The 57,671-nt window shown below is 42.6% G+C and carries 49 protein-coding genes; 33 read left to right on the forward strand and 16 right to left on the reverse strand.

Going from position 1 to position 57,671, the window contains the following annotated elements; genetic code table 11:
* From WCM76_06810 to WCM76_06850, 9 genes are all read left to right on the forward strand, one after another.
* A partial coding sequence (locus tag WCM76_06810; GenBank protein MEI6765335.1) for a PKD domain-containing protein occupies positions 1 to 1,694 on the forward strand: 1,694 nt, incomplete at its 5' end.
* Positions 1,695 to 1,922: 228 nt separating this feature from the next.
* On the forward strand, positions 1,923 to 3,155 hold the full coding sequence (locus WCM76_06815; GenBank protein MEI6765336.1) for an FAD/NAD(P)-binding oxidoreductase: 1,233 nt from the start codon (positions 1,923 to 1,925) through the stop codon (positions 3,153 to 3,155).
* Positions 3,156 to 3,158: 3 nt separating this feature from the next.
* Positions 3,159 to 3,833 carry a hypothetical protein gene (locus WCM76_06820; GenBank protein ID MEI6765337.1) on the forward strand — a complete coding sequence of 225 codons (675 nt, stop codon included), beginning with the start codon at positions 3,159 to 3,161 and terminating at the stop codon, positions 3,831 to 3,833.
* A gap of 30 nt (positions 3,834 to 3,863) precedes the next feature.
* Positions 3,864 to 4,175 (forward strand): TusE/DsrC/DsvC family sulfur relay protein, encoded by a 312-nt coding sequence (locus tag WCM76_06825; GenBank protein MEI6765338.1) that lies wholly within the window; start codon positions 3,864 to 3,866, stop codon positions 4,173 to 4,175.
* Between the two features lie 33 nt (positions 4,176 to 4,208).
* The gene (locus WCM76_06830) at positions 4,209 to 4,703 is read left to right on the forward strand and encodes a DsrE/DsrF/DrsH-like family protein (GenBank protein ID MEI6765339.1); all 495 of its coding nucleotides are present in this window, start codon (positions 4,209 to 4,211) and stop codon (positions 4,701 to 4,703) included.
* Positions 4,704 to 5,072: 369 nt separating this feature from the next.
* Complete coding sequence (locus WCM76_06835) at positions 5,073 to 5,426, forward strand: DUF3276 family protein (protein ID MEI6765340.1); 354 nt, start codon at positions 5,073 to 5,075, stop codon at positions 5,424 to 5,426.
* A 221-nt stretch (positions 5,427 to 5,647) separates the two neighbouring features.
* Positions 5,648 to 6,478, forward strand: coding sequence for an AAA family ATPase (locus WCM76_06840; protein MEI6765341.1), 831 nt, complete (start codon positions 5,648 to 5,650; stop codon positions 6,476 to 6,478).
* Positions 6,465 to 7,364, forward strand: a complete 900-nt coding sequence (locus WCM76_06845; GenBank protein ID MEI6765342.1) for a ParB/RepB/Spo0J family partition protein — start codon at positions 6,465 to 6,467, stop codon at positions 7,362 to 7,364. Before WCM76_06840 ends, WCM76_06845 begins: the two co-directional genes overlap by 14 nt.
* Positions 7,361 to 8,101, forward strand: a complete 741-nt coding sequence (locus WCM76_06850) for a DUF5683 domain-containing protein (GenBank protein ID MEI6765343.1) — start codon at positions 7,361 to 7,363, stop codon at positions 8,099 to 8,101. Before WCM76_06845 ends, WCM76_06850 begins: the two co-directional genes overlap by 4 nt.
* A gap of 3 nt (positions 8,102 to 8,104) precedes the next feature.
* On the opposite strand, the gene WCM76_06855 is transcribed toward WCM76_06850, so the two are convergent.
* From WCM76_06855 to glmM, 9 genes are all read right to left on the reverse strand, one after another.
* Positions 8,105 to 8,887 carry an SDR family oxidoreductase gene (locus WCM76_06855; GenBank protein ID MEI6765344.1) on the reverse strand — a complete coding sequence of 261 codons (783 nt, stop codon included), beginning with the start codon at positions 8,885 to 8,887 and terminating at the stop codon, positions 8,105 to 8,107.
* Positions 8,888 to 8,898: 11 nt separating this feature from the next.
* Complete coding sequence (gene recN / locus WCM76_06860; protein MEI6765345.1) at positions 8,899 to 10,557, reverse strand: DNA repair protein RecN; 1,659 nt, start codon at positions 10,555 to 10,557, stop codon at positions 8,899 to 8,901.
* A gap of 20 nt (positions 10,558 to 10,577) precedes the next feature.
* Entirely contained in the window at positions 10,578 to 11,489 is a 912-nt protein-coding gene (locus WCM76_06865; protein MEI6765346.1) for a DUF4835 family protein, read from the reverse strand.
* Positions 11,490 to 11,511: 22 nt separating this feature from the next.
* Positions 11,512 to 12,723, reverse strand: coding sequence for a bifunctional phosphopantothenoylcysteine decarboxylase/phosphopantothenate--cysteine ligase CoaBC (gene coaBC, locus WCM76_06870; protein MEI6765347.1), 1,212 nt, complete (start codon positions 12,721 to 12,723; stop codon positions 11,512 to 11,514).
* Between the two features lie 10 nt (positions 12,724 to 12,733).
* Entirely contained in the window at positions 12,734 to 13,072 is a 339-nt protein-coding gene (locus WCM76_06875; GenBank protein MEI6765348.1) for a DNA-directed RNA polymerase subunit omega, read from the reverse strand.
* A 9-nt stretch (positions 13,073 to 13,081) separates the two neighbouring features.
* Positions 13,082 to 13,900 (reverse strand): outer membrane protein assembly factor BamD, encoded by an 819-nt coding sequence (gene bamD, locus WCM76_06880; protein MEI6765349.1) that lies wholly within the window; start codon positions 13,898 to 13,900, stop codon positions 13,082 to 13,084.
* A gap of 156 nt (positions 13,901 to 14,056) precedes the next feature.
* Positions 14,057 to 14,914, reverse strand: coding sequence for a DMT family transporter (locus WCM76_06885; GenBank protein ID MEI6765350.1), 858 nt, complete (start codon positions 14,912 to 14,914; stop codon positions 14,057 to 14,059).
* Positions 14,915 to 14,971: 57 nt separating this feature from the next.
* Positions 14,972 to 16,093: a cysteine desulfurase family protein gene (locus tag WCM76_06890; protein MEI6765351.1), complete on the reverse strand. Its 1,122-nt coding sequence runs from the start codon at positions 16,091 to 16,093 to the stop codon at positions 14,972 to 14,974.
* A 29-nt stretch (positions 16,094 to 16,122) separates the two neighbouring features.
* Positions 16,123 to 17,529 carry a phosphoglucosamine mutase gene (gene glmM, locus WCM76_06895; protein MEI6765352.1) on the reverse strand — a complete coding sequence of 469 codons (1,407 nt, stop codon included), beginning with the start codon at positions 17,527 to 17,529 and terminating at the stop codon, positions 16,123 to 16,125.
* 144 nt (positions 17,530 to 17,673) lie between these two features.
* Here glmM and WCM76_06900 point away from each other — a divergent pair, with 144 nt between their 5' ends.
* The 4 genes from WCM76_06900 to aroE all read left to right on the forward strand — a co-directional run bounded on the left by WCM76_06900 (position 17,674) and on the right by aroE (position 21,473).
* Positions 17,674 to 19,077 (forward strand): tetratricopeptide repeat protein, encoded by a 1,404-nt coding sequence (locus WCM76_06900; GenBank protein MEI6765353.1) that lies wholly within the window; start codon positions 17,674 to 17,676, stop codon positions 19,075 to 19,077.
* A gap of 19 nt (positions 19,078 to 19,096) precedes the next feature.
* Positions 19,097 to 19,879: a phosphosulfolactate synthase gene (locus WCM76_06905; GenBank protein ID MEI6765354.1), complete on the forward strand. Its 783-nt coding sequence runs from the start codon at positions 19,097 to 19,099 to the stop codon at positions 19,877 to 19,879.
* 64 nt (positions 19,880 to 19,943) lie between these two features.
* On the forward strand, positions 19,944 to 20,567 hold the full coding sequence (locus WCM76_06910; protein ID MEI6765355.1) for a DedA family protein: 624 nt from the start codon (positions 19,944 to 19,946) through the stop codon (positions 20,565 to 20,567).
* Between the two features lie 168 nt (positions 20,568 to 20,735).
* On the forward strand, positions 20,736 to 21,473 hold the full coding sequence (gene aroE / locus WCM76_06915) for a shikimate dehydrogenase (GenBank protein MEI6765356.1): 738 nt from the start codon (positions 20,736 to 20,738) through the stop codon (positions 21,471 to 21,473).
* 6 nt (positions 21,474 to 21,479) lie between these two features.
* On the opposite strand, the gene WCM76_06920 is transcribed toward aroE, so the two are convergent.
* Complete coding sequence (locus tag WCM76_06920; GenBank protein ID MEI6765357.1) at positions 21,480 to 22,220, reverse strand: response regulator; 741 nt, start codon at positions 22,218 to 22,220, stop codon at positions 21,480 to 21,482.
* 241 nt (positions 22,221 to 22,461) lie between these two features.
* Between WCM76_06920 and WCM76_06925 the strand changes: the two genes are divergently transcribed.
* From WCM76_06925 to WCM76_06960, 8 genes are all read left to right on the forward strand, one after another.
* Positions 22,462 to 23,943, forward strand: coding sequence for a glycine-rich protein (locus WCM76_06925; protein ID MEI6765358.1), 1,482 nt, complete (start codon positions 22,462 to 22,464; stop codon positions 23,941 to 23,943).
* 46 nt (positions 23,944 to 23,989) lie between these two features.
* Positions 23,990 to 25,555, forward strand: a complete 1,566-nt coding sequence (locus tag WCM76_06930; GenBank protein MEI6765359.1) for a glycine-rich protein — start codon at positions 23,990 to 23,992, stop codon at positions 25,553 to 25,555.
* A gap of 118 nt (positions 25,556 to 25,673) precedes the next feature.
* Positions 25,674 to 27,134 (forward strand): PKD domain-containing protein, encoded by a 1,461-nt coding sequence (locus WCM76_06935; protein MEI6765360.1) that lies wholly within the window; start codon positions 25,674 to 25,676, stop codon positions 27,132 to 27,134.
* 39 nt (positions 27,135 to 27,173) lie between these two features.
* A complete protein-coding gene (locus tag WCM76_06940) occupies positions 27,174 to 27,803 on the forward strand; it encodes a hypothetical protein (protein ID MEI6765361.1) in 630 nt (209 codons plus the stop codon).
* A gap of 36 nt (positions 27,804 to 27,839) precedes the next feature.
* Positions 27,840 to 28,628 carry a glycine-rich protein gene (locus tag WCM76_06945; protein MEI6765362.1) on the forward strand — a complete coding sequence of 263 codons (789 nt, stop codon included), beginning with the start codon at positions 27,840 to 27,842 and terminating at the stop codon, positions 28,626 to 28,628.
* 315 nt (positions 28,629 to 28,943) lie between these two features.
* Positions 28,944 to 29,690, forward strand: a complete 747-nt coding sequence (locus WCM76_06950) for a hypothetical protein (GenBank protein ID MEI6765363.1) — start codon at positions 28,944 to 28,946, stop codon at positions 29,688 to 29,690.
* Positions 29,691 to 29,714: 24 nt separating this feature from the next.
* On the forward strand, positions 29,715 to 29,957 hold the full coding sequence (locus WCM76_06955; protein ID MEI6765364.1) for a hypothetical protein: 243 nt from the start codon (positions 29,715 to 29,717) through the stop codon (positions 29,955 to 29,957).
* A 260-nt stretch (positions 29,958 to 30,217) separates the two neighbouring features.
* Positions 30,218 to 35,374, forward strand: coding sequence for a gliding motility-associated C-terminal domain-containing protein (locus WCM76_06960; protein ID MEI6765365.1), 5,157 nt, complete (start codon positions 30,218 to 30,220; stop codon positions 35,372 to 35,374).
* 91 nt (positions 35,375 to 35,465) lie between these two features.
* On the opposite strand, the gene WCM76_06965 is transcribed toward WCM76_06960, so the two are convergent.
* A complete protein-coding gene (locus WCM76_06965) occupies positions 35,466 to 37,301 on the reverse strand; it encodes a T9SS type A sorting domain-containing protein (GenBank protein MEI6765366.1) in 1,836 nt (611 codons plus the stop codon).
* 175 nt (positions 37,302 to 37,476) lie between these two features.
* Here WCM76_06965 and WCM76_06970 point away from each other — a divergent pair, with 175 nt between their 5' ends.
* The 4 genes from WCM76_06970 (at position 37,477) to WCM76_06985 (ending at position 45,101) form a co-directional block, all read left to right on the forward strand.
* Positions 37,477 to 40,023 carry a fibronectin type III domain-containing protein gene (locus tag WCM76_06970; GenBank protein MEI6765367.1) on the forward strand — a complete coding sequence of 849 codons (2,547 nt, stop codon included), beginning with the start codon at positions 37,477 to 37,479 and terminating at the stop codon, positions 40,021 to 40,023.
* A gap of 112 nt (positions 40,024 to 40,135) precedes the next feature.
* Positions 40,136 to 41,314 (forward strand): class I SAM-dependent rRNA methyltransferase, encoded by a 1,179-nt coding sequence (locus WCM76_06975; protein MEI6765368.1) that lies wholly within the window; start codon positions 40,136 to 40,138, stop codon positions 41,312 to 41,314.
* A gap of 71 nt (positions 41,315 to 41,385) precedes the next feature.
* On the forward strand, positions 41,386 to 42,273 hold the full coding sequence (gene prmC, locus WCM76_06980) for a peptide chain release factor N(5)-glutamine methyltransferase (protein MEI6765369.1): 888 nt from the start codon (positions 41,386 to 41,388) through the stop codon (positions 42,271 to 42,273).
* Between the two features lie 200 nt (positions 42,274 to 42,473).
* On the forward strand, positions 42,474 to 45,101 hold the full coding sequence (locus tag WCM76_06985) for an AAA family ATPase (GenBank protein MEI6765370.1): 2,628 nt from the start codon (positions 42,474 to 42,476) through the stop codon (positions 45,099 to 45,101).
* Positions 45,102 to 45,179: 78 nt separating this feature from the next.
* Here WCM76_06985 and WCM76_06990 read toward each other — a convergent pair whose 3' ends face one another.
* Positions 45,180 to 45,458 (reverse strand): histone H1-like repetitive region-containing protein, encoded by a 279-nt coding sequence (locus WCM76_06990; GenBank protein MEI6765371.1) that lies wholly within the window; start codon positions 45,456 to 45,458, stop codon positions 45,180 to 45,182.
* A gap of 808 nt (positions 45,459 to 46,266) precedes the next feature.
* Here WCM76_06990 and WCM76_06995 point away from each other — a divergent pair.
* The 3 genes from WCM76_06995 to WCM76_07005 are packed head-to-tail and all read left to right on the forward strand — an operon-like array spanning position 46,267 to position 51,355.
* Positions 46,267 to 49,356, forward strand: a complete 3,090-nt coding sequence (locus tag WCM76_06995) for a PAS domain S-box protein (GenBank protein ID MEI6765372.1) — start codon at positions 46,267 to 46,269, stop codon at positions 49,354 to 49,356.
* A 26-nt stretch (positions 49,357 to 49,382) separates the two neighbouring features.
* Positions 49,383 to 49,820, forward strand: a complete 438-nt coding sequence (locus WCM76_07000; protein ID MEI6765373.1) for a response regulator — start codon at positions 49,383 to 49,385, stop codon at positions 49,818 to 49,820.
* A gap of 11 nt (positions 49,821 to 49,831) precedes the next feature.
* Positions 49,832 to 51,355, forward strand: a complete 1,524-nt coding sequence (locus WCM76_07005) for a PAS domain S-box protein (protein ID MEI6765374.1) — start codon at positions 49,832 to 49,834, stop codon at positions 51,353 to 51,355.
* A gap of 64 nt (positions 51,356 to 51,419) precedes the next feature.
* On the opposite strand, the gene rimO is transcribed toward WCM76_07005, so the two are convergent.
* From rimO to rpmG, 4 genes are all read right to left on the reverse strand, one after another.
* Positions 51,420 to 52,727 carry a 30S ribosomal protein S12 methylthiotransferase RimO gene (rimO, locus tag WCM76_07010; protein ID MEI6765375.1) on the reverse strand — a complete coding sequence of 436 codons (1,308 nt, stop codon included), beginning with the start codon at positions 52,725 to 52,727 and terminating at the stop codon, positions 51,420 to 51,422.
* 94 nt (positions 52,728 to 52,821) lie between these two features.
* The gene (gene ftsY, locus WCM76_07015) at positions 52,822 to 53,772 is read right to left on the reverse strand and encodes a signal recognition particle-docking protein FtsY (protein MEI6765376.1); all 951 of its coding nucleotides are present in this window, start codon (positions 53,770 to 53,772) and stop codon (positions 52,822 to 52,824) included.
* An 88-nt stretch (positions 53,773 to 53,860) separates the two neighbouring features.
* Positions 53,861 to 54,013: a DUF4295 domain-containing protein gene (locus WCM76_07020; GenBank protein ID MEI6765377.1), complete on the reverse strand. Its 153-nt coding sequence runs from the start codon at positions 54,011 to 54,013 to the stop codon at positions 53,861 to 53,863.
* Positions 54,014 to 54,021: 8 nt separating this feature from the next.
* Positions 54,022 to 54,210, reverse strand: a complete 189-nt coding sequence (gene rpmG, locus WCM76_07025) for a 50S ribosomal protein L33 (GenBank protein MEI6765378.1) — start codon at positions 54,208 to 54,210, stop codon at positions 54,022 to 54,024.
* A gap of 106 nt (positions 54,211 to 54,316) precedes the next feature.
* Between rpmG and WCM76_07030 the strand changes: the two genes are divergently transcribed.
* The 5 genes from WCM76_07030 (at position 54,317) to WCM76_07050 (ending at position 57,594) form a co-directional block, all read left to right on the forward strand.
* Entirely contained in the window at positions 54,317 to 54,826 is a 510-nt protein-coding gene (locus WCM76_07030) for a DUF6265 family protein (GenBank protein ID MEI6765379.1), read from the forward strand.
* 74 nt (positions 54,827 to 54,900) lie between these two features.
* The gene (locus WCM76_07035; protein ID MEI6765380.1) at positions 54,901 to 55,602 is read left to right on the forward strand and encodes a tetratricopeptide repeat protein; all 702 of its coding nucleotides are present in this window, start codon (positions 54,901 to 54,903) and stop codon (positions 55,600 to 55,602) included.
* A 17-nt stretch (positions 55,603 to 55,619) separates the two neighbouring features.
* Positions 55,620 to 56,120 (forward strand): 6,7-dimethyl-8-ribityllumazine synthase, encoded by a 501-nt coding sequence (gene ribH, locus WCM76_07040; protein MEI6765381.1) that lies wholly within the window; start codon positions 55,620 to 55,622, stop codon positions 56,118 to 56,120.
* A 48-nt stretch (positions 56,121 to 56,168) separates the two neighbouring features.
* Entirely contained in the window at positions 56,169 to 57,137 is a 969-nt protein-coding gene (fmt, locus tag WCM76_07045; GenBank protein ID MEI6765382.1) for a methionyl-tRNA formyltransferase, read from the forward strand.
* 184 nt (positions 57,138 to 57,321) lie between these two features.
* On the forward strand, positions 57,322 to 57,594 hold the full coding sequence (locus tag WCM76_07050) for an HU family DNA-binding protein (GenBank protein ID MEI6765383.1): 273 nt from the start codon (positions 57,322 to 57,324) through the stop codon (positions 57,592 to 57,594).
* The last annotated feature ends 77 nt before the right edge of the window (positions 57,595 to 57,671 follow it).

Here is a 57,671-nt window from a genome sequence, read left to right on the forward strand (position 1 = left end):
GCAACGGAGGAAACAATGGTTCTGCAACAGTGACTGCCGGCGGTGGAACATCACCTTACGCTTATGCATGGTCAAACGGAACAACAACGGCTGTCAACAATAATCTGGCTGCAGGAACATACACAGTGACTGTTACCGATTCAGCCGGTTGCATTTCGACCGATCAAGCTCAGATTTCTCAGGCATCGACACTTACGGCAACAATACAAAGTTCTTCCAACGTCACATGTTTTGGCGGTGACAATGGAAGTGCAACCATACTTGTATCAGGCGGTATATCGCCGTACTACTATCTTTGGTCAAATTCAACTGCATCTGCAACTGACAGTTCCTTAAGTGCAGGAAGTTATACGGTCACCGTCACAGATACGAAAAACTGTTCAGCTATTAGTTCGTTCACAATTACCCAGCCCGACCAGCTTGTTGTAATTGCATCGGCAGACGACACTGTGTGCAACGGGACATATGCAACTATTGGTGCTACTGCATTTGGTGGAAATCCGGGTTATGTATTCAACTGGGACAATGGCGTTGGCACCGGAGAACAGCATTCGCTGCAAATATTCAGCACCACCACTTTCATTGTTTCGGTTACTGATACCAACGGATGCAGCTCATCGCCCGCCAGTGTAACTATTTATACAAATGCACCACTTACGTTATCTGACTTTACACCTTCAGCGATATGCGAAGGCGACCAGACGACACTGTCCACAACTGTTTCAGGAGGTGTTCCACCATACGCTTACGTTTGGAGCAATGGTATTGGCGCAGCAAATCCGCCGGTATCTGTATCTCCATCTGTAACAACAACCTATTTTGTAACAGTTACTGATGCCTGCGGTTCCCTTCCGGCAACAGATTCAGCTACCGTTGTTGTTTCTCCAAAACCGGTACCGGATTTCACCCTGGATAACAAAACCGGATGTGGTTCTTTGACCGTGAATATTACTGAAAATACAATTCCGCCTCACATGATTTACGAGTGGACTTTCGGTGATTCTGCTTCACTCACATCTAATATTTCTTATGATCAAAATCCATCTCATTTCTATGCGAATGCGGGCGAATACACGATTTCATTATCACTCACAAGTCTTAATGGATGCACCGCTGAATACCATTACCCACAAGCTGTAATAGTATATCCAAACCCTGTCGCAGCATTTATTACGACACCCCAGGATATTACAATTTCGGAACCTTATGTTGCCATGGTAGATCAATCAATAAACGCTACGCATTGGACATGGGATTTTGATGATCCAAACTCAGGCGGTCAGGATTATTCTACAGAAAAAAACCCGGGGCATCTTTACAATGAAGTGGGCGAATATCATATAAAACTATTTGTAGAGAACGATAATGGCTGTAAAGACACGGCAGTGAAGGAAGTCGTTGTAACAGATTTTTTCACATTCTTTGCGCCTAACGCTTTTACACCGGATGGTGACGGATTGAACGACTTTTATATGCCTGTTGGAACCAATCTCGATAAAAATGGTCTCAAATTCGAAGTTTATGACAGATGGGATAAATTGCAATATGAGTCCTCTGATTGGGATAAACCCTGGGATGGCAAATTTTCGAACGGACAAATGGCTAATCCTGGTGTTTATACATGGCAGATATTCTTCAAAGAAATTAACGGAAACCCGCATACATACAGAGGAACCGTAATGCTTATCCGCTAATTTTTATTTGCAAGACAAAAAGCCCGCTCTTTGCAGAGCGGGCTTTTTTTTGTGCATGATTAAATTCGACTTAATTATTCTATATTTGACAATTGGATATTGAATTTTTCCATATAAAATGACCTAAATCAATTTCCAAAATTTATTTACTATCTAAAAGGTAGGATATATTTTTATTTATATCTTTACATGATTAAATACGAAACCGACAAAATAATCCTTTTAAATATGAGAAAAATTCTGATTCTCGGTGCAGGTACGGCAGGAACAATCATGGTAAACAAGCTTCGTAAAGTTCTTGACAGAAGCGAATGGGACATCACTATTGTGGATAAAGAAAAAACCCATTACTATCAGCCCGGCCTGCTGTTTATTCCTTTTGGGATATATAACAAACAGGACGTAATCAAGCCCAAAAGCAATTTCTTTCCGGTTGGGATTAATGTTATTTATTCAGAAATTGATAAAATTGAGCCCGGGAAAAATCAGGTTCAGTTAATGGGTGGTAAAATATTAACCTACGACTTTCTGATAATCGCTTCAGGTAACGACATTCATCCGGAAGAAACGCCCGGCTTGGTTGGCGAATTATGGCGCAAAAATATTTTTGATTTTTATACCATTGACGGAGCGCTGGCCCTTCGTGAATTTTTCAAAACATGGCAGGGCGGCAGACTTGTAATGAACATTGCAGAATTGCCTTTTAAATGCCCTGTGGCACCACTTGAATTTGTATTTCTGGCCGATGAGTATTTTTCAAAAGTAGGTATTCGTGATAAAGTGGAAATAATATACGTAACGCCTCTTTCAGGTGCGTTTACAAAACCCCGTGCATCAAAAATGCTGGGTGAATTGCTCCATGAAAAGCACATCAATGTAATCCCGGATTTTTATATTGAACATGTGGATAACGAAAATAAAAAAATCGTTTCATACGACGGACAGGAAGTGCCTTTCGATGTGCTTGCCATAGTTCCCGTAAACAAAGGCAATGAAATGATTGCCCGTAGCGGGATGGGCGACGATTTAAATTATGTTGCAACCGATAAATTCACCCTTCGCTCTGTCGATTATGAAAACATTTTTGTACTCGGCGACGCCTCCAATATTCCTACATCAAAAGCCGGCTCAGTAGCACATTTCGCCGCAGAGGTATTATTCGAAAATCTGCTGAGCGCTATCGAAAATCGTCCTTTGCACGCCAAATTCGACGGACATGCCAACTGTTACATAGAAACAGGATATGGCAAGGGCTCGCTCATTGATTTCAATTACCAGACAGAACCGCTTCCGGGCACGTTTCCATTGCCGGGAATAGGACCTTTCGGGCTGCTGCAGAATACAAAAATGAACCACTACGGCAAGGTTCTCTTCCGTTGGATCTATTGGCACATATTGCTTAAAGGAAAAGAAATGCCGATTGAAGCTGAAATGTCAATGGCAGGTAAAAAGGCAAACTAAAAAATGGAAAAAACCATGTCTGAAAAAGATTTGCAGCAACAAATTTCCGAGCTGAATCAAAAAGTGGATCTATTGCTGGAATACGTAAATGAGCAGCGTCAGAAAAGGGAAGTCGTGGATGACCTGATTACCGACGTGTCCATTATTGGTAAAGATGTGTTTAAAAGCGTAGTTGAAGAACTGGACCAGCGCGGTTGCGAACTCGACACCCTTGCCATAAAAGAACTGCTTTTTAAACTTCTTCGTAACGTAAATAATATTTCGCAGGTGCTTGATATGTTTGAAAGCACGGTAGATCTGGTCAAAGATGCCGCTCCCATTGCCCGCGAAATGATTATCGATTTTATTCACAAGCTCCATGAGTACGAAACCAAAGGTTACTTTGAGTACATGGCAGAATTGTATCACATGATTGGTGAAATGCACAAACATTATACGGTGGATGACCTGAAGGCGCTTTCATCCAATATGCCAAGCCTGTTCAGCCTCGTACGTTTACTCAATGATAAATCGCTGATGCAGTCACTCGAAAAAGTTTCAGGAGTTCTTACTTCAACAAAAATTGATGAAACCATTGATAATAAATCTCTCTATAAAATTTACAAAGAATTGAAATCGCCTGAAGTGCGCAAAGCGCTTTCTTATACACTCCGTGTAATTAAGGAAAGTGCCAAATAACTGAATTGTTTAACTAAATAAATAAATGTCATGCCAATCAAAAATTTTAACGGTGTTGATGTGAATGTTACCGAAGAAGGATATCTCACCGACGCTTCACAGTGGACCAAAGAAATTGCCGCCGAAATTGCGAAAGAAGAAGAAATCGCACTTACGGATAAGCATTATGAAGTACTGAATTATTTAAGGGAACGTGCTCTGAAAGGTGAGGTTCTCACCATCCGTAGTGTAGGAAAATCAGGAATTGTAGATATCAAAGGTCTTTATGACCTTTTCCCCGGCGGACCCTTAAAAAAATCATCAAAAATTGCAGGTATTCCCAAACCGGTAAGCTGCGTATAAACTGCTTCAAACAACAACAAAAAAACAATTATCATGGAAGAGTATCCTTTGAAAAAAGTCTGTATCATTTGTGCCAAAGGCACGATTGAAGACGTATATGCCACACTTGTAATGGCCAATGGCGCCGTTATGGAAGGCATTCAGGCGAGGGTGTTTTTCACCTTCTTTGGCCTCGACGGAATTCGTAAAAATAAAATGGACCATCTGCACACGGGCGTAGTCGGGAATCCGGCCATGTCAATGCCGGGCGGCATTCCCTTCCCTACGGTGCTTGGCACCATTCCTTTCGTTGAAACCGGCGTTTCTGCTATGATGCGCAGCCAGATGGCGAAACTGGACATTCCTCCCGTGAGCGAATTTCTGGATATGATAGTTGCCGGCGGTGGCGAAATCTATGCCTGCAAACTGGCGGTTGATATGTTCAAACTGAAAAAAGAAGATTTTTCCGAGCATGTCAAAGCTATTATAACCATTGGTGAATTCTATGCCATGTGCGGCGGACAGGGTACTCAGATTATCTTTACCTAAGTCCTGAACGGAATTAAGACTTGAAAAGAGAGTGACTGCGAAAACGCAGCCACTTTTTTTTCGTTACAACATAAATATTCAAGTTTAAAATTTCAGAACCTGCCTCTGAATTTGTAACTATCATTATCTAAAACAAGTAAATCAAAGTGCTCTCAACAATACAATTTTCAGAAATACAAAAAGCATATACAGCATTGATTACTTCCATAAATTAGCTGATAAAATATCACTATATATTTGGATATCGGAATGTTACATTAAATATAAATTCAACATATAGAATAAATTAGTTAAACTTGAACGGTCTGTGATTTATTATCAAAAATTTTATACATTTGCGTTGGAAGTCAAATTTAAATGCGGTGCTATATGGAAGAGAATGAAAAAAACGACAGAAACAGTCGTGAAGAGATTTTCTCGAAAGCAGTAAGGGCGGGGAAAAGGACTTATTTTTTCGATGTTAAATCGACAAAGGCAGAGGACTTTTATATTACCATTACCGAAAGCAAGAGACGGTTTAACAATGAGCAGGGCAAATTCTTCTATGAAAAACACAAATTGTTTCTGTATAAAGAAGATTTTGAAAAGTTCACCAAAGGATTGTCAGACGTAATCCATTTTATTGACACAGGCGAAAAGCCCGAACCTGACCCCGACGAAGTAAACAGCCCGTTTAGCGATGTCGATTTTGAAGATCTCGAAGCTCGCGGAGAAGAAAAATAAAAATCCACAAATTTCAGGTTGCAGCTGATAAAACATCAGTTGAGTGCATGTTATGCTGTAAGCGTCCGGGTAATTATTGAGATGCCCCGGGAAACTGCAGTTAAGGATTGTGCATTGTGAATAAAATTTCGTCTGCGGCATGAAGAATTTGTTATATTTTTGTGCTGCTTCCGAAAATCAAAGGACACAAAAATTCGGACGAAAAGCAGCCGAAAGAAGATATGGGAAAAGTTATTGCTATAGCAAACCAGAAAGGCGGTGTCGGCAAAACCACCACTGCAATTAATCTTGCAGCGAGTTTTGCCGTGCTGGAATACAAGACCTTACTTATAGATGCCGATCCTCAGGCCAATGCCACATCGGGTGTTGGGTTTGATCCGAGAAATATCAAGACAAGTATATACGAATGTATTATTGACCCCGATAATCTTGAGCCAAAAAAGATTATTCTGAATACCAAAACTCCGAATCTTGACCTCCTGCCCGCTCATATTGACCTTGTTGGCGCTGAAATTGAAATGATCAATCTGCCCGAACGGGAGAAAAAGATGAAGCAAAAAGTCATCAACAAACTCCGTGACAGCTACGATTTCATTATCATTGACTGCTCTCCATCACTGGGACTGATTGTTGTGAATGCATTGGTAGCCGCCGATTCGGTTATTATTCCGGTTCAGTGCGAGTACTTTGCACTCGAAGGGCTTGGCAAGTTGCTGAACACTATAAAACTCATACAATCTTCGTCGCGTCTGAATCCCGACCTTGACATTGAAGGTATTTTGCTTACCATGTATGATTCAAGGCTGCGCCTTTCCAATCAGGTAGTGGAAGAAGTTAAAACCCATTTCCAGCAAATGGTGTTTGATACGCTGATTCAGCGGAATACCAAGCTGGGCGAAGCTCCCAGTTTCGGCGAAACCATCATCATGTATGATGCAGAAAGCCGTGGCGCGATTAATTACCTTAACCTGGCCCGCGAAATTCTTCAGAAAAATGAAATGACACGCATAAAACAGGCCGATAAACTTATAGATTTCAATGATGGTAACTAAAAAACGGCCCAGCGCCATGGGACGGGGACTGAGCTCCTTGCTTGAAAGTCCCGAAACAGATATTACTTCCACCGACCAAACCGGCAAATTCGTTGTAGGTGCAATCACAGAAATCAGTATTGAAGATATTGAAACCAACCCGTTTCAGCCACGAACAACCTTTGAAGATGCCGCGCTGAGAGAACTGGCCGAATCTATCAGCAAACAGGGTATTATACAGCCCATTACGGTGCGCAAAATGGGCTATGACAAATACCAGCTCATTTCAGGAGAAAGACGTTTCAGGGCATCTCAATTAGCCGGCCTTACCGAAGTTCCCGCATACATCCGTATTGCCAACGACCAGCAAATGCTCGAGATGTCGCTGGTTGAAAATATTCAGCGCGAAAACCTTAACGCCATAGAAATTGCAATAAGCTTTCAGCGTCTCATTGAAGAATGCAGCCTTACACAGGACCAGCTCAGCGTTCAGGTCGGAAAAAACAGAACAACGATTTCTAATTATCTGCGGCTGCTTAAACTGCCCGCCGATATTCAGTATGCTGTCCGCGACAGCATACTTAGCATGGGCCACGCAAGAGCCATAATCAATGTTGACAGCGAAGAACGCCAGCTGTTTATTTTCAACGAGATTGTTACCAACGGTCTGTCTGTAAGAGAAACAGAAAAGCTGGTACGCGAAATGAGCGACCGGCCGGTAGTTCAGAAAAAGGAAGTCGTCGCTGCCGAAATTCCCGGTCGTATCAGTGAATTTAAAGCAATGCTGTCGGAACGCCTCAGCACCGGTGTTGAGGTAAAATACAATAAAGGCAAAGGAAGCATCGTTATCCCCTTCTCAAACGAATCGGAACTGGAGAAAATTCTGGAACAATTTAAACGTTCATGATCTTTTTTCAAGACATCTATAAATTTTACGGAAAAGCACTGCTCTCAGCAGTTGCTTTTTTTGTAATGGCACATCCATTTGTCAACGCTCAGACTTCATTTCATCAAAATCAGATAAGCGTAAAAAGCATTACGCTCAAAACTTCGTCAAAATCATTATCACACAGCTTTTCCGATAATTTGCTTCAACATCGCAATGCAGGAAAACAGGACATTTCAAACAGCGGTTTCATGCTTCCCGATAAAGGGAAAAAACAGCCGTCGGATACTGCTAAAGTTAAAAAGCATTCGCCCAAAGCAGCTACCTGGATGAGCGCGGTGTTGCCTGGACTGGGACAAATCTACAACAGGAAATACTGGAAATTACCCATCATTTACGGAGGATTTGGCGCTTTGGCCTATTTTGGAATTCGTTACCACGGAAAATACGTTGATTACCGCGATTCCTATTACTCGAAGATGGGCGTCAGTCCCGATATTATTGACCCTTTTCCGCACGAATCGGAAAATGCAGTGCTCGCGTACCGTGATTTTTACCACCGCAATTTTGAGCTCACCTGTGTTATCGGAGGCTTACTGTATATTTTGAATGTTGTAGATGCCACGGTAGACGCGCATCTCTATAAATTTGATGTAAGCGACGATCTTTCATTTAAGGTGGAACCACAAATCACACCGTTGTCGTTCAACACAGTCAGCAGTCCGGGCAACGGCATAAAACTCACCGTGAAGTTTTAGTTACTATTGGGCCATCGCGGAGAAACCACCGTCATTAAATATGGTCTGCATGGTAATTTTCGACGTAAGGTCTGAAAATAAGGCCATGCATGCATTTGCACAATCATCGGCACCTGCGTTTCCCAGAGGCGCCGTAAGTGCACTGTGGTCAATAATTGCCGCCATCCCCGGTACTACAGATGTAGCAGGTGTTTGAACGGGCGATTGCATTACTGCATTGATACGCACCTGCTGTTCTTTTCCATAAATATATCCAAAGCTTCGAACGATGGATTCAAGCATCGCTTTGGCTTCAGCCATATCGCCATAGCCGGGCATAGCGCGCTGGGACGCGATATAACTTATAGTAACAACGGACGCACCTGTATTTAATGCACCGGCTTTTTTCGCAACCTGCAGCATTTTATGCAACGAAAGTGCAGAAACATCGAGGGTTTTATGAAAGTTATCATAATCAATGTCATCGTATTTTCTCCCTTTGCGGACATTCGGCGACATCGCTATTGAATGCAGTATAAAATCCACAGGACTGCCAAAATATTCCATCGCTTTTGCAAACAGATTTTCAAGATCGGGAATAAGGGTGGCGTCGGCAGGAATAACAATAGTACCAAGCTTTTCAGCGAGTATGCCCAGCGTACCTACTCTCAAAGCTACCGGCATATTGCTGAGCAACAGTTCTGCGCCTTCGGCATGTGCTTTTTCGGCAACGTGCCACGCAATGGAATGTTCGTTGAGGGCACCGAAAACAATGCCTTTTTTACCTTTTAACAGATTGTATGTCATGGAATGATTGATTACTTTGTGCTGAGCAGTTCACGGGCAGTTTTCAGTGCAGCGTCCGAATAATTTTCGCCGCTGAGCATCTGTGCAATTTCCTGCTCGCGTTCACTTTCTGTGAGTTTGCGAATATAAGAACGTGTCAGTCCGCCTTCATTCTTTTTATAAACGAAATAATGGTTTTTGCCCATACCGGCAATTTGCGGCAAATGCGTAATCGCTACAACCTGCATAAAATCGGCCATTCCGGAAAGTATCTTACCCACTTTGCCGGCAGTTTCGCCCGATACGCCGCTGTCTATTTCGTCAAATATAATTGTAGGAAGCAGGCTGCGCTGCGATACCAGCGATTTTACCGCAAGCATCAGGCGCGACAATTCGCCGCCACTGGCTACTTTCGACAGACCTTTTGGCTCCATGCCTTTATTGGCGGTGAACAGAAATGTGATATGGTCGAAGCCTTCCGGTTTAAGTGATGTTGAAATTTCATGGGCAATTTTAAGCTGAGCGTCGGGCATACCAAGCAGCTTGAGAACAGCCGCCAGCTTTTTCTCCATCTGCGGAATGGCTTTTTTGCGAGCTTCCGAAAGTTTGGATGCAATGCCGGTGCAGCTTTCAGTCTGATTTTCGATTGTGCCTCTGAGTTCAGCAATCTGCGTTTCAAGCGAAACTATAGCCAACAATTTATCGTCCAGTTCATTCTTCAGCGTAAGCAGTTCATTCACGGTAGAAACCCTGTGTTTGTGCTGCAGACGGTACAACAGGTCGAGCCTTGCATTCACAGTTTCCATGCGTGCCGGGTCGTGCTGAATTTTATCTTCAAGAGCGGCAGTTTCGCCGGCAATATCTTTTATTTCGATGTAGGTTGTTTTCAACCGGTCGGTGAGCGCAGCAATATCGGCATGGTAGCGCGCCACCTGGTCAAGCTGATTAATCGTTTCGGCTAGGGTACCGAGTAAATTTAAATCGTCACCCGAAAATGCGTTTGTAACTTTAGAAAGCGTAATACTGATTGTTTCTGCATGGCTGAGAACGGCCTGTTCGGCTTCAAGGTTCTCCTGTTCGTTTTCTTTCAGAGCAGCATTGTCAAGTTCATCAAACAGAAAACGAAAGTAATCCTGATCTGTACGGGCCTGCAGTTCTTTTTTTTCCAACTCCTGCATTTGCCGCTGGAAATTCATCAGCGTATTGTATTCGGCTTTGTATTTTTTGAGTAAGGCATTATGTCCGACAAAGCCGTCGATAACAGAAAGCTGGAACGAATGTTCGTTTACCGAAAGATTTTTATGCTGGGAATGAATATCAACAAGTCTGTCGGAGATTTCTTTAAGAATGTTAAGATTAACCGGCGTATCGTTAATAAAGGCTCTTGATTTTCCTTCGGGCGTAATTTCTCTGCGCAGTATGGCCGTGTCGCCGGCATCAAGGTCATTCTCAGCAAAAAAGTCATCGAGGTTATAATCCTTTATCAGGAAAACGCCTTCAATAATACACTTTCTGGATTTGTCTGATAATACCTGCGAATCGGCCCGTTGACCAAGAATAAGACCCAGTGCTCCCAGTAATATGGATTTGCCTGCACCGGTTTCGCCGGTAATAATTGAAAAGCCATCTTCAAAATCAATTTCCAGCTTATCGATGAGCGCGTAATTTTCTACTGAAAGGTGCTGCAGCATGATTCCGGTAATTGAATTGATTATTTTATCCCAGCGGCGTTCAGAATCTTATTATTATAATCGCCCGAATGAGCAGGGTCAATTTCCTTAAGAAGATTCACAATTTTAGGTTTGTCGTTGGCCGGAGCGTTGGAATAAATATTTATAAGTTCGTCGCGCTTGGTATCAATAAACAACTGAATAAGATACAATCCGGGTTTATCGCGGTTCACCATCTGAACTTTTTCTAAACCTGCAGTAATTTGTGCACGTCCCAGTTCAACATTTTCTTTCATCGCATCTAAACCTTTCAGGTGGTACAGATATAAGCATTCTCTTATCGGTGAATACGATTTATTCAGCAGGTTTTCGATAATCCAGTAGCGGTTTTTCTTGCTCTCGTATGCTTTCCAACCTTTGTCGGCAGTATTTTGCGCGTTATTTACAATGGTCTGGCATTTATTATAGTAAGGAGAGCCGCCATATACCGAATAGGAATCAAAATCAAGTCCGATAATCAAATTTGCATAAAATGCCAGTACTGAAGTGAGATTAGACTGAAAGCTGTTTTCATCGAAATCAAGCGGTGTTGATTCAAGATATTTGAACTGAAAATCTTTATCGAGCAGGTTGAGCATTACCGAATTGTACGATGACTGGAAGATAGGACGGCGCGACTGCACCTGAATCGTGCCTTTAAATTCTTCGTTCGAAATCCTTTCGGACAGCGTAATCAGAATGCTGCATTCAATACGTTCTTCAATTTTATAAACGTAGCCCGTCCATTTGCGCTCGTTCATAAATTCACGGATTGCCTTCTGAAGGTTTTCGTAAACACTTTTATCCGAACCTTCAATTTGCTGCGAATTGACCGTAACCATGCAGTTGAGTTCCTGCGCCATTGCCATCGGAACAATGAACAGCAGTATTAAAGAAGCCAGAAGTTTTTTCATACGTTGCATCTGAACAAATATACTATTTTTTTTCCTTCAGGATATTTTCAATTTCATCAATAATATCGGCAGCAACTTCAGCTTTAGATTTGAGGGGAAATTCCTTCTCACATCCATCAGCCTTGAGTATGCTGATTTTATTGGTCGAATGCCCAAAACCGGCACCTGCATCCCGCAGCGAATTAAGAACGATGAAGTCGAGGTTTTTATTATGCAGTTTTTTCAAAGCGTTGCCGCGTTCATTTTCTGTTTCAAGGGCAAACCCGGCAAGTACCTGATTTGCCGACCTGAGTTTCCCCAAGGTTCCGAGAATATCGATGGTTGGCTTCAGCTCAAGCGTTATCGGCGCCTTACCATCTTTCTTGATTTTATTTTCGAGCGGATGGGCGGGTGTATAATCGGCAACCGCTGCCGCCATAACAACGATATCCGATGCTGCGAAAACGCCGGAGCATTTTTCAAACATTTCCGCGGCAGAAGTAACTTTTATGAGATGTATATTTCTGTGTGATATTTCTATATTGGATGGCCCGCAGACAAGGGTTACATCTGCGCCGCGCATGGCAAGTCCGCGGGCAATTTCAATGCCCATTCTGCCACCTGATTGGTTGCCTATAAAACGAACGGGGTCGATAGCTTCATGAGTCGGGCCGGCCGTAACAAGAGCCGTTTTACCTATCAGCAGGGATTTTTTTTTTAACCCTTCGGCCAGAATGGCGAGGATTTGCTCCGGTTCTTCCATGCGGCCTGCGCCGCAAAGTCCGCTGGCAAGTTCTCCTTCTTGAGGCTCAATGAGGATATTACCGTATGATTGAAGTGCTGCAATATTTTTTTGGGTGGAAGGATGCCGGTACATATCCAAATCCATGGCAGGAGCAAAATACACCGGGCATTTTGCAGCAAGATAAGTTGCCACAAGCAGATTATCGGCAAGTCCGTTTGCCATTTTGCCAAGTGTGTTGGCGGTGACCGGTGCCAGCACAATAGCATCGGCCCAGTTGCCCATTTCCACATGGCTGTTCCATTTGCCATTGGCGGGGTCGAACCCGTTGCACATCACCGGATGCAGCGAAAGTGTAGAAAGTGTAAGCGGGGTAACAAAATCGCGGGCAGCAGGTGTCATCAGTACCTGCACCTCTGCCCCATTTTTAATCAGCAAACGCACAAGTAAAGGAATTTTATAGGCAGCAATGCTTCCCGTAATTCCCAGAATAATCTTTTTGCCCTGTAGCATTGCGATGCTTTTATAAAGTGCTTTCCTGAATCTCGGCAAGAGGATTTCTTACATAAATCTGGTCGTGCAAAAACTCATTGATAGCAAGTAATGTCGGCTTGGGAAGGCGTTCGTAGAATTTAGCGATTTCAATCTGCTCGCGATTTTCAAAGATCTCTTCAAGATTATCGGTGTTGGTGCCGAACTCTTCAATCTTGCCGTTCAGCTCTTCTTTAATCTCCGAAGCAATCTGATTGGCTCTTTTGGAAAGGATAACCACAGCTTCGTAAATATTGCTGTAATTTTTTGTGAAGTCAGAAATGTTGCGTGTAACGGCTACCGGTTCTGTTTTTACTTTTTTATAATCCATATCGCTATTTTATGATTTTTTCGTTTTGGGTGGTTTACTCAACTCTTTGGTAATGCTTTTATAAATTACATTTGCCTGGTTGAGGTATTTTGTTGTCGGATAGGTTGACAACAGCGCATTATAGGCATCCGCTGAAGCGCTAAACCGCTCCTTTTTCTTATTTTCTATGCTGTTTAGAGCATACAGGTATTGTGATTTGAGAATGTAGAAATAGGCATCTTCCCTGAAGCGGGTATCCGGGAATTCCTTCAGCAGATTTTTAAAAGAGATAACTGCTGCAGGGTAACTTTCAATTTTCAGATAAAGCCGTGCCACTTCATATGATTTTTGTTCCAGCTTGCCTCTGAGGTCGTCAATGAGTTTGTTGCAGTCTTTTACACGCTCGCTTTTCGGGTATTGGTCAACAAATAACTGAAGTCCTTTGATGGCTTCAATGGTTATGGTTTGATCCAGACTGTAATCAGGTGAATATAGAGATTGGCAGAAAGCGCTCATATAGAGGCATTCTTCAGTGTATTTACTGGTGGGAAAGGTAGAGGTAAATTTAAGAAAATAATAACCTGCCTGCAGATAATCACCCTGACCGTAATAGCAGAAAGCATTGTAGTAATTTATCTTTTCGGAGGTGTCGTTTCCGCGATAATAAATCAGCAGTTCATCAAAAAGCTGCAGTGCACGATGGTAATCGCCTTTGTTATAATATCCAACGGCCATTTTGTACTTATACGACGTATTGGTACTCTTAAGCACCTGACGATAGCTGGTACAGGAGTATAACAATATGACTGTCAGCAATATAAATGTAAAGGTGACGGCTTTTTTAAACATGGGCGCAAAATTAGTACAATTAATTGAATATTAAAACATCAAAATGCACATATTATTATACAGAGGTGATTTTTTTAATGAAATCCGAATCAAAACCGTTACGTATCTAAGTCGATTAGGTGTGTAAAATATGTCGGATATTCAAAGCAGCCGAACTTACGAAAACGCAATGAGCAAAATGGCCGCTACGGCCGATGCGATTCCTATCCAGTTTATCAGCCTGAGTTTTTCGCGGAACAGCAGCAATCCGCTTAAGGCGCTTAATATCACAATGCTGACGTTGAAAACAGGTACAAACACGGAAATGTCGAAATTGGTCAGTCCGAGGAAAAAGAAATAGGTCGCGCCCCAGTTTGCCAGTCCGAGTAAAATACCGGCAATGATACTTTTAATATCCGGCCATTTCTTTTTTATGATAATCCGGATTACCAGTACCAAAAGTCCCATCAGCAGTGATATTCCGAAAGTACAGGCAAGAAAAAAAGTAATATTTTCATTCGGGATATACCATGCCTGAGCTATTTTAAAGAGGGAATCATTGGCTCCGTTACCGACAAAGAGCAGAAACGGCAGAAACAGGTATTTCCATTCAATTTTACCGGCTTTTTCCTTTTTAAACGTGAGCCAGAAAGCAACCAATGCCAGTATTACACCAATGATTTTCAGCGCATTCATGCTTTCTCTAAACATCAGTATACCAATCATTACCGGAATAACTGCCGACATTTTTCCGGTAACGGCCGAAATGGCAATGCCCACTTTTTGCGTTGACAATGCATAAATCAGAAAGGTGATGATGAGCGATGCACCGGCGGCTAGAGCCACCCAAAACCATGGCTGACCGATAATCGTTGCGGGACTCATCCTTACAGGTGAGAGAAAAAAGCCAAAACAGGCAGCAACCGCGTAATTGACCGTGATGGCAACCAGATTATCCACTTTATACCGATCAAAAAGTTTGAACAATAACATGATGGTTGTCGTGAACATTATGGCCAGTAATAAATAGAGCATACGATGGTATTTTTGGTAATTAATATGAAGAAATCTGAACGCGGCATTCGCGCATCGCTACTTATAAGCCTTCTTTAAGACTTCGATAAATTGATCTACTTCTTCAAACGTATTATAACGGCTGAACGAAATCCTGATAACAGGCAGTTCGTGATTCTTTCCCAAGGCGTCCATAACATGAGAAGTGCCGAGCGCGCCCGATGAGCAGGCACTTCCGCCCGAAACAGCCACACCGTCCATATCCAATCGCTGTAAAAGCATTTCTGAGCGGGATTTGGTCGGCAATGAAACCGACAACAGATTGATAAGCCCGTTTGATTCGCAATCGCCGTTAAAAATCGCTCCTGAAAAATTCAATTTCAACGCTTCAATCATTCGGTTTTTAAGTGCCCGTAAATGCGCCGTTTTTTCATCAAAAGAAGCATACGAAACCTCCATGGCTTTTGCAATGCCGGCGATACCGTAAATATTCTCGGTTCCGGAGCGCATTTCGCGTTCCTGCCCGCCTCCATAAATAAGCGGACTAATTGTAACATCTTTGTTGATATACAAAATTCCGATTCCTTTCGGGCCGTGAAATTTGTGTCCTGAGCAGGCTGCAAAATGGATTCCGGAGTTAGCCAGGTTGAGCTTCATTTTGCCGACTGCCTGAACAGCATCGGTTAGAAAAAGAGCATCATTTTTATGGCATAATTCAGCTACTTCTTTATACGGAAGCAGATTCCCGATTTCATTATTCGCGAGCATCAGGCACACCATACTTTTTTCATTTTCAGAAAGTAACTCCTCAAGATGAATGAGTGAAACATGCCCGGCAGCGTCGGTATTCACAAAATGAACGTTCGCCCATCCCCTTTTGTCAATGATTTCCAGCGTATGAAGCACTGCGTGATGCTCGAGGCGGCTTGAAATGATGTTCTTGATTCGGCTGTCCAAAACTGCACTAAATAATACCGTGTTTAGTGCTTCGGTACCCGATGAGGTAAAAAATATTTCAGCCGGACTGACTTTTAATATTCCGGCAACAGTAAGGCGAGCATCCTCAATAAGTACGCGTGCTTTGCGACCCAGAGCATGTGTAGACGATGGATTCCCCGGAATTTCGGTCATTACCTGATGCATCACCGAAATTACTTCGGGGGCAAGAGGAGTGGTTGCCGCGTTATCAAAGTATATCATTTTTTTAAGCAAAGGCAATTTCCCCTTTGTCAATCTTCGGTGTTTATTTTTAGGATTTCGCGAATATCCTGAACAAATTTGCGTGCCAGATGTTCTGCTTTGGACGTTGAATCGCTTTCAGAATAAATACGAATAATAGATTCAGTGTTTGAGCGGCGCAGATGCACCCATTCGGTAGGGCTCACATCAATGCGAACGCCGTCTATCAATGAGTGCGGCATACTTTTATATTTTTCGCGCAGCTTATCAAGAATCAGTGCCGTATCGGTATCTTTCGAAACTTCAATTTTATTTTTCGACATGAAATAATTCGGGTAAGTAGCCCGAAGTGTGGAACAGCTTTTTCCGAAGCGCGCCAGATGACTCAGAAACAGTGCAATCCCCACCAAAGCGTCGCGTCCGTAGTGCAGTTCCGGGAATATAACACCGCCATTACCTTCACCGCCAATCACGGCATTGGTTTTTTTCATCATGTCAACCACATTTACTTCGCCGACAGCCGAAGGTGTGTATGTACCTCCGTGCTTTATAGTGAGGTCGCGCAAAGCAGAAGTTGACGACAGATTAGAAACGGTGTTGCCGGCTTTATTTTTAAGTACATAATCAGCCACGGCAACCAGGGTATATTCTTCGCCGAACATTTCGCCGTCTTCGCACACAATAGCAAGGCGGTCAACGTCGGGGTCAACTACAAAACCGACATCGTTGTTATTTTTAGTAACCGTTGCCGAAAGCTCCTGAAGGTTCTCGGGCAATGGCTCCGGGTTATGCGGGAAGCGGCCGTCGGGCTCGCAGTAAAGCTCCGTGACTTTGGTAACGCCAAGTGCTTTAAGAAGACGCGGCAGCACTATTCCACCGGTTGAATTTACGCAATCGATGGCTACGGAGAAATTTGCTTTTTTGATAGCATCAACATCCACCAGCGGAAGGTCCACAACTTTCCGTATGTGCATGTCAATCATCGCATCATTCATGGTATTATGTCCGATACCAATAATTTCGGCATATAACGGAACATTATTTTCTGCAATTCTGAGCAGTTCTGTAGCCTGTTCGTTATTCAGAAATTCGCCTGAACTGCAAAGCAGTTTCAGGGCGTTCCAGTGCTTCGGATTATGGCTGGCAGTAATAATGATACCGCCATCGGCTTTTAGCTCGGTAACCGCCATTTCAACGGTGGGTGTTGTACTGAGTCCAATATCGACAGAGTCAGCGCCCATGGCATTTAACGTGCCTGTTACCAAGCGGTTAACCATATCGCCTGAAAGGCGTGCATCACGGCCAACAACGATAAGCGGTTTCTTTTTACCACTTTCAGTAAGAATAAACGAGGCGAAGGCTGAGGTATATTTTACGATATCCATGGGGCTGAGGCCGTCGCCCGGTTTTCCTCCTATTGTGCCTCTGATCCCGGAAATAGATTTGATAAGTGTCATAGGTCATTTTGTGGCAAAAATAATGCTTATCCGTCTATTTGAAGCGCATTGACAGTAAATAATTATAAACAGTTGTTTACAAATTTCCTTACTTTTCTTGCATTTTATTCGTAATTTTGTACTTTAGATTATTATTTGATGGCTATGAATGAAGATTTTGAAGATTTTGATGAAAATTACATCATCGACTTGGTTACCCGCTTTGAAAACATGCTTTCGGAAAAGGGGCAATGCTTCTTTGACGTAGAAGAGTACGAAGATATTATTGACTATTATTTCGAAAAAGATAACCTTAAAAAAACTGACATCGCCATTGAACTGGCCATGCAGCAGCATCCTTATACGCACACATTCCTGTTAAAAAAAGCACAGCTCCTCGCCTCTTCCGACAAACCTGAGAAAGCCCTCAACATGCTTGAGCAGATTGAACGGAAATATGGTGAAGATCCGGACATAACACTTGTTAAAGCCAGTATATACAGCCAGCTTAAGCATTACGAAAAATCTATAGAAGCTTACAAAAAAGCAGCTGAGTCGTTTGATGAACCTGCCGATATCTTTGCGAATATTGCATATGAATATCAGAATACCGGCAATTATACCAAAGCGCTGTTCTATTTAAAAAAAGCCATTAAAGCAGACCCTGCCAACGACAGTATTTTGTATGAACTGGGGTATTGCTTTGAAGTGTTGAACAGAACCGAGGAAGCTGTTAAGTTTTTCAACCTGTACATCGACGAAAATCCATATTCGGATGTTGCATGGTTTAACCTCGGCATTGCCTACAGCAATCTCGAATTGTATGAAAAAGCAATTGAGGCCAATGATTATGTAATAGCTATCAATACTACGTTTATCTCGGGCTTCTTTAATAAAGCCAATGCCTTTATCAATCTGGAACGCTATGAGGAAGCCATTGCGGTGTACCAAGAAATTCTGGAAATTGAGGAAGCTGATGCCATGACCTATTATTATATGGGTGAGTGCTACGAAAAGCTTAAAATGTACGATCAGGCTACCGAGAATTATAATAAAGCACTTGAGATTGATGAGTTTCTGGCAGATGCATGGATGGGTCTTGGTGTGGTTCACGAGGAAACCGGAAATTTTATTAAGGCACAGTTTTTTATGGCGAATGCCATTAAAATTGAGCCCATCAATGCCGACTACTGGTATATTATGGGTGATTTGCAGTACAAAACGGGCATGCTCGAAAAATCGCTTGAATCCTATCGGAAGGTTTGTGAATTAAATCCTAAAGATACCGATATCTGGATAGACATTTCGGAAGTGATAGCCGAAACAGGGACAATTGAACAAGCCATTGATTCTATTGCCGAAGGTATTCTGGAACAGCCTAAGAATGCAGCATTTCAATACCGTCATGCCGGTTATCTTTTCATTGCCGGACTGGAAAAAGAAGCACTTTTAAAACTCGAGGAGTCGTTAAACCTCGACTATCGCGGTTATATTGACCTGCTTGATTATCTTCCCCAGCTTAAGCTGAACAGCGGTGTAACCGACCTGATAGAATTTTATAAAAAATAAGTCCAAATAATTTCGGGATATGAACTATACGTTGCCCTTTATTCCGTCACGGCCCGAAAAGCCGCGGGAAAGCGGAATCACTATGGTTATGGATAAAGGCCTTAGCCTTAGAGAGTGTGAAAACATGGTTTCGGCAGGAGGTTATATTGCCGATTTTGTTAAGTTTGGGTTTGGCACTTCAGCTGTGGTAGGAAGTCTTGAAGATAAAGTAAAGGTATTTCACCGTGCCGGAATACGCGTATACCTTGGCGGAACGCTGTTCGAAGCCTTTGTAATACGAGGCATGTTTGACGACTATGTAAAGCTGGCAAAGCGGCTGAAGCTTGAAACCGTTGAAGTATCGGACGGCTCGATGAAAATGGAACATTCGCAGAAATGCGAATACATCAAAAAACTGGCACAGGATTTCACTGTTTTGTCTGAAGTTGGTTCGAAAGATGAAAACGTACATCTGAGCACTGCTGAATGGATAAATGGTATGAAATCGGAGCTTGAGGCCGGTGCATTTAAAGTTATTGCCGAAGCCCGCGAAGGTGGCAATGTAGGAATCTTTAACAGCGCAGGCAAAGCCGAAAGCGAACTGATAGACGAGATTATTGCAAAGGTAGGCGCTGACAGTGTATTATGGGAAACACCGCTCAAATCGCAACAAGTCTGGTTCATAAAAAAGATTGGCGCGAATGCTAATCTGGGTAATGTAGCACCCAACGAGCTGATAGCACTTGAAGCGCTTCGCCTTGGATTAAGGGGCGATACTTTTTTTGAATATCTTCCTGAAGAGCTTAAAAAAAATAAAATTTAAGGTTGCAGATAATTTGAATAATTTTATCGGCGTAATGATTGAAAACTAATTTATACAATTCAGTATGGGTTTGACAGCATGGATAGCAGCGATGGCTACCGCCTTTATTTCGAAGTTGGGTTATCTGGGTCTTTTAATACTGATGGCCCTTGAGAGTATGGTAGCACCTGTTCCCAGCGAAGCCGTAATGCCATTTGCAGGATTTTTAATCTCTGATGGTAAAATGTCTTTCCTGGGCGTTATTTTCTTCAGCACACTTGGAAGTATTATTGGCTCACTGATTGGTTACTGGATGGGCGCAGCCGGCGGCAGACCGCTGGTTGAAAAATGGGGAAAGTATCTGTTACTTGATAAAAGCGATCTGGACGTTACCGAAAAATGGTTCAGTAAACGTGGGGACGTAACAGTATTTGTATGCCGCTTCATTCCTGTTGTACGCCATCTTATCTCCATCCCTGCCGGTATCAGTAAAATGAACCTCTGGAAATTTTCCATCTACACACTGATAGGTGCAGGTATCTGGAATTCGATACTCACTGTTGCCGGATATTTTCTGAAAAAGAACTGGGGCGAAATTATGAAGTACAGCCACATTATAGATTATGTTGTAGTTGCAGTGCTTCTTTTAGCTGTCATTTATTACGTTTACAAATTTTACAAGAACAGAAAAAAAAGTCGTAAGTCATGAGTCGTGAGTCGTGAGTTATGAGTCGTGAGTCGTGAGTCGTGAGTCGTGAGTCGTGAGTCGTGAGTTAAAAGTTAAAGGATAGATTATAGTAGAAACATTGTTCATTGTTCATTGTTCATTGTTCATTATTAATTATTAATTGTTAATTATTTTTTGAGACATTTCGGGTTGATCGGTTATCCACTCTCACATTCTTTCTCGGCTGAATATTTTACAAATAAATTCCGCAAAGAAAAGATAGCCGAAACTATGTATCGCCCGTATGAGCTCTCAAGCATAGAATTACTGCCTTTATTGCTTTCCAATATTCCTTTTGAAGGATTAAATGTCACCCTCCCTTTCAAGGAAATAATAATACCGATGCTGGATGAAATTGATGACACTGCAGTAGCCACAGGTGCTGTAAATGTTATTAAAATAAAACATGAGAACGGCAAAAACATACTGCACGGCTATAATACCGATGTTATAGGATTTGAACGTTCTATAAGGCCTCACCTATCAAGCTATCACAAATCGGCCTTGATACTGGGAACCGGTGGCGCCTCGAAGGCAGCAGCCTATATTCTGGGCATGTATCATATCCCGTTTAAGTTTGTTTCCCGCGAAAAGCAGGGAGAAAATATAATGACCTATGCTGACCTTACTCAAGAGAGCATCACCGATAATCTGATTATTATTAATGCTACACCTGTTGGCATGGTTCCCGGCGATACCGCAAAGCCGGATATTCCCTATCAGTTTCTAACGGATAAGCACCTGTTGTACGACATGGTTTATAACCCTCCTATTACTGAGTTCATGAATGAAGGCAGGAAATACGGAGCCGACACCATCAGTGGGCTGAAGATGTTCTTTCTTCAGGCTGAGTGGGCATGGCGCATCTGGAATGACGGACGCTGCTAAGTAGAATTATTTTTTCAGGAACTCAACGGGGAATGAAAAAATATGAAGTATCCCTTCATCAATATCATCATCTACCCTATTGTAATTCATTTGAGCAGGCACATTCAAACCTTCCTTGTTTAAATAGACAATGGGAAACTCTCCAGGCACATCAATTTCCGTCTGACATTCTAAAATGGAATCTACTTCGGGGCACGGCATCAATTCTCGTATGTTCTTACCTTTGATAGTAGCAGGGTCACCTCCCGCGATAAGGCAAAAAGCGTGATTGCAACACAACAGATTACCATCGGGACCGGCAATAGCCACTCCTGCCGGAATAGCTTCCATACATGAACAAAAGAATTTTTTCTGTCGCGAAAGGTCCTGTTCATATTTGTAATTGCTTACCGCAATCTCAACACTCACCTTCAGTTCATCGTAGTTAACCGGTTTCACTAAATATCCATATGGGCGCACCGCTTTTGCTCTTGTAAGGATATCATCTGTAGTAACAGCCGAAGTGAAAATAATCGGAACTGAGGAAAACTCCCTGATTTTCTCTGATACATCAACACCGGTCAGGTCGCCCTTTATCATCACGTCCATTATAACCAAATCCGGTTTGAGCTCATGGACAAGTTCCAACGCTAAATTCCCTTCGTCGGCAATAGCCATAACATTGATACCGTCGTCGGTTAAATTTCGTTTAAGTGAAAGAGCTATAAGCTTTTCGTCCTCAACGATAAGAATGTTGATATTTTTCATGAGTATTATTTTTATGCCTTCAGGGAAAATACCCAAAAAGCAGGTGCTTGCACAAAGTTAATTAATTCCTAAATAATTGGTCACTATTGAAAATAATATCATCCAAATTGATAAATAAACGCTTCAATGGCACTCATTTCCGACAAAAATCCTAAATTTGTCAATGTATTTATATTAGTATAATATTGAATCGCCGTTAACACCGGGCAGAATATTTCCATGTAACATAAAGGATGCAATCATGAATTTCAAAAAAGCAATATTCTTTGTATTTCTAATGATTTCGGTTTCATTAGTTTTCCCGCAGGGTGCAGCTATTAATAATACCGGAAGCGCTGCCGACCCGTCCGCTATACTTGACGTAAGCAGCATCGATAAAGGCGCCCTATTGCCGCGCATGACCGATGTGCAGCGCAATGCCATAGTTAATCCGGCCGACGGTCTGATTATTTATAATACGGTTACAAAGTGCATCAACCTGTTTAAAAGCGGTTCCTGGTTTGAAATATGTGGCAATTGCGTGCCTCCCGCGACACCGGTTGCAGGAAACAACAGCCCAGTTTGTTCAGGCGACACGATAAAACTGACATCAACGGCGGTTCCAAATGCTACATACAGCTGGACAGGACCAAATGGGTTTACTTCAACACTTAAAGATCCCAAAATACCGAATTCCTCTACGGCAAATTCAGGCATTTACAGTGTTGTAGCTACAGTAGGTGCATGCAGCAGCAGTGCCGCTGTTACAACGGTTACGGTTAATCAGTCACCGTCGTCAGCGTTCACAATGAATCCTACAAGTGCAGGTATCAATACCAATATTACGTTCACGCCAAATGTTACCGGAGCAACCTATAGCTGGGTATTTCAGGGAGGAACACCTGCCACAAGCACTATACAGAATCCTGTTGTACAATGGGGCACTACCGGTACATTCAATATCACCTTGACCGTAACTCAAGCCGGGTGCACATCTGGAGTTACCACAAACAATATTACCATTAGTTCTTGCGGAAGCATTCATGGAAGTCAGACATTCAATTATACCGGTTCAGCGCAGACCTGGCAGGTGCCGGTATGTGTGACGAGTATCTCTGCCAGCGTTTACGGAGCGCAGGGAGGCTCAGGCTACAGTGGCAATACTAACTATGGCGGACTGGCTTCAGCCACTCTCACCGTTACACCGGGCGAAACACTTACAATTTATGTTGGCTCACAAGGTTCAGGTGTTAACGGCGGATTCAATGGTGGCGGTCCAGGAGCAGGCTCAGGTTATGGCGGAGGTGGCGCTTCTGATATCAGGCAAGGCGGAACTTCACTGAATGAACGTATTATTGTGGGTGCCGGTGGTGGCGGAGGAAGCTACTGGAGCAGCCTTGAGGTTGTTGGAGGCAAAGGCGGCGGCCTTACCGGCGAAGATGGCTATCGTGTACCTGCTGACGCGGGCGGTCAGGGTGGAACTCAAACTGGCAGCGGAACAGGAACCTGTTCAAGCATGAATAATCCAATTGTTTCCGGTGGATTCGGTTACGGAGGCAACAGCAATAATGGTTGCGGATGCGACGGTTATGGTGGCGGCTCTGGATGGTATGGTGGTGCCGGAAGCGGCAATTGCCGTGGCGGCGGTGGCGGAAGCAATTATGTAACGCCTACCGGTTCTTCTAATGTTGTTCACACAAGAGGCGTCAAAGTGGGTGATGGACAGATTATTATTACATGGTAGAAACAATTAATAAGTAATAGGTAACAGTTTTAAATTTAAATGAATAATGAAATTATTAAAAACTATCATTTTTGCATTTTCAATGTCAGTATCAGCCACAGCTGTTTTTTCGCAGGGAGCGGCTATTAATACTACGGGCAGTCCTGCCGACCCATCGGCTATACTTGATGTAAGCAGCATTGATAAAGGCGCCTTATTGCCACGCATGACTGAAGTGCAGCGTAATGCCATTGTCAATCCGGCCGATGGTCTGATTATTTATAATACGGACACAAAATGCATTAATTTATTTAAAAACGGACTGTGGCACGAGCTGTGTGGAAACTGCATTCCTCCTGTAGCACCCGTTGCGGGAAGCAACAGTCCCGTGTGTTCAGGCGATACTATAAAACTCACGGCATCAACCGTTCCAAACACTACGTATACCTGGACAGGACCGAACGGATTTTCATCCAACCTGCAAAATCCAAAGATTCCTAATTCGACAGTTGCCAATGCCGGTCAGTACAGCGTAAGTGTTGCAGCAGGCGGGTGCTCAAGTAATATCGCTAACGTTAATGTTACGGTGAATCAAACGCCCGTTTCAACCTTTACATTTACCCCGACAATCGGAGGAATAAACAGCAATGTTACATTCACGCCAACCGTAAGCGGCGCATCCTATTCATGGACATTCCAGAACGGTACGCCGGCAACGAGTACTGCACAGAACCCGGTTGTTCAGTGGGCTACAAGCGGAACTTACAATATCAGCCTTACCGTTGCTCAGAACGGTTGTACATCAGTTATTACGTCTAACAGCATTACCATTACTTTGTGTAATATAACTCACGGTTCCCAAACCTTTAATTATACCGGCGCAGTGCAAACGTTCACAGTTCCTGTTTGTATCACTTCCATAACAGTTGAGACATGGGGAGCACAAGGAGGCAACTGCAGTCAGAGCTGGTTTGGAACAGGCGGTTTTGGTGGATATGCCACCGGAACACTCGCAGTTTCTCCCGGACAATCACTTAATATTTATGTTGGAGGACAAGGTGAAGGATTCCCAACGGGAACAGGAAATGGAGGTAACTACAGATATGACATGGGCGGCTGGAACGGCGGTGGTATAGGTTTCACTGCAGGTGGCGGTGGTGGCGCGTCAGACATCAGAGTGAACGGGACAACACTCAACGACAGAGTAATTGTTGGTGGCGGTGGCGGTGGTGCTCCGCTTGTTAATAATAATAACGGTGACAATGGCGGTGATGGCGGTGCGCTGATTGGTCAGGCAGGTTGCAACGGACAGAACGACTGCTCACTTGAAACAGGCGGTGGCGGAGGAACACAGACTGCGGGCGGTGCAGCCGGATTTTCAAATGCAGGTCTTTACGCCACACCGGGGCAGTTTGGTATTGGCGGTGACGCGGATAATTGCCATAGCGACATGAGTTATTCAGGTGGTGGCGGCGGCGGCTGGTATGGCGGCGGCGGCGGCGGCGGTGTTATCTGCGGGTCAGGTTACGGTGCCGGCGGCGGCGGCGGATCATCGTATATTGGTGGGGTTACTAACGGCTCAACAACTATCGGCGTGCAGAGCGGAAACGGTAAAGTGACCATCACCTGGTAATTAATAGTGAAGAATTAAGAACTAAAAACTAAGAATTAGTTTAAATGGAGCGACCGCACGGCTTTTTTTTTACAAATTTGTTGCGCTAAACTCATGCTAATAGTAAATACTTCTTTGTATGAAATTTCAAAAAACATTGCTATCCTTTTTTTTCATAATAATAACGTTATCCGGATATTCGCAAGGCACTGCCGTAAATACCACCGGTGCTGCGCCCGATCCATCGGCAATTTTTGATGCCAATAGCTCAAGCAAGGGCGTGTTGATTTCACGTATGACCGATAATGAGCGCAATGCGATTGTAAATCCTGCTGAAGGGCTGATGATATTTAACACTTCATCAAAATGCATTAATTTGTTTAAGAATGGCGGATGGTTTGAATTGTGTGGCAATTGTATTCCCCCGAATGCTCCGGTGGCTTCAAGTAATAGCCCCGTATGCTCCGGCGATACGCTGAAGCTCACAGCTACCAATATTTCAAATGCAACATACAGCTGGAGCGGACCAAATGGGTTTACATCGACACAACAAAATCCGATTCTGATTAACGCAGCAGTTGTCAATAGTGGTGCATACTCCGTAACTGCAACGGTAAACAATTGTTCAAGCCCTTTTGCCACAACAACAGCCACGGTAAATCAGCGGCCCGTTTCGACGTTTACCGCAAGCCCGGCACAAGGCGTTATCAACCAAAATGTAACTTTTAGCCCAACTGTAATCGGAGCAGGTTATACATGGACATTTCAGAATGGAACTCCTGCAACAAGTACGGCTCAGAACCCTGTTGTGCAATGGTCGGCTACTGGAAGTTATAACATCAGCCTTACGGTAAATCAGAATGGCTGTTCATCAAACACAAGCGTTACTTTTATAGTTACAAACTGCACTCACAGCAGTCAAACATTTTCCTATACCGGAGGTATCCAAACCTTCACCATTCCCAGCTGCATTGACACTGTAACGATAGAGGCTTATGGTGCTCAGGGCGGAAATGGAAGTTCAAAACTCGGCGGCAAAGGTGCGAAAATGACCGGCAAATTTCCCGTAACAGGCGGTCAGACACTTACTATTGTTGTTGGTCAGAAAGGTATTGACAGCCCGTCAACAGGTTCCGGAGGCGGCGGATCGGGTGTGCATAACAACGGAACCCTGATGATAATTGCCGGTGGTGGTGGCGGCGCCGACTTACAGACGTCCGGTGGACTTGGTGCAACTACAGCCAACTGTGGCTTAAATGGTATCGGTGGAGATGCCGGAGCAGGAGGATGCGGTGGCGCCAATGGCGGGAACAATTTTTCGTATCCGAATGGTAGAGGAGGCAAAGGATGGAATGCAGGAAGCAACGGTTCAACCGGTGATAACGGTAATGTTGCCGGCACTTTCGGTCTTGGAGGTGGCGGTGGTTCAGCAACCAATGGTGTTGGAAATGCCGGTGGCGGCGGTGGCGGCTATTCGGGTGGCGGCGGTGGCGGCACCAATAATTCGGCAGGCGGTGGCGGCTCTTATAATATCGGACTGAGCCAGTCAAACACGGCTGATTACAACACAGGCAACGGATTTGTGACCATAACATGGTAATTAATAGTGAAGAATTAAGAACGAAAAAATCATTTTAATATGAAATTTTTAAAAGTTCTCCCCCTGGTTATTTTTATACTTGCAGCCACTGTGGCATTCCCGCAAGGAACATCTATAAACACCACCGGCACTGCTGCAGATCCATCAGCGATACTTGATGTAAGCAGCACTTCGCAGGGCGCTTTATTACCACGCATGTCAGAAGCTCAGCGCAATGCCATTAACAGTCCGGCCGACGGGCTGATTATTTTTAATACAACTACCGGCTGTATGAACTATTATCATAATAATATATGGTATCAATGGTGCGGCACCTGCATTCCGCCATCGGCGCCTATAGCCGGAAACAATAGTCCGGTTTGCTCAGGCGATACCATTAAACTCACAGCCTCTTTCATTCCGAATGTTACTTATAACTGGACCGGTCCGAATGGTTTTTCTTCTGCGCTTCAAAATCCCAAAATACCAAATTCATCTACTGCAAATACAGGGACCTACAGTGTAACTGCGTCAATAAGCGGATGCACCAGCACAGCCGGTACAACAAGTATAACTGTAAATCAAACGCCATCGTCGGCATTCACTTTTAATCCAACGACCACCGGCCTAAACTCAAACGTGACTTTTACTCCGGGTGTTTCGGGTGCCTCTTATTCATGGACTTTCTAAAGCGGAACACCTTCAAACAGTACGGTTCAGAATCCGGTGGTTCAGTGGGCTGTATCGGGCACTTACAATATTTCGCTGGTTGTAACACAAAACGGATGCACATCTACAACCACTACAAATACTATTTCTGTTACTTCATGCGGAATTGTGCATGGTACACAAACATTTAATTACACAGGCGCACAGCAATCATTTACCGTACCTGCGTGTATAACTTCTGTTACATTGGAAGCCTGGGGCGGACAAGGCGGAGATAATAACGGAAGCGGTTATACCGGTGGTCGCGGAGGCTATGCCTACGGAACGTTAACGGTAACTCCTGGTCAAACACTTTATGTGTATGTGGGCGGAGATGGTCAGGATGGATCTTCCACCAGTAATGTTTTTATGGCCGGTGGCTGGAACGGAGGAGGCACGGGTGTTTCGACAGGTGGTGGCGGTGGTGGCGGCAGCGATGTGCGTGTTGGAGGAACGGCCTTAACAGACAGAGTGCTTGTGGCAGGAGGCGGCGGCGGCGCTTACGGAGGCTCTTATGCAGATAACGGTGGTTACGGAGGTGGCTTATCGGGTCAGAGCAGGCAGATTACTACGGGCGGAACGCAATCTGCCGGAGGCACTACAGGTGGCTCATTTGGTCAGGGCGGTTCTCAAAGCAATACAGGATACATGTGCGGAGGTGGCGGTGGAGGATATTATGGCGGCGGCACTGCATCGGTGAACGGTACCGGTTCGGGCGGCTCATCGTATTATGCCGGAACAACAGCACCGAATGGCACAACGGCCGATGTAAATACAGGTGTCGGCAAAGTTGTTATTACCTGGTAGAACTATTTGAATAAGGAAACAAAAACTCCGGTTCAAAAAGCAATGTACACTCCTCAGACATCTGACATTCCAATGTGATTCAGAAAGGTCATGCTTATTATTTTGTTCATAAAACCCGAGCATTATCGGGGTATTTAGGTTTGTCAACGAATACTTCTGATATTTTCGCAAGTCAAAAAACCTGAAATTTATACGGGAAAAAAGTCCTATTGAAACAGGACATATACCCCTTGAAGCAGCATCGCTGTTCGTTGTAATTTTGTAGCAGAGTTCTTTATATCCACAGAATACTCCACTACTACAACAGCTAACACGATGAAAAACATTAACACAAAACCCACGCACAACGGCAAATTCAGCAGTTCTTCCGTTACACTGGTGATTGCATTTGCACTTGTTTTTGCCTTCAACACTTTTTCGCAACCTGATGGCATCAATGCCGAAAACAGCTATACAAAGCAATACAGCGCTTATGATTTAAGCGCCGGGATTAATGCATTTGACCTTATTGCAGAAGACCGGATGATTCTTTCAACCGAATATAAAGTTGCGATGGGCGCAGATGGTCTGTCATATATAATGTATGAAACAGAAAACAAACAGACCTCATCAAGAACAGAATATCTGGGTGAACTTTATGCTCCAAAGATTGTTGTTCGCGAAATAGAATTTCAGGAAGATCAGCTTAAACAGTATAATGACAACCTTCAAAACACAGCAAATGACAACCCATACTTAGGATTTATTTCAGACGGTGGGATTAAAGGAAAAGATAATGGTACCACTGACGGTGATAAAAAAGAAGCAAAGAATGAAAAAAAGGCAAAGAAGTCTAAATCGCGTATCGATGGTAAATACCTTGGACGTTATAGCTGCATAGATGATTATCAGTTCGATCAGTTTGAGAAGGAGAACCCTACTCGGTCATTTGGTAACAATTTCACCAATAAGAAAAATTCAGCAAAAACCACCGGACAGGTAACGCGCCGAATCAATGCGAAATACTTGCTTGAGCACGCCAGCATAGAATCATTTCTGGCTGACGAATATGAAACCAAGTAACAATAATTAACGCACGTTATTTCAATGAAAGCAGCAAAAAGATTTCTGCATCGATTGTCACGAAACCCGATTGCCCAAAGAACAGGATTGATTTATAAAATATTATTTGCAGTAAATTTTGCAGCAGCGCAACCGGTTGTTTCACATATGCAGACATCAGAGATTAACAAAAAAGAGCATACATTAAAGGAAGATAGAAAGATTACACAAGCATTCACCATGAACTTTCAAACAACTGTAAATACTAAAAAAGCGAACAACGACTAATTTTTTCTCATGGGTTTAGGTTTGGCAGACAGGCAGAGAGCAAACGCTTTCTGCCTTTTGTTTTTTTTCATCCAGGTGAAAAATACCACGGCACCATAGTACAAATGACCTATAAATAATCACGGCTTTTGACTAGTCATATATGCTAGTTTATACCCTTGAAATCGCCGTTCGTCTTATCGTAATTTTGCTTTATCCATAAACGAATCAAAGATAATAACACTCAATATACGACCATGAATCTCAAAAACACTGAAAACATGACTTCCCGTACATTCTCTGGCAGCGGCGTCCAGCAATGCTTTCGGCTCATTGTAGTTCTATTGTTGATGCTCATCGGCAGAAGTGAACTTTCGGCCACAAACTACTATTGGGTTGGTGGAACAGGAAACTGGTCGGATATAAACCATTGGGTAACCACGTCCGGGGGCAATATTAACCACCTACAGGTTCCTACAGCATTCGACGATGTATATTTTGATGCGAACTCATTTTATGATACCAATCAAGTGGTAACAGTGAACGCGGGAAATTACACTGCCAGAAATATTGATTGGACAGGCGCACTCTACAAACCAAAATTCACCAATATTAATGGATACATTTTTCGGGTGTTCGGTTCAATGACTCTTATCAGCAATATGGTGTTTGATTATTTGGGAGCAATAAATTTTGAAAGTACTACCGCCGGAAATATTATTACAACTTCAGGGCAGGTCTTTAAAAACAATATTACCTTTTGTGGAATTGGAGGTCAATGGACATTAGCAGATGACCTAAACATGACCAATAAATCAATTTATCTTCTGAATGGCACTTTTAATACTAACAATAAAACTATCAACTGTGGAACTATTTATTCTCAGGGTGCGGACTTGCGTTCACTTATTTTAGGTACATCAATCCTCAACTTAAGAGGCAGTTTTTATGGAAATGCCGTAAACTTTACGTTCAGCGGCGCAAACTCCACCTTCAATTTTCTTTCGGCGAATGCACAAATAAGCACAAATGGAGGCACACTCAATTACAATTTTGTAAACTTCAACGACTCCACAGGAACTGCTCTTATCAGTACCGGCACAACAGCCAATGCAACATTTGCAAGTGTTGTTATAAAATCAAATGGTAAAATCTATGGCAACAATACGTTCGTAAATATATCTTTGTTAAAGAGTATCTACCAGCTTCAGGAAGGCAAAACTCAGACTATCACAGGCTCTCTGATTACCGCCGGTGCATGTACTCAATCAACCGTTATTCGCTCAACCACTGATAGTATTACAGCAACTATTCATAAAACCGGTAGCCCACTGGTTGTTAATTATGTTTTACTTAAGGATATTGTTGCAACAGGATCATCATTTACAGCAAATAACTCTGTAGACCTCGGCAACAATACAGGCTGGACCATTAATGCATCGACACCTCTCAACCTTTATTGGGTCGGCAATAGTGGTACCTGGGACAACCCGGCACACTGGTCGTATACCAGCGGTGGAGCAGGCGGTGCTTGTGTTCCTTCTCCTTATGATAATGTATTTTTTGATGCAAATTCTTTCACAATTCCGAGCCAATCTGTAAACATTTCGAGCACCAATGTTTTTTGCCAGAGTATGACATGGACAGGTGTATTGAACACTCCTGAACTAAAAGGTATTCCTTTGAGTTCACTGAATATTTATGGCTCACTTACTTTTTCCCCGAATATGACTCTTGATTATAAAGGGCTCGTATATTTTGTATCATCAACCACCGGTCGCACAATTACGTCAGCAGGTCAGATATTCAAGAATAATGTAACCTTTTGCCAGGCTAATGGCGGATGGAAACTGTTGGACGAATTTAACACCGGAAACAGCACCTTGTGCTTTATTGCAGGCAGTATTAACACCAACAGCAAAACTGTGAAATGTTCTTCCTTCAATTCAACTTACACAAACCAAAGACAACTGATACTTGGCGCATCGGAAATAGATATCATTGGTGCTTCATCAAATGCATGGGCGTTCAATGCGACGAATCTTGATTTTCAGTGTGGCACCTCGGTAATAAATTTTATCAGCGGTGCTGCAGGTATGTCAAATACAACAGGTGATACCATTGTATTTAATGATGTGAATTTTACTGAACATTCAGGTATGACAAGCCTTTCGAGCTTAAACATTACTGGCAAATTTCATTCAATGATGGTTGGATATAACTCGTCTATCGGAGGAAATAATATTTATGACCATCTCGACCTTGAGGGATTTCTCTACATTTTAAGTGCCAACAAAACTCAAACAATACTCAATTCAATGACTACTGCCGGCACTTGCGAACATTATACTTACATGTATACCAATTCGCTGGGAATGCAGGCAACGTTTCTTAAATCATCAGGCACACTGAATCTTTCTTACCTGCTGCTTCAGGACATTAATGCAACAGGCGGTGCCGTATTTAACGCTAATACATCCATAAATCTTTCAAATAATAGTGGTTGGAACTTCACGTCTCCTCCGGCGCATGACCTCTATTGGGTGGGTGGTACAGGTAACTGGAACGAAAGCAGCCACTGGGCTTATACCAGCGGTGGCACACCGGGTGCTTGTGTGCCTACACCTTTTGATAATGTATTTTTTGATCTTCACTCATACGGAACCACAGGTCAATATACAGAGGTTACCTGCGAAGTAATATTCTGCAATAATATGACCTGGACAGGTGTACAGTACACTCCAGAATGGAAAGGAAGCTCATGCAGCAGCCTGAAAATTTTCGGTTCTCTGACATTATCGCCCAATATGACGATGAACTATGGTGGCGTATTTTATTTCGAAGCGCTGAGCACCGGAAAAACAATTACAACATGCGGAAAGGTAATTAAAAATAATGTTTTCTTATGTGGCGCAGGTGGCGGCTGGACAATGCTCGATAATTTTGAAGATTTGAAAGCCGTCAATATGGTTAAAGGCACTTTCAATACAAACGGTCACAATTTGATTTGTAACAATTTTATTTCAAGTATTGCAGGTACACGCAACATCAACATGAACGCGTCAGATATAATTATTAAAGGAAACGCCCCGGGTTCATGGAATGTTTCTGTTACCGGACTTACATTCAGCGGAAGCAATTCGCACATTACCTTACCCCGCCCCAATGGCGGCATGTCGAATAACGGCAGCGGAAGTATTGCTTTTCATGATGTTGTTTTTGCAGATACATCAGGCACATCAGAACTTTCTGATCCCAACATTACCATCAGTTTCAACAAAGTGGTATTTAACAGTAACGGCAAGATTACAGGGAATAACACGTTTGACACCCTGATGTTCTACCCTGCCAAAACTTATACGCTGGAAGCTACAAAAACCCAAACCATTATTAGTAAACTTTATATGTTTGGCAATGGTTGCTATCCTATAACTCTGAAATCGACGGTACAGGGTGTTCAGTCAAAGATGTATAAAAATGGCGGCATGGTTTCAGCAGCGTACGTTGAAATGCGCGATCAGTTTGCTTCAGGAGCATCTTTTTATGCAGGCAATAATAGTGTAAACGTTTCTAACAACACCGGATGGGTGTTTGGTGTAGCTCCCGGCTATGTGTTTGGTTTACCCGATACCGCCTATATCTGCCCGGGCGACAGCCTTGTTTTGAATACGAACGGATTTGTAGGCGCAGTTTCATTTGAATGGCAAGATGGCAGCACTAACCCTACTTACACCGTTACATCGACAGGCAAATACTGGGTAGAGGTTACGTATGCCGACCATTGCTTCCTTGTTGATACGATTACAATATTAAACAATTCCATAACCACTGCTGAAGCAGGACCTGACCATTCGATATGTACAGGCGGATCAGCTACCTTAACTGCAACAGGGCTTCCCGGGTCAACGTATGCATGGAGCACAGGTGACACTACAGCCCAGACCACCGTTACACCCACAGCAACATACACATACGTAGTTTCAGTTTCTAACGTTTGTGGCATTGCAACTGACTATGTGCTTGTATATGTGAATCAGCCTCCTGTTGCAAATGCAGGTCACGATACTACCACATGTCCGGGGACTCCTATAACGCTTACTGCAATCGGTCAGCCAGGGTATACCTACCTTTGGAGCAATGGCGGAACAGGTATTTCGACGAATGTATCACCGCTCACAACAACAACATATTCGGTAACAGTTACCGACAGTGCCGGTTGCGGAAGCGCTATCGATCAGGTCACAGTATTTACTTATGGAAGCGCATGGGCAAATGCCGGAGCCGATGTTTCAGTTTGTCAGGGAACAACAGTTGCATTGGTAGCTTCAGGGCCAGCTGGCTCAACCTACCAGTGGAGCAATGGGGCTTCAGGTACATGCAATAATGTAACGCCCACTACAACCACTACCTATGTTGTTACGGTTACCGGACCGGGAAACTGCGGCATTGCAACCGATGATGTAACTGTTGCAGTAAGCACCTTCCCTACTGTTGATGCCGGCAGCGATACAACTATTTGCCCCGGATCGGCAGTACAACTTACAGCTATTGGTCATAATGCAAATGCTTATTTGTGGAGCACAGGACAATCGGGTAAAACAATAACCGTTGCTCCGTCCACACAAACTACATACACTGTACAGGCAAGTAACGTCTGCGGTTCGGCAACCGATAACGTAACAATTAGCATGCTGCCAACTGCCACAATACTATCGACGATAAGCGACGAGCATTGCGGACAGCACGACGGTGCCGCTATGCTGACAGGTGCGGTTGATTACCTCTGGGAAAACGGTGTAAGCGGACCATACATTTCTAACCTTGGCGCCGGAGTTTATAATGTAAGCGTTTATAACGGAATATGCTATTCAACCGAAAGCATTGTTATTGCAACTGCTCCAGGACCCGTAGCCGATTTTGAAACCACCATGTTGAGTGATGATATCGAATCCAAAACTTTTGATTTCAATGATAAGTCAATTGGTGCTACAAGCTGGAATTGGGATTTTGGTGATAAAACATCCACTTCAGGCGTAACAGCTGTTGAACACACCTTTTTGGGTGCAGGTAAATTCAATGTTACACTTGCAGTAAAAGATGCTTACAATTGCACCGATACCGCAGTTCAGGTTATCCAAATCGAATTGCCTTCGCTTTACTTCATCCCTAACGCGTTTACGCCAAATGCAGATGGAACAAACGAGGAATTCGGTCCTATTTGGAGAGACAAAAGCGTACTCGTAAAATATGAATTCATAGTTTATGACCGCTGGGGAGCACAGGTATTCTATACAAACAATCCTGATCAGGGATGGAACGGAACTTCTTTCAACGGATCAGAGACAGCAGCAGACGGTGTTTATTCATGGCTGATGACAGTGACGGAAAAGCCTGAATTTGAAAGGCAATACGCAGGAAGCCTGACACTCTATCGCTAAAAGTTGAAAGAACAGTCAATAAAATGTTAGAAAGAGAGAGCCGGCTAAAATGCCGGCTCTCTCTTTAATATAAACAGGTAATAAACAATTCTTATCGGATGATAATCTTAGACATCAGGTCACCATTCTCTGTAGTTAATTTCACAAGATAAATGCTTTTTGAAAATGAACTGAGATCAATTTCCTTGTTCACCGGACCACTCATAAATCCCATATCTTCAACAAATATTTCTCTACCCAAAAGATCGGTAACCATAACTTTAATATTACCAGGCATCACAGCGTCGAAAGCAACTGTGAATCGTCCGCTTGACGGATTCGGATAAACTTTAAATGAAGTTACACTTTGATTTTCGGGCATACCGGAATTATCATAGGTTACATTAATGGTATCTGAGCTGGTACCGCATCCAAAGAAATTAGATGAAACAAGAAAATAATTTCCTGATTGTGTAAAATCGTACGTCATTCCCGTTGCTCCTGCAATCAATGAATCTTCATAATACCACTGCAGATTATAACCGGTCACGTTTGTATTAAGTGTGTTACCGATAATCCAGAAGGTAGGCTTTGGCGGATTCGGAAGTACAGTAACTTTTTTGATATTTGAATTGGTGCGGCATCCGTGGATGTTTGAAGCTTCCACATAATATTTTCCGGTTGTTGTGGCAAAATAGAAAGAGTCAACAGCGTTGAGAATGGCAGTTGTGTCTTTGTACCACTGGTAGAAATCGGCGCCGCTTGTATTAACTGAAAGTAATACGGATGAACCGTTACAAACTGTATCGGCAGGCTGGTAGGCAATCTGCGAAACTATAGGCGTTGCATATACTTTTATGGTATCATAATCGTCGAGCGTAATAACAGGATGATCAATAGTGTAGGTAACAATCAAATTGCCGCTTTGCAACGTATGCGTTCCTGTATCCCATCCGTTAAATGAAATCGTGCCGCAATCATCATCGCCACCCTGTAAGCCGGTATCATAATCCCAGATATTGATACTGTATGTTGTATTGTTCATAGGGAAAGGTGCGAAAGAAAAGCTAACAGGTGGATCCGTATTATCAACATAAGCCGAAGTATAAACAAGTGTACCATTTTCTCTGAGTACAAAATAATAGTCAGGTGCCGACCAGGGCGCATCATCACAACCGGTTGCAGCGTTTACAGTTATTCCGCTCAGGAAATAACCAATAGTATCAACAACGGTATTCAAATGTACAATGTAATTTCCGGCACTCGGATAATACTGCGTGGGTGGTGTTTCCAGTGTGCTTTGATTTCCGTTTCCAAATGTCCATGTATAATGAAATCCGGGATTGCTGTTACTTATATAATTTGTAGTAAAATTTGTATTCATAGGTGCACAGCCCGAGGGGTTTGAAATGGTAAAACCAGCATTTGCAGATGTTCCCGGAAGTATTGTCAGCGGAATGCTGAACGAGCTGTTTGATGTTTGAGAAATCCCCAGACTGGTTACAGTTACATGTGCTAAAACAAATACAGTGATGGTGTACTGTCCGGCAGCAATAGGCGTTCCGCATATTTTTGCACATCCGTGCTCGGAAGCCGGAGGATTGCTGGTCGGATAATAAATATTGCTCGGAGAAGCACTTGTCTGGAAACTTAATCCATAAGGCAGTCCAACAACACTCAAAACATCGAGCTGGTCGAGGTCAACATTATACCCTGAACCCGGATCATCAAAATTTGCAGGAAGATAGAAAGAAATATCTTCGCTGTATGGCTGCATGGCCGTACCCGAAGGCATAACATCAGGACAAATTTTGGGTTGCGCCGGACTGACAGTACATGTCATGTTTACCTGACATCCCGGACATTGCGCAAAAGCAAAATTGCCGGATAAAACTGATGTCAATAATGCAACAGAAATAAAGAATGTGTAAATTTGGAATTTCCTCATAATTAGATGGTTTTGATTTCAGGGACACAAAAGTAGTTTAATACGATTTACTTTGCAGAAATGTTAATGTTAAGAAATGTTAAATCCAATCATTAATCACTGATTTACAAAGCACTAAAATATATGCTATTACAGAATATTAACCTTCATTTTTCAACAACGAAATTTCGCAATTATGCTTAGAAAAATACTTTTTTTGTCTGCTGCGGTTTTCATGCTGGTTTCAGGTGCAAGCAGCCAGGTTATATGGCCATCCGGACTTAGCGGACGCTGGACATTTGACAGCATCAACAATCCGTGTCATGCAACTTCCGGAACCGACCTTATACCTGTCGGATTCAGTATACCCATTGCAGGACCATCGACAACAGATAAAGCAATCCGCCTGGGCGTCGGCAGCTTTTTTCACTGCATCCACAACATCCCGGCAAACGGTAGCGGAAGCCCCACTAAAGTAAACCGGTACACCCTGCTCATTGATTTCAGGATAAATCAATTTGGAATGTGGCGCACTTTTTTCCAAACTGATTCTACCAACAACGTTTCAAACGACGGCGAAGTTTTTATTAACCCTGCCGGAAATATTGGCGTTGGAGTTACAGGTTATAGTTCTTATGTGCTCAAGGCCGGCGAATGGTACCGCATGGTTATTTCAGCCGACCTTGGCAACCATTTCGACTATTACCTCGATGGAAAACTGTTGATGAACGGTGGCGCGCAAACAGCCGACGGAAGGTTTTCGCTGAACCCGGCAGGCGGTTTGAATGAGGTCTTGCTGTTTGCCGATAACGATGGCGAAGATCATGTTATTGATATCGCACAGGTTGCCATTTTTAACAGAAGCCTCCCTGCTACCACCATTGATTCGCTGGGTGGATTCGGCCATAATCTGAGCTCGTGGGCTGAAGGTATCAACGCCTATCTTCAAACACCGACGCCGACTTCAATATATGTGAGCTGGCATTCGGCACAGACAACATCAACAATAGTTGAGTATGGAACTACGGCTCAACTGGGTGCATCAACCGCCGGCAGTTTTGAAATTATAGGAACGAAAAACTGGCACACCGTAAAACTCACCGGCTTAAATCCCGATACGCATTATTTCTACAGATGTATCAGCGGAAGCGATACTTCTCAGGTGTATGAATTCAGAACTCCGTTTGCTGCCGGCAGTAACGCGAAACATCTGCGATTCGTTATGACGGGCGACTCACAATCTGATGTAAATATGCCGGCAATAGAGTCGAATGAAATTGAAGAAAAATTCAAAGAATTATATGGAACAGCATGGATTGATTCTATCGCTTTTTTTCTGAGAGTAGGCGATATCACAGGCGATGGGACGCAATCCGACCTGTACGAAAAAGAATATTTCAATCCGTTCGGAAATCTGACACATGCCATCCCTTCGATGACTACTATTGGAAATCATGAAGGAGGAAGCAATTATTATTACCAATACATGAAGTATGAAGATGTTTCCGATTACTCCTACCCTGACCCGCTTGCAGAACGCTACTATTCGTTCAGTCTGGGTAATTGCCAATTTATTGCACTTAACACCAATCCGGTGTATCAGAATAGTTTGCAGCAAAGTTGGCTGCACAACAAGCTTGCACAAAGCGATACAAGTACAGTTACCGATTTTGTTTTCACATACAATCATCATCCGTTTCATTCAGAAATGTGGCCCGACGGCAATACCGCGTGGACAGGCAGCGGTGTGTATTCCGAGCTGGTGAATTTTCCGAAAGTAATGCTTAACTGTTACGGCCATTCACATAACTATGAACGCGGCGTGATAAAGTCGGAACACGGGCAGCCACAGGATTTCCGAATCATGTGTATTGGCGGTGGCGGCGCCTATCTCGACCGCTGGGGAATGTATCCCAACCAAACCGATTACCCCGAAATTCAAAGTATGTACGATCATTACAGCTACGTAATTGTGGATGTCGACATTGATGCGAAATCATACACCGCCACTACTTACAGCCTGGGCAATCCCGATAAACGGCTTAACAATATTCCTCTTGAAACCTTCCATTACAGGGCAAACCAGCCGCCTCCGCAAAAACCTGTTGCAGTAAATACAATGGGCGGAACTCCATTTGTATTTTTTGAAGCATCTGCATTCAGCGGTGCCGATTCATTGATGTCGTCGCAATTTCAGCTTACGGATACATCAGGTAACTGGAGCTCACCCATTGTTGATACCATTCGCGATAAGCATGACATTTATGGAAATTCGGGTTCGCCCGATTTTACTGCAGTTGATTTAAACGCAGGCATTGATCTTGAAAGTATTTACATTCCAGGTACAAACCTGATTCCCTACAGCAACTATTTCTGGCGCGTTCGTTACCGCGATGAAAATATTAAATGGAGTGAGTGGTCGGACGAAAGTCAGTTCACGTATTTTCCGGAAGGAATGAATAATGACATTGCCTTGGCGGGAAATATTGTCATCGCACCAAATCCTTTGACAGAAAAAACAAAAATATATTTTGAGAATTGTGAAGCCGGTTTAATCCATGTCGAAATTCGCGATATCAATGGAAAAATTGCAAATGAAATTAATACTTTCAATCCAACAAATGGCCCATTTGAAATGGCAATAACTATTGATGACAAAGGAATTGCAGCTCCGGGGCTGTATTTCTGTCGTATTATACGTAATAACAATGTAATTACACAAAAACTGGTAAAACTGCAATAATCGGAACACTGTGTCAGGATTAACTTCATTGCAGATTTAAAATAAATCAGGCAACTCAGGAAGCTACTGAACTATTGTTCGTAATTTCGCGTCAAATAATTAAAACAGAAGAATGATAAAAGTTGTGCTCAGGCATGGAAAAGATGAGGCCGTCAGACGTTTTCATCCCTGGATTTTCTCAGGTGCCATAAAAGAAATTTCCGAACAACCTGCCGACGGCGATGTGGTTGAAGTGTATTCGGCAAAGCGTGAATATCTTGGCACAGGGCACTTTCAGGACGGAAGTATCACAGTGCGATTATTTGATTTCGCCCATAAAGAAATTAATTTCGAATTCTGGAAAGAGAAGTTGCAGCGCGCCTATAATTATCGCACCGAAATCGGACTTACCGATAATATACAGACAAATGCTTATCGTCTGGTGTTCGGCGAAGGCGACGGTCTCCCCGGGCTGATTGTGGATTTCTATAACGGAACAGCAGTAATACAGGCACATTCGATAGGAATGCATCGCATAAAAAACGAAATTGCGCAGGCGCTCAAAGAGATTTATGGCGACAAACTGAAGGCCGTTTATTATAAAAGTGCTGAAACACTTCCGGCGAAAGCCGCTGAAAACTCTGAAGACGGTTATTTATTGGGTGCTAAAGAGGAAACAATTATTACAGAGAACGGAAATAATTTTGCTATTAACTGGGAAACCGGGCAAAAAACAGGATTCTTTGTTGACCAGCGCGACAATCGTACGCTGTTGGCAAAGTACTCAAAGGACAAAAAAATACTGAACACATATTGCTATTCCGGAAGCTTTTCGGTGTATGCGCTCAATGCCGGCGCCACAATGGTACATTCGGTCGACAGTTCCAAAAAAGCCATTGAACTTACGGAAAAAAATATTGAACTCAACGGCTATGCCGGTTCTAAGCACATTTCGTTTGCCGACGATGCGCAAAAATTCATAGAAAAATCGAAGGAACTATACGACATCGTAATACTCGACCCACCGGCATTCGCTAAACACAATGCAGCGCGGCATAATGCTATTCAGGGATACAAACGGCTGAATGCCGATGCACTTCGTCTTGTAAAAAGCGGCGGTATGCTGTTTACATTTTCCTGTTCACAGGTGATTGACCGCAATTTGTTTAACTCAACCGTTATTTCAGCAGCCATATTGTCGGGACGCAACGTGCGCATCATGCATCAGCTTTCGCAACCGGCCGATCATCCTATTAATGCATATCATCCCGAAGGACAATATCTGAAAGGATTAGTGCTTTATGTGGAATAAAACTAAAAACTAAGAATGTTAAATTGCGAAATTGTCACATTTTCAAATTATTCGCAAAGCAGGTTGATTAAATGAGAGTTTCGTCCAACATTATTGCAGATGTTCTTGATTTCTGTAAAAAGGAGTTGACAGATATTTATGGAACGGATGAAGCTGCAAGCCTTACGCGCATCCTTTTTGAAGAATATTGCGGGCTGAATCGCACCGATTTGGCATTCAAAAAACACGAGTGCATCAGTGAATCGGAGTTGCTGCTGGTGTATGATGCCGTGAAATTGCTGAAACAGCACCACCCAATTCAGTACATCATCGGGAAAAGTGAGTTTTATGGACTTAATTTTTTTGTGAATCCTGCAGTGTTGATTCCGCGTCCCGAAACGGAAGAACTCGTTGCGCAAATCCTGAAAGAAAAATTAGTTTCAAACGCAGTAAATCCCCTGCGTATACTTGATATAGGCACCGGCAGCGGATGCATTGCAATAACATTGAAATCGACAATCAGTAATTCCACTGTGACGGCTATTGACATTTCCTCTGATGCTCTGAAAACAGCCGTTGAAAATGCAACACAAAACAACGCTGCAGTTAACTTTGAACGGATTGATATGCTGAACACACAGCTCATGGCCGACTTAGGCAATTTTGATATCATCGTTTCCAATCCGCCTTACGTCCGTGAATCGGAAAAAAAACAGATGCAGCCCAACGTAACTGACCATGAGCCTTCTGTGGCACTTTTTGTTTCTGATGACGACCCGCTTATTTTTTACCGCGCTATTTTTGATTTTGCGGCATCACATCTGTTATCTCAAGGCGTACTTATGGTTGAAATCAATGAATATCTGGGAAATGAAACGATGGCACTTGCCGAACTTACGGGCAGCCTGACGGCCAAACTTATCAAAGACCTCAGCGGGAAAGACCGCTTTGTGCATTGTATTCGCACCTATCCATGCTGAAACAGGCATTTTATCAGTAAAAAATGCATTCAAATTATCTGAATTTTCAGAACAGGACGTCGTAAGCGTGTTGATTTTCACAACATGATTTATGGCATTATCACATCATTTTATCGTATACGAAAAGCAAAAACTCTTATTTTTACTTACGAAAATATTCGCCGAAGAGTAAGTCTGAATCTCAAAATAACCTGCAAATCATGGGCTCAAACGAAGAAACCGATAATAAATCAGCCAAGAATTTCAAGTTCAAAAGTCTTAAGGTATATGCCTCCGAAGAATGGATGGCAAATTCCACAAAAAAATACCGTATGGTTTTCGACCGTATGGAAACAACCTACATCTGGGCAGAATTTCAGTTCTTCAATAAACTGTTCGATGAAGGTGCATGGGAGGCCACCGTAGGTCTCAAAGCCTTTCAGGTGTTTGGTACTGAAAAAACAGAGCTGTGCAAGTTAGAATCAAAAAGACCGGTAACTATTGAAGACAATATTGTTTCTGTTCACGACGGATGGGGAAATGCCGAAGCAGGTCGTTTCTGGCAACGCGGTGAATATCTCTGGGAAGCTTACATAGACGGCGAGTTTGTGGGCAGTCAACGATTTTTTATTGAAGATGCGGGTCAGGTAACACCTGAAGTCAATCCGTATTTTGATGTTGAATCTGTAAAACTGTTTCCCGGACCATTTGACCTTCCGGCCGAAAATACCAGACGCTATGTGAAAAAATTCAAGAGGGACGAAACGCCTTACATCTGGATTGAGTTCAAATGGAAAAATAAGATTGCCGATGGCTGGAATTTTGAAGTATTTTTCAACATCTATGATGACGCGCATCATCTGAAAGCTTCGATGAATTCTTACGCTTATATAAACCCCGACAGCAGCGGAACCCTCTATACAACCGCTGAGGGATGGGGCGCTCAGAATCCGGGCTCATGGCAGCATGATAAGTATTTTCTCGAAATTGTATTTATGGATACGCTCATTTGCACCGCGCCCTTCGAGGTCGGCGGCGAATTTGAAGAAGGCGTTCCGGAGCTGGGTAATCTGGCGGCATTTATCTCAGCACCGGTAACAAAAGAACCGGAACAAATACCCGAAACGCTCGAAGACCTGATGAAAAAGCTTGATGAACTCATCGGTCTTTCTGATATAAAAAAGAAAATAAGGGAGCACATCAGTTATATCGATTTCTTAAAACTCAGAAAGGAAAAAGGACTCACGGAAGAAAACGAGAAACTGTCGCTGCACAGTGTATTCACGGGTAATCCGGGAACAGGCAAAACAACCGTTGTGAAGCTTCTGGGAAAGATATATAATAAAATGGGGCTGCTCAGCAAAGGTCATGTAATGGAAGTTGACCGTGCCGATCTTATTGCACAGTTCATCGGACAAACGGCGCCCAAGGTCAAAAAAGCAATCGATGATGCGCGCGGTGGAATTTTATTTATTGATGAAGCTTATTCACTGGCACGCGAAGGCGACGATGATAAAGATTTCGGGAAAGAAGCCATTGAGATACTATTGAAAGAAATGTCGGACGGTCCGGGAGACATTGCCATCATGGTTGCAGGATATCCCAAAGAAATGGAGCATTTTCTGGAATCGAATCCCGGAATGAAGTCGCGCTTCAATTACTATTTTCATTTTGATGATTACACGCCCGATGAACTTCTGAAGATTGCTGACCTTTCGGCTGTATCAAAACATATCAGTTTCTCGGCCGCAGCATCGGAGTATTTATTTAAACTGATCACAGAAGCGTATCGTAACCGTGACCGCACCTTCGGCAACGCCCGTTATGCAATTTCTGTTGTTGACGAAGGAAAAATGAATCTCGGAATGCGGCTTATGAACAGGACAGATGTCAAAGACCTGGCTCCGGAAATTCTTTCTACGATTGAGTTTGAAGATATGGATAAAATAATTACGCTTCACCAAAAACGTCGTCCCGATCTTAAAGTCGATGAAGAACTTCTTGCGGCAGCCATGAGCGATTTGAAAAATCTGGTTGGCATGGATACCATCAAGCAAGAGGTGAATGACCTGGTAAAATTGGTGCGCTATTACCGCGAAACAGGGAAAGATATTCTGAACCGCTTTTCGCTGCATTCAGTCTTTACAGGAAATCCGGGAACAGGTAAAACAACAATGGCACGCATCATTGCGCGCATCTACAAAGCACTTGGGTTGCTTGAGCGCGGACATGTTGTTGAAGCCGACCGGGAGCGTCTGGTGGCAGGTTATGTAGGACAAACCGCCATTAAAACAAAACAGCTTATTGACGATGCCCAAGGCGGCGTGCTGTTTATTGATGAAGCTTACGCGCTGGCTGAAGGCGGCAGCAACGATTTTGGGAGAGAAGCCATTGAAATACTTCTGAAAAATATGGAAGACATGCGTGGAGAATTATCGGTAATCGTTGCAGGATACCCAGACAATATGCACGAATTTCTTGAATCCAACCCGGGATTAAAATCAAGATTCGATAAAACATTCTACTTCCCGGATTTCTCACCCGCCGAACTTTTTGAAATAGCGGTTTCCATTCTTCGCAGCGAGAATCTGACCGCCGATAGTGAAACAGAAGCACATCTCAAAAACTACTTTGAATCGCTTCACGCATCTAAAGATAAATACTTCGGTAATGCCAGGACAATAAGAAATCTCGCCGGTCAGGCTATACGTAACCAACAGTTACGAATGGCAGGTATAAGCCCTGAACTCCGCACTCGTGCCATGATGGAAACACTTACTATAGAAGATGTGAAATTTGTAGAAACAGTGCAGCAAACCGGCGGAAGGCCTATAGGATTCAAAAAATAAAGCTTGCTATTCCAAAAACAGCAAGCTTCAAAACTGCGTGGCTGTAAGATTGCCACCAGTCACCAATAACCGGCAAGATTATTTTTTCTTTGCAACAACTTTCTTGGCCGGAGCTTTCTTAGCAACAACTTTTTTTGCAGGAGCAGCTTTTTTAGCAACTACTTTTTTTGCAACAACTTTCTTAGCAACAACTTTTTTTGCTACTACTTTTTTAGCAACAACTTTTTTTGCTACTACTTTTTTAGCAACAACTTTTTTTGCTACTGCTTTTTTTGCTACTGCTTTTTTAGCAACAACTTTTTTTGCGGGGGCTTTTTTAGCCACGGCTTTTTTAACGGGAGCTTTTTTGGTTACCATAATTCAAATTTTATAGTTAGGCAACAAACTTACCTAATAATTAATGCATAGCGTAACATTGGTAATACGAGTAATTCACAGTGCATTGTTAATAAACGTCTGATTTATTATTCATTCGCAAATTATTTTCAAACTTTTTATGCAATATTTTTTTTTACACATCACTAATATTATTTTTAGATGACCACACACACATACTGATTTTTCAATAGTTTCAGAAATTCATGAAAAATATTACCGATTTTATTTTCGCAATATTATTTCTATTTACAAAATTCATTTTTTCATTTTTAATAATATTTTTTTCTTGCACTTTTAACTGAATTTTTTATCGTTTTTTTTTGAAAAAAGTTTTTTTTGAGAGATGGAAAAATATTTTTTTACAAGTGAACTTAAATTTTTCATCATAAAAACAATTCAGATTTGAAATGAAAAATGCTTTTTTATAAATTGAATTCATGCCTTTGAATTTTTACAAGAACCCACAATTCAAATTTCATTACCGCATAAAAATAAATTTCCCAATTTGGAACTTTAAGCATTTTTAATTATATTTATCATTAAATTTGTTTCAATATTAAACTTTGTTGTCCAAAAGTTGGAAATTCTCCCAACATCCATACACGGCTAAATTAGCTTTTGAAAGTATTTTTTGCAGTATTATCAAGCATTCCAACGGTTTTTAGACAAGTTCTTCAAAGTAAGAATGATTTTTGATACATTACATTATCGGTCACATCAGCGGGCATGCCAGAATACTATTTTAGGCAGATTTCTCAAGGGCAATTACTCAAAAAAAAGTAAATAAATGGTAGCTGAAACGAAAACAAATAAAAGAACGCCTTTAATAAAGCATCATCAATTATTGATGATGTCTGTTATTTCGATTTCTGTTTTGACCGGAATTATTGGAATAACTGTTTTCACATTACGATTTGATTTTCATAACCCCGCTGTGGGGATACCGTTTATGGGTATTCACATTCTGATGGGGCCGGCACTTGCATATTTTCTTTATAAAGCAGTCCTTCATTTCAGAAAAAGAAATGAGGAAAAAATAGAGCATGCGGAAAGCAGGCTCGAAGAATCTGAAAAAAATGCCGAGCAGGCAAACGCCATCTATAAAGCGCTGTTCAATGCCATTCCAGATATTAGTCGTATTACCGATAAAGACAATAAGGTTATTGCCGCCAATACTGCTTATTGTAAATTAATGGGGGTGCAGGAACATGAAATAATTGGCAAAAAAGTAAGCGTTTTCAAAGCATCAAATGAAAATGAAATCGTTGGTTTGAACCGTCAAATTTTTGAAACAGGTAGAACACAACGGCACGAAGTTTTTATTGACAAGAACGATAGCCTGCAATATTTCGATTTAGTGGTAGCCCCCGTATTCAACAATCAATCGAGGGTTATAGCAACAGCCGGAATAGCACGGGATATTACCAGTATGAAAGCGGCAAATTCAAGTCATCTGAAAAATATACGTCGCTTTCATTTGCTTACCATGGCTTATCAAAAATTAATTGAGCATGCTACCATTGCAGAAGTATTTGGTACCGTAGGAGACCTTATAGAAAATTTGCTTTGGAATCCTATGATGATTATTTCCGTGCATGACCTTGACCAAAAAATCATCAAAATTACCGATTCAAGAGGCTTTGGGACAAAAACCGGCTTGCTGAAAAAACTCACGGGTATTGAAATTAAATCTACGACATTTCCACTTGCCGTGATAGACGATGATCTGGTAAAATCGTTTACTTCTCCGGAACTTAATCGGCTTAAGAATGGTTTGTATGACCTGGCCTGCCGGCAAATTGATGAACATATTTGTGAGACGCTTGAACGTGAATTCGGGGTACAGCATGTTTATACTATTGGCTTTAATAATAATGAGATTTCTTATGGCAATATCAGTCTGTTGCTGAAGTCTTCACTTGAGGTTGAAGATATAAAACTTATTGAAGCCATCATTGCACTTGCGTCGACAGTGGCTTTTCGTAATGAAAAAATGGACGACCTGAGGAACAGCGAAGCCCGGAATAAAGACCTTATTACTTCAAGCCCGGTAATGGGATATTCACTGAACAGCTCAATGCAGCTGACATTTTGCACTGAATACTTTTTTAATTCAATGGGCTATAAACCCGACGAAATGCTTCTGAAGCCGATTCAAAATTTTCTCACAGAGGCTTCGGGAAAATATTTTGAAGATTACATTTACAGGAAAATTACTCAGGATGGAAGTTGCACCGGCGATGAGTTGCAATGGATCAAAGCAGACAGCAGCATCATGACAACCCTACATAATGGTATTGCCTATGGACGTGACGTTTCAAACTCCAGCTCAACCATAGAGATACTCACTGATATTACGCCACGCAAAAAAGCAGAAGCGGCATTGCGGATTTCGGAAAATAAATACCGCTGTCTGATTCAACAGGCCAAGGTGGGAATTGCCGAAGTAAGTTCACTTCACCGAATCATTTTTGCCAATGATGAGTTGGTAAATTTGTTGGGGTACGAGCTGTCGGAGCTCATTAATAAAGACATCTTTGATTTATTTCGTGATGATGAAAAAATATGGGTGGAGCGAAATTTTGACAGGATGCAACGCGAAGTATCGCAAAATCTGGATGTAAAAGTGCAACTCAAAAATGGCAGTACTGCATATTTTCAAATTTCATCCACTCCGGTATTCAGTGAATCGGGCGAAACGCGTTCTATTATATTATATGTATCCGATGTAACCGATCGCGAACTGGCCCGTCAGGAAATTATGCAACGGGAAGAATTCTTCCGGGCTCTTTATGAACAATCGCCCCTGCCCTATCACGCCATGGATATTAATGGTATTATTATCGATGTAAATACAGCATGGCTTACTACTTTAGGTTATACCAAAAATGAAGTTATTGGAAAGCCATTGACTAATTTTCTTTACGGATTTACTACGGAACAATTTGCCGGAATTTTCAAAGATATTGTAGCAAAAGGCGGCGCCCAAAACCTGGAACGAATAGTTTTGCATAAATCAGGAGCAAAGCGAACCGTTATTGTAAATGCAAAAGTAGTGCTCGATAAAAATGGCAATTTTATTCAGTCGCATAGTATTTTGAATGATATCACCGACAAGAAATTGGCAGAAGAAGAACTGGCACGCCTTCATGAAACGCTGGAGGAAGGAATCAAACAGCGCACGGCAAGCCTCGAAGAAGCAAATAAAGAACTTGATGCGTTCGCTTACTCGGTTTCGCACGATTTGCGCTCGCCCATCCGGCACATCAGCGGCTTTCTTGAATTGATGCAGTTGAAAAAGGGAACATTGGACGATAAAACCAAAGAAAATTATATGCAAATCATTTTTGAATCGGCACACAAAATGGGAACCATGGTGGACGACCTGCTGCTGTTTTCTAAAATGTCACGAACCGAAATGAATAAGAAAAATATTAACATGACCGGACTGTTCAATACAATATACAATGAACTTACCGAGCATTTGAAGGCAAGAACAATAGAATTTAAAATTGATAATCTCCCCGAAGTCATTGCCGATACTTCAATGATACGGCTCGTTGTTACCAACCTGCTTTCTAATGCCATAAAATATAGTAGAAATGTTCTGGAGGCCACCATTACCATTACTTCCGAAACCGACTCCGACAACAAGAAATATGTGTACATTATTGAAGATAACGGCGCCGGCTTTGATATGAACTATTATGATAAACTTTTTGGCGTTTTCCAGCGCTTACATTCCCAGTCAGAATTTGAAGGAACCGGTATAGGACTTGCAAATACCAAGAGAATTATACAGCGCCATGGAGGCAAAATATGGGCGCAAAGCACACCGGGTTTAGGTGCCCGTTTTTCATTCAGTCTTCCGATGTAATAAAAAAAATTAATTTCGCAAAAGCTATGAACAAAAAATCAATTCTTATCGTAGACGACAACCGCCTCGATGCCGACCTCATTCAGTTGGCAATCGATGAATGCGGCATGAATGTAAAGTCAACATTCATTGAAGACAGTCCGGATGTTATGCACTACCTGCATGCCATTGAACCGGGCTCCGGGACGCTTCCGAGCCTTATTCTTCTCGACCTCAAAATGCCAAAAATGGATGGCATGGAATTATTGACTTTGCTTAAGTCAGATGAAACCAGCTCACGAATTCCCGTCGTTATACTATCATCGTCTGAACAACCCTGCGATATTGAATGTACTATAAAATCATCGGCAAATGCCTACATTGTAAAACCATTTGATTACAGCGAATTGTGCAATGTTTTAAAACAGACATTGCAGTTTTGGCTAAATGTAAATACGGGCTCTTTTGAATTAGAACAAATCTAACATTATTGACCATGGAAAAACCAATAAAAATACTGCACCTCGAAGACGATAAACTGGATATTGAACTCGTAAAAGCACTCCTGATAGGCGAAAACCTGCTCTTTGATATGAAAGTAGTCGAGTCCAAACAGGATTATACCGCTGCCCTGAAATATGAGCTACCCGATGTAATTCTTTCCGATTTCTCACTACCATCATTCGACGGATTCAAAGCATTGGAAATCGCCTCAGTTAAAGCGCCTGATGTTCCCTTTATTTTCGTTTCGGGCGTTATGGGCGAAGATGCTGCTATAGAAAGCATGACCCGGGGCGCTACCGATTATGTACTGAAAACAAAAATGCAACGGCTCGTTCCGGCAATAAAGCGTGCGCTGGAAGAACGCAAAGACAAACTGATTGCCGAGCAAAGCAAAGCCGCACTTATCAAGAGCGAAAAGAAATACAGGCTTATTGCAGAAAATTCGCTTGACCTGATTTGTCTGCATGAAATTGATGGCCGATACACGTATGTTTCGGCTGCTGCCAAAAAATTACTTGGTTATAATCCCGAAGAGCTTATTGACTCCACACCTTATAAGTATATTCATCCCGAAGACAGCGACATGGTGCGCATCAGCTCCCATCTTAAAGCCGTAACCGGTCAAACAGGCAATCGCGTTGAATACCGCATCAAACACAAAGACGGTCACTACGTGTGGGTGGAGACCCTCGCACAACCAATTACCGACAGCGATAACAATGTTGTGGAAGTGCAGAGCGTTTCCCGCGATATTACCGAGCGAAAAAATGAAAAAGAAATTCTTGAGAAAATAAACTTCCAGCTTGAAGAAAAAATAAAAGAACGCAATAAGCACCTGATGAAGTATTTCAATGAACTTGAAACCATACAGGCAACGTTTACCAACGATTACAATAAGCCACTTCAATATATTCAGGAAGCGGTGAATACGCTTAAAACGTCTATTACGGAAATTACGCCGGCACAATGCACCCATCAGCTTAACCATCTTTCGGATATGGTGAACCTGATGAAAAATAACATCGAGCAGCTTCGCTTGCTCAAAGACCTGTGCAGCCGCGACCTTGACCTCGCTGATATCAACATTACGGAAATAGCCAATAAACTCGCCGAAAAAATTTCGAAAAACTTTAAGGATAAAGAATTTCGTTTCAAAGTCGATGCAAAAATGAAAGCATACGGCGATAAGGAACTGGTAACGATGGCGCTTGAAAATCTTATTTCAAATGCCGCCCGCTTTACCACGCGAAAAGAAAAAGCAAAAATTTACATTGGCACCGAAGAATATCAGGGGCGCCCCATGTTTTTTATCAAAGATAACGGCATTGGTTTCGACATGGTAGACGCTCAAAATGTTTTCAAACCATTCCGGCATTACAAACCGGGAGCCAAATCGTCAGGTGCCGGACTTGCCATCGTAAGCCGCATTATCAACATTCATGGCGGTACCATTGTAACCGACTCTATGCCCGGAAAAGGCGCGGCGTTCTATTTTACGTTTGCCGAAAAAGAATAATTCTAAGAAAAAATTCGCAGGCACCATTTTATGCGTAATACTTTTTTGCAAAAAAGTATTACGCTCAGTTTACCTTTCCAAACAGGTCATGAACATCGTTGCCTGTAATCGTGACATCATAAAATGTGCCCGGTAAAAGAACCTTGTTCTTTTTGAGAATAAGCACTTCGTTATCAATTTCGGGTGAGTCGAATTCGGTACGGCCAATATAATAATCGCCTTCGGCGCCGTCAATAACCACCTTCAACGTTTTTCCGACAAAGACCGCATTGTTTTTTTCCGAAATGGATTGCTGCAATTCCATGATTTCGCCAAGGCGACGATTTTTTATGGCAGGGGAAATATTATCGTTCAGTTCGTACGCGGCCGTTCCCTCTTCAGCTGAGTATGCAAACACACCCAGTCTTTCGAAACGTGATTCTTCAATAAATTTAAGCAATTCCTTATGCTCCTTTTCCGTTTCACCGGGATAACCTGTAATTAACGTGGTCCGCAACGCCACACCCGGAATCACTTTTCGTATGTGTTCTACCAGCTCGCGTGTTTCCTTGCCGCCCAATACCCGCTTCATCGACGTCAAAATACGGTCGCTGATGTGTTGTAAAGGAATGTCGATGTACTTGCAAATATTCTGATGGCTGTTGATAGCTTCCAGAACATCATCGGGAAATCCTGCCGGAAACGTATAATGCAGTCGTATCCATTCAATCCCGTTAATCTGCGAAAGCGCATCGAGCAATGAGCCGAGCATTCGTTTTTTATAGATATCGAGACCGTACCAGGTGGTATCCTGCGCCACTACGAACAATTCCTTAACACCACGCGAGGCAAGCATGCGGGCTTCGTCAAGAATTTCTTCCTGCGGACGCGAAATATTTTTTCCGCGTATCAGCGGAATAGCGCAGAACGAACAACTGCGGTCGCAGCCTTCGGCAATTTTAAGATACGCATAATGCGAAGGCGTTGTAAGCATACGCAATAATTCACCGCCGGGTGTTGAATCGGCAGAAACACCTATAGATTTAAGCAAGGCATCGGTATCGGCAACGCCATACCAGCCGTCTACTTCAGGTATTTCATTTTTCAGTTCATCGCGATAGCGCTGAGAAAGACAGCCCATCACGAACAGTTTCTTGATTTTATTATTTTTCTTCGCTTCCGCAAAACGCAATATGGTATCGACAGATTCCTGTTTGGCATCGCTAACAAAACCGCAGGTATTGATAATGGCCATGTCGGTCAGTAAATCGGAATCATGAACCACGGCAATACCCGATGCATTCAACTTTCCCATCAGCCATTCGGAGTCAACCAGGTTTTTAGAACAACCCAATGTAACAACATTTACATTTTTGATTTTTGCAGCACGCATCAGTAAAATAGATTTTAATTTAAACTATCCGCACCCTGAGCCTGTCGAAGGGTGCCTCTCCTATCCGCACCCTGAGTTTACCGAAGGGCCGGTACTAATTAAATAGAGAATCGACAAACTCAAGACGGTTAAAAACCTGGAGATCTCCGATTTTTTCGCCCACGCCGATATATTTGATTGGAATACGAAATTCGTCTGAAATGCCAATAACTACGCCGCCTTTGGCTGTACCATCGAGCTTGGTAAGAACAAGCGCCGTAACGTCGGTGGCAGCCGTGAACTGTTTTGCCTGTTCAATGGCATTCTGTCCGGTGGATGCATCAAGCACCAAAAGTACCTCATGCGGGGCATCGGCAAGCACTTTATTCATCACCTTTTTTATCTTCGCCAGCTCATTCATCAGATTAATCTTGTTATGAAGGCGGCCAGCAGTATCAATAATGACCACATCGGCGCCACTGGCTTTCGCTGCTGTTACGGTGTCAAAGGCAACCGAAGCAGGGTCGGCATTCATGCCATGACTTACAATGGGCACACCAACGCGCTCCGACCAAATAGTAAGCTGGTCAACGGCGGCAGCCCTGAAAGTATCGGCAGCGCCCAGACAGACAGATTTACCGGCTTTTTTGAACTGATATGCGAGCTTGCCAATGGTGGTTGTTTTGCCAACACCATTTACGCCAACCACCATAATAACATATGGTTTTACGCCTTCGGGAACAGTAAATTCAGTAAGATCGGCCGTATTATTTTCGCCCATCAGGGCAGCAATTTCTTCTTTAAGAATGCCGTTAAGCTCGGCAGTCCCCAGATATTTGTCGCGGGCTACACGAGCCTCAATGCGTTTAATAATGCGCAGCGTGGTTGAAACGCCGACATCAGATGAAATCAGAATTTCTTCAAGCTTATCAAGAACATCATCATCCACCTTCGATTTGCCGGCCACAGCTTTTGAAAGCTTGGAAAAAAAACTCTCTTTGGTCCTGGAAAGACCTTTATCAAGATTTTCTTTCTTATCTTTTGAAAATATACTGAATAAACCCATGGCAAATCGTTAAAAAAAATGGAGTTGTAAGATATAAAAAAAGCCTTTCTTCCGACAGAAAAGCTTTAACCTAATACGTTCAGTTATCCTAGCGTTTTTCCAAAAATTCTTTTACAGCATCGTTCGGTACAATACTTTCTTTAAAAACGTATGCGCCCGTTTTCGGGGATTTAACCATGCGGATAACCTTAGCAAAAGCTTTAGTTGTGGTTTGCAGAGATGCAACTGTTTTCTTTGCCATAGCTCAGTTTATTTTATTTCTTTATGAATAGTGTACTTTTTCAGAATGGAATTGTATTTTTTCAGTTCCAGACGTTCGGGGGTATTCTTTTTGTTCTTCATCGAAACGTAGCGCGATGTACCCGGCATTCCGCTGGTTTTATGTTCGGTGCATTCCAGGATAACCTGTATTCTTGCGTCTTTACTCTTCTTTGCCATTGCCTTTACTATATTTATTTTGAGCGTGCAAAGATAACATTATTTCTGATAAAAAAGAGATTGTATGAATTTTTCTTATTTTTGGCTCGAAATAACATATATATCAATGACGAAAATATTTAAACCTGCCAACATCTTACTTTTCCTGTTTGCATTTTTCATAATTGCCTGTAAAACAACAGGTCTTGATTCGAATCAGAAAAAGAAGCAATTTGGTAAAATGGCATGGATGGAAGGTTCGTGGGAATACAAATGCCCTGAATACCAAATGTATGAAGTATGGAAAAAAACCAACGACACCCTGTTTGAGGGTCGTAGTATCATGATTATAGGTCAGGACACTTCGTTTACCGAAAAACTCAGCATTACAGGTGGCGGAATAAATATTTTTTACAATACGGCTACCGATAATGAAATGTATAATACCCGCTCATCGTACCTGCTCATTTCAAGCAAAGGCAAAAAATTAATGTTTGAAAATAAAGATAATAAAGAGCAGAGCCTCATCACCTACCAGCGTAAAAAAGCCGGACTTATGATTGTTCGTATGGAGGGAATGGAAGAAGGAAAAAATGTGGTTGAGCAGTACGCCATGAAAAAATCGGCAACACGATAATATTCAAAAATATCAACAAATTGACACAGTTATCAAAAAAGACTTATTTTTGCACTTCTTAAAAAAACCAATCAATGGCAAAAAAGACCGAACAAACTGACAAAGCAGAAGAAAGAATCCATGCAGTAGAAGAAGCGCTTGGTAAAGGTGAGCATTTCATTGAAAAGAACAAGAACCTGTTGTTCTATATCCTTATCGGCATCCTCGTGATTGTTGGCGGATATCTCGGATACAGAAAATTTATTCTCGGACCCAAAGAAAGAGATGCACAAGCGGCTATGTGGACTGCCGAACGTTATTTTGAAAAGGACTCTCTGAATCTGGCGATGAACGGCGACGGAACCAATCTGGGCTTTGTTGATATAGCCAGTCAGTACAGCTCTACAAAATCAGGCAATCTGGCACATTATTATCTGGGCGTTATTTATATGAAAAAGGGCGAATTCCAGAATGCCATCGACAACCTCGAAGATTTCAAATCAGACGACATGATTATCGGCCCCATGGCCAAAGGTCTGCTGGGTGATGCTTATCTCGAGCTGGGCGATATGGACAAAGCAATTAAGTTTTATCTGGAAGCTGCCAACAAAAAGAATAATGATTTTACGGCACCTATGTATTTTATGCGTGCCGGTCTCACTTACGAGCTCAAAGGTGATTATTCAAGCGCTCTGGCGCAGTATGAGAAAATCAAAAAAGATTACGTGAAGAGTTTCGAAGCACGCGAAATTGACAAATACATTGCAAGAGCCAAAGCTCTTACAGCAACCAAATAGTTTAATCATCATTGAAGATGGCCGGAAAGAAAACAAATCTATCAGATCATAAAAAATTCAACTTCACTCCCGATGCTAAGACAAGCATCGGGATTGTTGTTTCAGAATGGAATACAGAAGTTACAGGCGCTTTATGTCAGGGCGCTGTTGATAGCTTAGTAGAATATGGCATCAAGCCGAAAGCTATTGATATCAGGTATGTGCCCGGCAGCTTTGAATTGCCGCTCGGCGCATTTTTAATGCTGCAGGCAAAGAAATACGACGCCATTATTTGTCTGGGCTGTATTATTCAGGGTGAGACACGCCACTTTGAATTTATAGCACAGGCAGTTGCCAAAGGCATTATGGACCTTGGTCTGGGCTGGATTACGCCGGTAATTTTCGGTGTGCTGACAACAGATACATTTGAGCAGGCAAAGGCAAGAGCCGGTGGTAAACATGGCAATAAAGGTGTTGAAGCAGCCGTCAGCGCGCTTAAAATGATCCAGCTGACCAAAGACGTCAAAGGCAAAAAGTAACGACCTCTATTGTCGGGCTCCTGATTTTTTACACATATTATATATAGTATGCAGAGCGAACCAACTATCGTTTTCATGGGTACCCCCGAAATTGCGGTAGCATCGCTTGAAGCAGTAATCCATCATGGCTGTAAGATAAGCGCTGTGGTAACGGTGCCCGATAAGCCTTCGGGACGCGGGTTACATGTGCATCAGTCGCCGGTTAAAGAGTGTGCGCTTGCTAATAATCTTGCAGTGTTACAACCTGATGACCTTGCCGATCCGGACTTCATTGCGGAACTTAACGCGCTGCATCCTGACATTATTATAGTGGTCGCTTTCCGCAAATTGCCCGATGTTGTTCTGAATATCCCAACCATGGGAGCATTCAACCTGCATGCCTCGCTCCTGCCCGAATACCGCGGTGCAGCACCCATAAACTGGGCAGTAATCAACGGCGAAACGGAAACAGGTGTAACTACCTTCTTTCTGAACAGCCGCATCGACGCGGGTAAAATTATCCTCAAACGCAGGGTTGCATTATTGCCCGAATACAATGCGTCAGCACTTTATGATGTGCTGAAAACGGTAGGTGCTCAAGCTGTAACAGATACGATTGAAATAATAAAGCAGGGCAATGTAAATGTGATTGACCAGGATGAAATCACTGATACCAAAGCATTACAGAAAAAAGCCCCGAAGATATTCAAAGAACATTGCCGTATTGACTGGAATCATAAAACAGCAGATATTCATAATCGCATCCGTGGTTTAAGCCTGCATCCGGGTGCTTTTACGGACCTGATTTCACCCGATGGAACTGTATTTTCACTTAAGATTTTATTTTCTGAAATAGTAATAAAAAGTGGCACATCAGTGCCCGGAAGCATTGAAACCGACGGTAAAAAGCATCTTCATGTTTCCACTATCGATGGGTACCTAGCCCTGAAAGGCATTCAGCTTGCCGGAAAAAAGCAAATGAATGTTGAAGAGTTCCTGCGCGGATTCAGGATTGACAACAGCTGGCACGCCCGATAATTCAATGTTCAGACCCCTGTAAACCCTATGGAATAAGGCTAGTTGTTAACAAAACCCCCAATTTATTAACAATTTAGCCTGTTTTAAGAAAAAATAGTTGCAATAGCCTTGTCTATGCTTATATTTGCAATGCTTTTTAGTAATTAACATTTATTAATTAACCTTATTAAAAATTAGAAGCAACATGAACAAAGCTCAATTGATCGAAGCAATGGCTTCAGAAGCCAAATTGACAAAAGCTGATGCAAAAAAAGCGCTTGACGCATTTGTAGTAGCAACCAGCAAAGCATTGAAAAAAGGTGAAAGAGTAGCCCTCGTTGGTTTTGGCTCATTCTCAATTGCAAAAAGAGCAGCTCGCAAAGGCCGCAACCCACAAACAGGCAAAGAAATCAAAATCAGCGCCAAAAAAGTGGTTAAATTCAAAGCTGGTAATGAACTGTCATCAAAAGTGAAGTAACATTGCTTTCAGGATTAAAGAAAGAGGCTGTCTCACAAGGGCAGCTTCTTTTTTTTGCCTGAACACGAATCGGCTTC

This window comes from Bacteroidota bacterium (assembly GCA_037133915.1).
Taxonomy (GTDB): Bacteria; Bacteroidota; Bacteroidia; order Bacteroidales; family CAIWKO01; genus JBAXND01.

Coding starts and splice junctions, on each gene's coding strand:
- WCM76_06815 (MEI6765336.1), top strand. CDS start 1,923: ATGAGAAAAATTCTGATTCTCGGTGCAGGTACGGCAGGAACAATCATG.
- WCM76_06820 (MEI6765337.1), top strand. CDS start 3,159: ATGGAAAAAACCATGTCTGAAAAAGATTTGCAGCAACAAATTTCCGAG.
- WCM76_06825 (MEI6765338.1), top strand. CDS start 3,864: ATGCCAATCAAAAATTTTAACGGTGTTGATGTGAATGTTACCGAAGAA.
- WCM76_06830 (MEI6765339.1), top strand. CDS start 4,209: ATGGAAGAGTATCCTTTGAAAAAAGTCTGTATCATTTGTGCCAAAGGC.
- WCM76_06835 (MEI6765340.1), top strand. CDS start 5,073: ATGGAAGAGAATGAAAAAAACGACAGAAACAGTCGTGAAGAGATTTTC.
- WCM76_06840 (MEI6765341.1), top strand. CDS start 5,648: ATGGGAAAAGTTATTGCTATAGCAAACCAGAAAGGCGGTGTCGGCAAA.
- WCM76_06845 (MEI6765342.1), top strand. CDS start 6,465: ATGATGGTAACTAAAAAACGGCCCAGCGCCATGGGACGGGGACTGAGC.
- WCM76_06850 (MEI6765343.1), top strand. CDS start 7,361: ATGATCTTTTTTCAAGACATCTATAAATTTTACGGAAAAGCACTGCTC.
- WCM76_06855 (MEI6765344.1), bottom strand. CDS start 8,887: ATGACATACAATCTGTTAAAAGGTAAAAAAGGCATTGTTTTCGGTGCC.
- recN (MEI6765345.1), bottom strand. CDS start 10,557: ATGCTGCAGCACCTTTCAGTAGAAAATTACGCGCTCATCGATAAGCTG.
- WCM76_06865 (MEI6765346.1), bottom strand. CDS start 11,489: ATGAAAAAACTTCTGGCTTCTTTAATACTGCTGTTCATTGTTCCGATG.
- coaBC (MEI6765347.1), bottom strand. CDS start 12,723: ATGCTACAGGGCAAAAAGATTATTCTGGGAATTACGGGAAGCATTGCT.
- WCM76_06875 (MEI6765348.1), bottom strand. CDS start 13,072: ATGGATTATAAAAAAGTAAAAACAGAACCGGTAGCCGTTACACGCAAC.
- bamD (MEI6765349.1), bottom strand. CDS start 13,900: ATGTTTAAAAAAGCCGTCACCTTTACATTTATATTGCTGACAGTCATA.
- WCM76_06885 (MEI6765350.1), bottom strand. CDS start 14,914: ATGCTCTATTTATTACTGGCCATAATGTTCACGACAACCATCATGTTA.
- WCM76_06890 (MEI6765351.1), bottom strand. CDS start 16,093: ATGATATACTTTGATAACGCGGCAACCACTCCTCTTGCCCCCGAAGTA.
- glmM (MEI6765352.1), bottom strand. CDS start 17,529: ATGACACTTATCAAATCTATTTCCGGGATCAGAGGCACAATAGGAGGA.
- WCM76_06900 (MEI6765353.1), top strand. CDS start 17,674: ATGAATGAAGATTTTGAAGATTTTGATGAAAATTACATCATCGACTTG.
- WCM76_06905 (MEI6765354.1), top strand. CDS start 19,097: ATGAACTATACGTTGCCCTTTATTCCGTCACGGCCCGAAAAGCCGCGG.
- WCM76_06910 (MEI6765355.1), top strand. CDS start 19,944: ATGGGTTTGACAGCATGGATAGCAGCGATGGCTACCGCCTTTATTTCG.
- WCM76_06920 (MEI6765357.1), bottom strand. CDS start 22,220: ATGAAAAATATCAACATTCTTATCGTTGAGGACGAAAAGCTTATAGCT.
- WCM76_06925 (MEI6765358.1), top strand. CDS start 22,462: ATGAATTTCAAAAAAGCAATATTCTTTGTATTTCTAATGATTTCGGTT.
- WCM76_06930 (MEI6765359.1), top strand. CDS start 23,990: ATGAAATTATTAAAAACTATCATTTTTGCATTTTCAATGTCAGTATCA.
- WCM76_06935 (MEI6765360.1), top strand. CDS start 25,674: ATGAAATTTCAAAAAACATTGCTATCCTTTTTTTTCATAATAATAACG.
- WCM76_06940 (MEI6765361.1), top strand. CDS start 27,174: ATGAAATTTTTAAAAGTTCTCCCCCTGGTTATTTTTATACTTGCAGCC.
- WCM76_06950 (MEI6765363.1), top strand. CDS start 28,944: ATGAAAAACATTAACACAAAACCCACGCACAACGGCAAATTCAGCAGT.
- WCM76_06955 (MEI6765364.1), top strand. CDS start 29,715: ATGAAAGCAGCAAAAAGATTTCTGCATCGATTGTCACGAAACCCGATT.
- WCM76_06960 (MEI6765365.1), top strand. CDS start 30,218: ATGACTTCCCGTACATTCTCTGGCAGCGGCGTCCAGCAATGCTTTCGG.
- WCM76_06965 (MEI6765366.1), bottom strand. CDS start 37,301: ATGAGGAAATTCCAAATTTACACATTCTTTATTTCTGTTGCATTATTG.
- WCM76_06970 (MEI6765367.1), top strand. CDS start 37,477: ATGCTTAGAAAAATACTTTTTTTGTCTGCTGCGGTTTTCATGCTGGTT.
- WCM76_06975 (MEI6765368.1), top strand. CDS start 40,136: ATGATAAAAGTTGTGCTCAGGCATGGAAAAGATGAGGCCGTCAGACGT.
- prmC (MEI6765369.1), top strand. CDS start 41,386: ATGAGAGTTTCGTCCAACATTATTGCAGATGTTCTTGATTTCTGTAAA.
- WCM76_06985 (MEI6765370.1), top strand. CDS start 42,474: ATGGGCTCAAACGAAGAAACCGATAATAAATCAGCCAAGAATTTCAAG.
- WCM76_06990 (MEI6765371.1), bottom strand. CDS start 45,458: ATGGTAACCAAAAAAGCTCCCGTTAAAAAAGCCGTGGCTAAAAAAGCC.
- WCM76_06995 (MEI6765372.1), top strand. CDS start 46,267: ATGGTAGCTGAAACGAAAACAAATAAAAGAACGCCTTTAATAAAGCAT.
- WCM76_07000 (MEI6765373.1), top strand. CDS start 49,383: ATGAACAAAAAATCAATTCTTATCGTAGACGACAACCGCCTCGATGCC.
- WCM76_07005 (MEI6765374.1), top strand. CDS start 49,832: ATGGAAAAACCAATAAAAATACTGCACCTCGAAGACGATAAACTGGAT.
- rimO (MEI6765375.1), bottom strand. CDS start 52,727: ATGCGTGCTGCAAAAATCAAAAATGTAAATGTTGTTACATTGGGTTGT.
- ftsY (MEI6765376.1), bottom strand. CDS start 53,772: ATGGGTTTATTCAGTATATTTTCAAAAGATAAGAAAGAAAATCTTGAT.
- WCM76_07020 (MEI6765377.1), bottom strand. CDS start 54,013: ATGGCAAAGAAAACAGTTGCATCTCTGCAAACCACAACTAAAGCTTTT.
- rpmG (MEI6765378.1), bottom strand. CDS start 54,210: ATGGCAAAGAAGAGTAAAGACGCAAGAATACAGGTTATCCTGGAATGC.
- WCM76_07030 (MEI6765379.1), top strand. CDS start 54,317: ATGACGAAAATATTTAAACCTGCCAACATCTTACTTTTCCTGTTTGCA.
- WCM76_07035 (MEI6765380.1), top strand. CDS start 54,901: ATGGCAAAAAAGACCGAACAAACTGACAAAGCAGAAGAAAGAATCCAT.
- ribH (MEI6765381.1), top strand. CDS start 55,620: ATGGCCGGAAAGAAAACAAATCTATCAGATCATAAAAAATTCAACTTC.
- fmt (MEI6765382.1), top strand. CDS start 56,169: ATGCAGAGCGAACCAACTATCGTTTTCATGGGTACCCCCGAAATTGCG.
- WCM76_07050 (MEI6765383.1), top strand. CDS start 57,322: ATGAACAAAGCTCAATTGATCGAAGCAATGGCTTCAGAAGCCAAATTG.